At 60.6% G+C, this 53,915-nt stretch carries 57 protein-coding genes (1 of these 57 only partly in view); 26 read left to right on the plus strand and 31 right to left on the minus strand.

Translation table 11 applies throughout. The features are described from left to right. Positions 1-165: 165 nt before the first annotated feature. Positions 166-1,362 (minus strand): class I SAM-dependent rRNA methyltransferase, encoded by a 1,197-nt coding sequence (locus tag ACKZ62_RS01065; RefSeq protein ID WP_053127951.1) that lies wholly within the window; start codon positions 1,360-1,362, stop codon positions 166-168. A gap of 169 nt (positions 1,363-1,531) precedes the next feature. Here ACKZ62_RS01065 and ACKZ62_RS01070 point away from each other — a divergent pair, with 169 nt between their 5' ends. Beyond that, positions 1,532-2,398, plus strand: a complete 867-nt coding sequence (locus tag ACKZ62_RS01070; RefSeq protein ID WP_032884170.1) for an HDOD domain-containing protein — start codon at positions 1,532-1,534, stop codon at positions 2,396-2,398. Positions 2,399-2,420: 22 nt separating this feature from the next. Next, complete coding sequence (gene mutM, locus ACKZ62_RS01075) at positions 2,421-3,233, plus strand: bifunctional DNA-formamidopyrimidine glycosylase/DNA-(apurinic or apyrimidinic site) lyase (RefSeq protein WP_095185142.1); 813 nt, start codon at positions 2,421-2,423, stop codon at positions 3,231-3,233. Between the two features lie 117 nt (positions 3,234-3,350). Here the strand turns inward: mutM and ACKZ62_RS01080 are convergent, their stop codons facing one another. The 5 genes from ACKZ62_RS01080 to ACKZ62_RS01100 form a co-directional block, all read right to left on the minus strand. Further along, complete coding sequence (locus ACKZ62_RS01080; protein WP_032884168.1) at positions 3,351-3,602, minus strand: YfhL family 4Fe-4S dicluster ferredoxin; 252 nt, start codon at positions 3,600-3,602, stop codon at positions 3,351-3,353. A gap of 261 nt (positions 3,603-3,863) precedes the next feature. After that, the gene (gene coaD, locus ACKZ62_RS01085; protein WP_003176711.1) at positions 3,864-4,343 is read right to left on the minus strand and encodes a pantetheine-phosphate adenylyltransferase; all 480 of its coding nucleotides are present in this window, start codon (positions 4,341-4,343) and stop codon (positions 3,864-3,866) included. Positions 4,344-4,446: 103 nt separating this feature from the next. Further along, a complete protein-coding gene (locus tag ACKZ62_RS01090) occupies positions 4,447-6,042 on the minus strand; it encodes a GMC family oxidoreductase (RefSeq protein WP_032884166.1) in 1,596 nt (531 codons plus the stop codon). Between the two features lie 39 nt (positions 6,043-6,081). After that, positions 6,082-6,627 (minus strand): twin-arginine translocation pathway signal protein, encoded by a 546-nt coding sequence (locus ACKZ62_RS01095; protein WP_099601701.1) that lies wholly within the window; start codon positions 6,625-6,627, stop codon positions 6,082-6,084. 28 nt (positions 6,628-6,655) lie between these two features. Further along, positions 6,656-8,083: a coniferyl aldehyde dehydrogenase gene (locus ACKZ62_RS01100; protein WP_447096231.1), complete on the minus strand. Its 1,428-nt coding sequence runs from the start codon at positions 8,081-8,083 to the stop codon at positions 6,656-6,658. A gap of 146 nt (positions 8,084-8,229) precedes the next feature. Here ACKZ62_RS01100 and ACKZ62_RS01105 point away from each other — a divergent pair, with 146 nt between their 5' ends. Both ACKZ62_RS01105 and ACKZ62_RS01110 read left to right on the plus strand, forming a co-directional pair. Continuing rightward, a complete protein-coding gene (locus ACKZ62_RS01105) occupies positions 8,230-8,901 on the plus strand; it encodes a TetR/AcrR family transcriptional regulator (protein ID WP_095185138.1) in 672 nt (223 codons plus the stop codon). 31 nt (positions 8,902-8,932) lie between these two features. Continuing rightward, complete coding sequence (locus ACKZ62_RS01110; RefSeq protein WP_032884160.1) at positions 8,933-9,787, plus strand: sulfurtransferase; 855 nt, start codon at positions 8,933-8,935, stop codon at positions 9,785-9,787. A gap of 119 nt (positions 9,788-9,906) precedes the next feature. Here ACKZ62_RS01110 and ACKZ62_RS01115 read toward each other — a convergent pair whose 3' ends face one another. From ACKZ62_RS01115 to ACKZ62_RS01130, 4 genes are all read right to left on the minus strand, one after another. Continuing rightward, positions 9,907-10,902, minus strand: a complete 996-nt coding sequence (locus ACKZ62_RS01115; protein ID WP_447096232.1) for a hydrolase — start codon at positions 10,900-10,902, stop codon at positions 9,907-9,909. A gap of 193 nt (positions 10,903-11,095) precedes the next feature. After that, on the minus strand, positions 11,096-11,707 hold the full coding sequence (rsmD, locus tag ACKZ62_RS01120) for a 16S rRNA (guanine(966)-N(2))-methyltransferase RsmD (protein WP_032884156.1): 612 nt from the start codon (positions 11,705-11,707) through the stop codon (positions 11,096-11,098). Next, a complete protein-coding gene (locus tag ACKZ62_RS01125) occupies positions 11,707-13,191 on the minus strand; it encodes a M16 family metallopeptidase (protein ID WP_095185136.1) in 1,485 nt (494 codons plus the stop codon). Before ACKZ62_RS01125 ends, rsmD begins: the two co-directional genes overlap by 1 nt. After that, complete coding sequence (locus ACKZ62_RS01130; RefSeq protein ID WP_442117687.1) at positions 13,184-14,539, minus strand: M16 family metallopeptidase; 1,356 nt, start codon at positions 14,537-14,539, stop codon at positions 13,184-13,186. Before ACKZ62_RS01130 ends, ACKZ62_RS01125 begins: the two co-directional genes overlap by 8 nt. 233 nt (positions 14,540-14,772) lie before the next feature. Between ACKZ62_RS01130 and ftsY the strand changes: the two genes are divergently transcribed. The 4 genes from ftsY to rpoH all read left to right on the plus strand — a co-directional run bounded on the left by ftsY (position 14,773) and on the right by rpoH (position 18,841). Then, on the plus strand, positions 14,773-16,170 hold the full coding sequence (ftsY, locus tag ACKZ62_RS01135; protein ID WP_181642965.1) for a signal recognition particle-docking protein FtsY: 1,398 nt from the start codon (positions 14,773-14,775) through the stop codon (positions 16,168-16,170). After that, a complete protein-coding gene (gene ftsE / locus ACKZ62_RS01140; RefSeq protein WP_003213784.1) occupies positions 16,167-16,838 on the plus strand; it encodes a cell division ATP-binding protein FtsE in 672 nt (223 codons plus the stop codon). The genes ftsY and ftsE overlap by 4 nt, the downstream gene beginning before the upstream one ends. Beyond that, positions 16,835-17,857, plus strand: coding sequence for a permease-like cell division protein FtsX (ftsX, locus tag ACKZ62_RS01145; protein ID WP_032884149.1), 1,023 nt, complete (start codon positions 16,835-16,837; stop codon positions 17,855-17,857). Before ftsE ends, ftsX begins: the two co-directional genes overlap by 4 nt. Positions 17,858-17,986: 129 nt before the next feature. Then, positions 17,987-18,841, plus strand: coding sequence for an RNA polymerase sigma factor RpoH (gene rpoH / locus ACKZ62_RS01150; RefSeq protein ID WP_003176698.1), 855 nt, complete (start codon positions 17,987-17,989; stop codon positions 18,839-18,841). A gap of 120 nt (positions 18,842-18,961) precedes the next feature. On the opposite strand, the gene mtgA is transcribed toward rpoH, so the two are convergent. Beyond that, a complete protein-coding gene (mtgA, locus tag ACKZ62_RS01155; RefSeq protein WP_032884148.1) occupies positions 18,962-19,684 on the minus strand; it encodes a monofunctional biosynthetic peptidoglycan transglycosylase in 723 nt (240 codons plus the stop codon). A gap of 74 nt (positions 19,685-19,758) precedes the next feature. Between mtgA and ACKZ62_RS01160 the strand changes: the two genes are divergently transcribed. The 4 genes from ACKZ62_RS01160 to trmB all read left to right on the plus strand — a co-directional run bounded on the left by ACKZ62_RS01160 (position 19,759) and on the right by trmB (position 21,989). Further along, positions 19,759-20,136, plus strand: coding sequence for a DUF423 domain-containing protein (locus tag ACKZ62_RS01160; RefSeq protein ID WP_181642963.1), 378 nt, complete (start codon positions 19,759-19,761; stop codon positions 20,134-20,136). Positions 20,137-20,207: 71 nt separating this feature from the next. After that, positions 20,208-20,408 carry a sulfur carrier protein ThiS gene (gene thiS, locus ACKZ62_RS01165; RefSeq protein WP_032884144.1) on the plus strand — a complete coding sequence of 67 codons (201 nt, stop codon included), beginning with the start codon at positions 20,208-20,210 and terminating at the stop codon, positions 20,406-20,408. A gap of 48 nt (positions 20,409-20,456) precedes the next feature. Beyond that, positions 20,457-21,251 (plus strand): thiazole synthase, encoded by a 795-nt coding sequence (locus ACKZ62_RS01170; RefSeq protein WP_032884143.1) that lies wholly within the window; start codon positions 20,457-20,459, stop codon positions 21,249-21,251. 9 nt (positions 21,252-21,260) lie between these two features. Next, on the plus strand, positions 21,261-21,989 hold the full coding sequence (gene trmB, locus ACKZ62_RS01175) for a tRNA (guanosine(46)-N7)-methyltransferase TrmB (RefSeq protein ID WP_032884142.1): 729 nt from the start codon (positions 21,261-21,263) through the stop codon (positions 21,987-21,989). Between the two features lie 140 nt (positions 21,990-22,129). Here the strand turns inward: trmB and ACKZ62_RS01180 are convergent, their stop codons facing one another. The 9 genes from ACKZ62_RS01180 to ACKZ62_RS01220 form a co-directional block, all read right to left on the minus strand. Continuing rightward, on the minus strand, positions 22,130-22,453 hold the full coding sequence (locus ACKZ62_RS01180) for a DUF3392 domain-containing protein (protein ID WP_032884141.1): 324 nt from the start codon (positions 22,451-22,453) through the stop codon (positions 22,130-22,132). Between the two features lie 17 nt (positions 22,454-22,470). Continuing rightward, positions 22,471-23,673 carry a radical SAM family heme chaperone HemW gene (gene hemW / locus ACKZ62_RS01185; protein ID WP_260367824.1) on the minus strand — a complete coding sequence of 401 codons (1,203 nt, stop codon included), beginning with the start codon at positions 23,671-23,673 and terminating at the stop codon, positions 22,471-22,473. Beyond that, on the minus strand, positions 23,670-24,266 hold the full coding sequence (gene rdgB / locus ACKZ62_RS01190; RefSeq protein WP_025859581.1) for an RdgB/HAM1 family non-canonical purine NTP pyrophosphatase: 597 nt from the start codon (positions 24,264-24,266) through the stop codon (positions 23,670-23,672). The genes hemW and rdgB overlap by 4 nt, the downstream gene beginning before the upstream one ends. Continuing rightward, positions 24,263-24,697 (minus strand): DUF4426 domain-containing protein, encoded by a 435-nt coding sequence (locus ACKZ62_RS01195; RefSeq protein WP_032884139.1) that lies wholly within the window; start codon positions 24,695-24,697, stop codon positions 24,263-24,265. Before ACKZ62_RS01195 ends, rdgB begins: the two co-directional genes overlap by 4 nt. A 21-nt stretch (positions 24,698-24,718) precedes the next feature. Beyond that, positions 24,719-25,339: a methionine biosynthesis protein MetW gene (gene metW, locus ACKZ62_RS01200; RefSeq protein ID WP_010207236.1), complete on the minus strand. Its 621-nt coding sequence runs from the start codon at positions 25,337-25,339 to the stop codon at positions 24,719-24,721. Positions 25,340-25,346: 7 nt separating this feature from the next. Further along, the gene (gene metX, locus ACKZ62_RS01205) at positions 25,347-26,486 is read right to left on the minus strand and encodes a homoserine O-succinyltransferase MetX (protein WP_122681970.1); all 1,140 of its coding nucleotides are present in this window, start codon (positions 26,484-26,486) and stop codon (positions 25,347-25,349) included. Between the two features lie 118 nt (positions 26,487-26,604). After that, positions 26,605-27,195 (minus strand): YggT family protein, encoded by a 591-nt coding sequence (locus ACKZ62_RS01210; protein WP_447096233.1) that lies wholly within the window; start codon positions 27,193-27,195, stop codon positions 26,605-26,607. A 9-nt stretch (positions 27,196-27,204) separates the two neighbouring features. Then, entirely contained in the window at positions 27,205-28,023 is an 819-nt protein-coding gene (gene proC / locus ACKZ62_RS01215) for a pyrroline-5-carboxylate reductase (protein ID WP_032884136.1), read from the minus strand. 33 nt (positions 28,024-28,056) lie between these two features. Continuing rightward, positions 28,057-28,743, minus strand: a complete 687-nt coding sequence (locus ACKZ62_RS01220; RefSeq protein ID WP_032884134.1) for a YggS family pyridoxal phosphate-dependent enzyme — start codon at positions 28,741-28,743, stop codon at positions 28,057-28,059. 57 nt (positions 28,744-28,800) lie between these two features. Between ACKZ62_RS01220 and ACKZ62_RS01225 the strand changes: the two genes are divergently transcribed. Continuing rightward, the gene (locus tag ACKZ62_RS01225; protein ID WP_122756281.1) at positions 28,801-29,835 is read left to right on the plus strand and encodes a type IV pilus twitching motility protein PilT; all 1,035 of its coding nucleotides are present in this window, start codon (positions 28,801-28,803) and stop codon (positions 29,833-29,835) included. Between the two features lie 140 nt (positions 29,836-29,975). On the opposite strand, the gene ACKZ62_RS01230 is transcribed toward ACKZ62_RS01225, so the two are convergent. After that, a complete protein-coding gene (locus tag ACKZ62_RS01230; protein ID WP_032884130.1) occupies positions 29,976-30,611 on the minus strand; it encodes a C40 family peptidase in 636 nt (211 codons plus the stop codon). A gap of 250 nt (positions 30,612-30,861) precedes the next feature. Here ACKZ62_RS01230 and ACKZ62_RS01235 point away from each other — a divergent pair, with 250 nt between their 5' ends. Further along, positions 30,862-31,290, plus strand: coding sequence for an NINE protein (locus ACKZ62_RS01235; protein WP_027606088.1), 429 nt, complete (start codon positions 30,862-30,864; stop codon positions 31,288-31,290). A 132-nt stretch (positions 31,291-31,422) separates the two neighbouring features. Here ACKZ62_RS01235 and ACKZ62_RS01240 read toward each other — a convergent pair whose 3' ends face one another. The 7 genes from ACKZ62_RS01240 to gshB all read right to left on the minus strand — a co-directional run bounded on the left by ACKZ62_RS01240 (position 31,423) and on the right by gshB (position 37,310). Next, positions 31,423-32,694 (minus strand): dihydroorotase, encoded by a 1,272-nt coding sequence (locus ACKZ62_RS01240; RefSeq protein WP_032884129.1) that lies wholly within the window; start codon positions 32,692-32,694, stop codon positions 31,423-31,425. Continuing rightward, positions 32,691-33,695, minus strand: coding sequence for an aspartate carbamoyltransferase catalytic subunit (locus ACKZ62_RS01245; protein WP_447096234.1), 1,005 nt, complete (start codon positions 33,693-33,695; stop codon positions 32,691-32,693). The genes ACKZ62_RS01240 and ACKZ62_RS01245 overlap by 4 nt, the downstream gene beginning before the upstream one ends. A gap of 24 nt (positions 33,696-33,719) precedes the next feature. After that, the gene (pyrR, locus tag ACKZ62_RS01250; RefSeq protein WP_095185129.1) at positions 33,720-34,226 is read right to left on the minus strand and encodes a bifunctional pyr operon transcriptional regulator/uracil phosphoribosyltransferase PyrR; all 507 of its coding nucleotides are present in this window, start codon (positions 34,224-34,226) and stop codon (positions 33,720-33,722) included. 73 nt (positions 34,227-34,299) lie between these two features. Beyond that, positions 34,300-34,737, minus strand: coding sequence for a Holliday junction resolvase RuvX (ruvX, locus tag ACKZ62_RS01255; RefSeq protein WP_003176676.1), 438 nt, complete (start codon positions 34,735-34,737; stop codon positions 34,300-34,302). Beyond that, positions 34,737-35,306, minus strand: a complete 570-nt coding sequence (locus tag ACKZ62_RS01260) for a YqgE/AlgH family protein (protein WP_122681974.1) — start codon at positions 35,304-35,306, stop codon at positions 34,737-34,739. Before ACKZ62_RS01260 ends, ruvX begins: the two co-directional genes overlap by 1 nt. Before the next feature lie 67 nt (positions 35,307-35,373). Further along, the gene (locus ACKZ62_RS01265) at positions 35,374-36,279 is read right to left on the minus strand and encodes an energy transducer TonB (protein ID WP_032884124.1); all 906 of its coding nucleotides are present in this window, start codon (positions 36,277-36,279) and stop codon (positions 35,374-35,376) included. A 77-nt stretch (positions 36,280-36,356) separates the two neighbouring features. Continuing rightward, the gene (gene gshB, locus ACKZ62_RS01270) at positions 36,357-37,310 is read right to left on the minus strand and encodes a glutathione synthase (protein WP_032884123.1); all 954 of its coding nucleotides are present in this window, start codon (positions 37,308-37,310) and stop codon (positions 36,357-36,359) included. 238 nt (positions 37,311-37,548) lie between these two features. Between gshB and pilG the strand changes: the two genes are divergently transcribed. The 6 genes from pilG (at position 37,549) to ACKZ62_RS01300 (ending at position 47,334) form a co-directional block, all read left to right on the plus strand. Further along, positions 37,549-37,956 (plus strand): twitching motility response regulator PilG, encoded by a 408-nt coding sequence (pilG, locus tag ACKZ62_RS01275; RefSeq protein WP_095185125.1) that lies wholly within the window; start codon positions 37,549-37,551, stop codon positions 37,954-37,956. Between the two features lie 46 nt (positions 37,957-38,002). After that, on the plus strand, positions 38,003-38,368 hold the full coding sequence (gene pilH / locus ACKZ62_RS01280; protein WP_014720320.1) for a twitching motility response regulator PilH: 366 nt from the start codon (positions 38,003-38,005) through the stop codon (positions 38,366-38,368). A 12-nt stretch (positions 38,369-38,380) separates the two neighbouring features. Continuing rightward, positions 38,381-38,905, plus strand: coding sequence for a chemotaxis protein CheW (locus tag ACKZ62_RS01285; protein WP_032884121.1), 525 nt, complete (start codon positions 38,381-38,383; stop codon positions 38,903-38,905). Then, a complete protein-coding gene (locus ACKZ62_RS01290; RefSeq protein ID WP_032884120.1) occupies positions 38,902-40,953 on the plus strand; it encodes a methyl-accepting chemotaxis protein in 2,052 nt (683 codons plus the stop codon). The genes ACKZ62_RS01285 and ACKZ62_RS01290 overlap by 4 nt, the downstream gene beginning before the upstream one ends. Before the next feature lie 113 nt (positions 40,954-41,066). Further along, positions 41,067-46,886, plus strand: a complete 5,820-nt coding sequence (locus ACKZ62_RS01295) for an Hpt domain-containing protein (RefSeq protein WP_447096235.1) — start codon at positions 41,067-41,069, stop codon at positions 46,884-46,886. Further along, positions 46,879-47,334: a chemotaxis protein CheW gene (locus ACKZ62_RS01300; RefSeq protein ID WP_032884118.1), complete on the plus strand. Its 456-nt coding sequence runs from the start codon at positions 46,879-46,881 to the stop codon at positions 47,332-47,334. Before ACKZ62_RS01295 ends, ACKZ62_RS01300 begins: the two co-directional genes overlap by 8 nt. Positions 47,335-47,389: 55 nt before the next feature. On the opposite strand, the gene ACKZ62_RS01305 is transcribed toward ACKZ62_RS01300, so the two are convergent. Next, on the minus strand, positions 47,390-48,025 hold the full coding sequence (locus ACKZ62_RS01305; RefSeq protein WP_032884116.1) for a LysE/ArgO family amino acid transporter: 636 nt from the start codon (positions 48,023-48,025) through the stop codon (positions 47,390-47,392). A 22-nt stretch (positions 48,026-48,047) separates the two neighbouring features. Beyond that, entirely contained in the window at positions 48,048-48,854 is an 807-nt protein-coding gene (locus ACKZ62_RS01310; RefSeq protein ID WP_032884115.1) for a 2OG-Fe(II) oxygenase family protein, read from the minus strand. A 231-nt stretch (positions 48,855-49,085) separates the two neighbouring features. Here ACKZ62_RS01310 and ACKZ62_RS01315 point away from each other — a divergent pair, with 231 nt between their 5' ends. Beyond that, entirely contained in the window at positions 49,086-49,778 is a 693-nt protein-coding gene (locus ACKZ62_RS01315; protein WP_032884114.1) for an NBR1-Ig-like domain-containing protein, read from the plus strand. A 20-nt stretch (positions 49,779-49,798) separates the two neighbouring features. Here the strand turns inward: ACKZ62_RS01315 and ACKZ62_RS01320 are convergent, their stop codons facing one another. Continuing rightward, positions 49,799-50,086 (minus strand): HigA family addiction module antitoxin, encoded by a 288-nt coding sequence (locus ACKZ62_RS01320; protein ID WP_447096936.1) that lies wholly within the window; start codon positions 50,084-50,086, stop codon positions 49,799-49,801. Between the two features lie 211 nt (positions 50,087-50,297). Between ACKZ62_RS01320 and ACKZ62_RS01325 the strand changes: the two genes are divergently transcribed. The 5 genes from ACKZ62_RS01325 to ACKZ62_RS01345 form a co-directional block, all read left to right on the plus strand. Beyond that, positions 50,298-50,657 carry a polymorphic toxin type 44 domain-containing protein gene (locus ACKZ62_RS01325; protein WP_447096236.1) on the plus strand — a complete coding sequence of 120 codons (360 nt, stop codon included), beginning with the start codon at positions 50,298-50,300 and terminating at the stop codon, positions 50,655-50,657. A 2-nt stretch (positions 50,658-50,659) separates the two neighbouring features. Continuing rightward, complete coding sequence (locus ACKZ62_RS01330) at positions 50,660-51,079, plus strand: hypothetical protein (protein ID WP_032884113.1); 420 nt, start codon at positions 50,660-50,662, stop codon at positions 51,077-51,079. Positions 51,080-51,356: 277 nt separating this feature from the next. After that, on the plus strand, positions 51,357-51,617 hold the full coding sequence (locus ACKZ62_RS01335; RefSeq protein WP_122763927.1) for a DUF6124 family protein: 261 nt from the start codon (positions 51,357-51,359) through the stop codon (positions 51,615-51,617). Between the two features lie 277 nt (positions 51,618-51,894). Then, positions 51,895-53,565, plus strand: coding sequence for a malonate decarboxylase subunit alpha (mdcA, locus tag ACKZ62_RS01340; RefSeq protein ID WP_447096237.1), 1,671 nt, complete (start codon positions 51,895-51,897; stop codon positions 53,563-53,565). After that, on the plus strand, positions 53,566-53,915 hold the 5' end (the start) of the coding sequence (locus ACKZ62_RS01345) for a triphosphoribosyl-dephospho-CoA synthase (RefSeq protein WP_122681978.1). The gene runs 484 nt beyond the window's last position; only the first 350 of its 834 coding nucleotides appear in the window; its start codon is at positions 53,566-53,568; its stop codon lies beyond the right edge, outside the window.

The raw sequence follows: 53,915 nt of genomic DNA on the forward strand, positions 1-53,915 counted from the left end.
TGAGTAGACGTGGCTTGCTTGGGTAGGAAAAGTTTTCACGGCAACCACAAAACAAATGTGGGAGGGGGCTTGCCCCCGATTGCGTAGTGTCAGCCCCCTATTAGCTGGCTGACACACGGCTATCGGGAGCAAGCCCCCTCCCACATTTTTATCTGTGCTTGCCTGTTAGCTATTCGGCAACAACCGGCACGTAATGCTCTTGATGTACCGCGTCTCGACAATCGCCGGGTGCACCGGGTGATCCGGACCCTGGCCGCCACGCTCAAGCATCTGGATATTGCGGTCCAGATGACGGGCGCTGGTCAGCAGAATGTTCTGCAGGTCGTCTTCCGGTAGGTGCATGGAGCACGAGGCGCTGACCAGGATGCCGTCCTTGCTGAGCAGACGCATGGCTTGCTCGTTCAGGCGGCGGTAGGCGCCTTCGCCGTTCTTCATGTCTTTTTTGCGTTTGATGAAGGCCGGTGGGTCGGCGACGATCACGTCGAAACGCTCTTCGCTGGCTTTCAGTTCTTTCAGCGCTTCAAAAACATCGCCTTCGATGCAGGTCATTTTTTCGGCAACGCCGTTCAGCGCAGCGTTGCGCTCTACGCCGTCGAGGGCGAAGGCGGAAGCGTCGACGCAGAACACTTCACTGGCCCCAAAGGCTGCTGCTTGCACGCCCCAGCCGCCGATGTAGCTGTACAGGTCGAGTACGCGTTTGCCTTTGGCGTATGGGGCCAGGCGTGCGCGGTTCATGCGGTGGTCGTAGAACCAGCCGGTTTTCTGGCCTTGGATCACTGGGGCTTCGAATTTCACGCCGTTTTCTTCCAGCGCGACCCACTCAGGCACCAGGCCGAACACGGTTTCGACGTAGCGGTTGAGGCCTTCGGCGTCGCGCGCGGCGGAGTCGTTCTTGAACAGGATGCCGCTTGGCTTGAGCACTTGGGTCAGTGCTGCGATCACGTCTTCCTTGTGGGCTTCCATGGTCGCCGAAGCGATCTGCACCACCAGGATGTCGCCGAAACGGTCGACTACCAGGCCCGGCAGCAGGTCGGAATCGCCGTAGACCAGGCGGTAGAACGGCTTGTCGAACAGGCGATCACGTAGGGACAGGGCAACGTTGATGCGGTGCACCAGCAGCGACTTGTCCAGCGGCAACTTGATGTCGCGCGACAGCAGGCGTGCGCAGATCAGGTTGTTCGGGCTCATGGCCACGATGCCCAGGGTCTTGCCGCCGGCCGCTTCCAGGATAGCCTGGTCGCCTGCCTGGAAGCCGTGAAGAGGTGTGGCGGCCACATCGATTTCGTTGCTGTAGACCCACAAGTGGCCGTTGCGCAAACGACGATCGGCGTTGGCTTTGAGACGCAGGCTTGGCAGGGACATGACGTCGCTCCGGAAAAAAGAGCGGGAGTATACCTTGTTGCGTAGGAAATCGCGGCGCCGCCGGACATGTGGCCAGCACCCAAATTTGGTCCGGCTCCATCCGGTTTTTGAGGTGTCGGTCAGCTTTGCTTAGGGGGTAGAATCCTCGCCTAGCCCAGAGTGTGTACTTATGTCCCAAGAGCTTTCCGCCGAACAGATCCAGCAGGCCCTGCAAGGCATCAGCGTACCGCCCCAACCGCAAATCATGGTGGATTTGCAAATGGAGCAGTACATGCCTGACCCGGACCTGGAAGTGATCGCACGGTTGATCTCCCAGGATCCCGGCCTGTCCGGCGCGTTGCTGAAGATTGTCAACTCACCGTATTACGGCCTGAGCAACAAGATTGCCTCGATCCAGCGCGCAGTGAACCTGTTGGGCAGCCGGTCGATCATCAACCTGATCAACGCGCAGTCCATCAGGGGCGAGATGAGCGACGACACCATCGTCACCCTCAACCGCTTCTGGGACACCGCCCAGGATGTGGCCATGACCTGCCTCACACTGGCCAAGCGCACGGGTTCCCAGACCGTAGACGAGGCCTATGCCTTGGGCTTGTTCCACGATTGCGGGGTGCCGTTGATGCTCAAGCGCTTCCCCAACTATATGACCGTGCTGGAGCAGGCCTACGCCAATGCCGGCCCTGACTGCCGCGTGGTCGACACCGAGAACAATGCGTTCAACACCAACCATGCGGTGGTTGGCTACTACACCGCCAAGTCCTGGCGCCTGCCGGAACATGTGACCGATGCCATCGCCAACCACCACAACGCCCTGGCGGTTTTCAGCGATGAGTCGTCGCGCAACCCGCAGGTGAAGAACCTGCTGGCAATCCTGAAGATGGCCGAGCACATCTGCTCGTCCTACCGGGTGCTGGGCAACCAGTCGGTTGACCATGAGTGGAACGCCATCGGCCCTCTGGTGCTGGACTACGTGGGCCTGTCGGATTACGACTTCGAGAGTATGAAGTTGTCGATCCGCGAACTGGGCGCGCACTGACTCCCCCCTTCAAGAGGTACACATGCCCGAGTTACCAGAAGTCGAAACCACCCGGCGCGGGATTGCGCCGCACCTGGAAGGCCAGCGCGTCAGCCGCGTAGTGGTACGTGAGCGGCGCCTGCGCTGGCCAATCCCGGAAGACTTGGACGTGCGCCTGTCCGGGCAGCGCATCGTGCTGGTAGAGCGGCGGGCCAAGTACCTGTTGATCAATGCCGAGGTGGGCACCTTGATCAGCCACTTGGGCATGTCAGGCAATTTGCGCCTGGTGGAAGTCGGTATGCCAGCGGCCAAGCATGAGCATGTGGATATAGAGCTGGAATCGGGCATGGCCCTGCGCTACACCGACCCTCGGCGCTTTGGCGCGATGCTCTGGAGCCAGGATCCGCACAACCATGAGTTGCTGATCCGTCTGGGGCCGGAGCCGTTGACGGACCTGTTTGATGGCGAGCGCTTGTTTCAACTGTCCCGCAGGCGGTCGATGGCGGTTAAGCCGTTCATCATGGACAACGCGGTGGTGGTGGGCGTGGGCAATATCTATGCGACGGAAGCGCTGTTTGCGGCGGGGATTGATCCGCGTCGTGAGGCGGGTGGCATTTCACGCGGGCGGTATTTGAAGCTGGCGATTGAGATCAAACGCGTGCTGGCGGCCGCCATCGAGCGGGGCGGCACCACGTTGCGGGATTTTATCGGCGGGGACGGGCAGCCGGGGTATTTCCAGCAGGAGTTGTTCGTCTACGGCCGGGGTGGCGAGGCGTGCAAGGTCTGTGGGACTGAGTTGCGCAACGTGGTGCTGGGGCAGCGGGCGAGTGTCTTTTGCCCCAAGTGCCAGAGCTGATTGTTGTGTGATGGCGGATATAACCATCGGGGGCAAGCCCCCTCCCACATTTGAAATGCATTACAAGTGTGGGAGGGGGCTTGCCCCCGATAAGGCCCTGACAGGCGCTGAAGAACCTCAGGCCTTACCGGTAATCTTCCGGTACTTCTCCATCAGTTCCTCTTCAGTCTCCGGACGCGCCTCATCCAGCGGAATGCAATCCACCGGGCACACCTGTTGGCACTGAGGTTCGTCATAGTGGCCGACACACTGGGTGCACAGGTTCGGATCGATCACGTAGATCTCCTCACCTTGGGAAATGGCAGCGTTCGGGCACTCGGGTTCGCAGACGTCGCAATTGATGCAATCGTCGGTGATGATTAGGGACATGGAAACTCCTGCCAGGGCTGTCAGCCAGGGCATCTGAAAACTAATGCGCGCAATTGTGCCGCATTGGCGCCCGCAGTGCGAGCCGGTCTGACTTGTGGCTTTTGATTTTTGTGGTGAGCGGGCTTGCCCCGCGCTGGGCTGCGAATTAGCCCCAATCCAGGCGACCGGGGTTCACCTAAAGCTACGCAGTGCTCTTATTGGGGGCTTCTCAGCCCGGCGCGGGGCAAGCCTGCTCACTACAGGTAAACCGGCAAACCTCGGCTACTTCTTGAAGCGCAGCGTCAGCGCGTCCGCCACGGCAGGGTGCACGAACTTGGTGATATCTCCGCCCAAAGCGGCGATTTCACGGACTAACGTCGAGGAAATGAACGAGTAACGTTCCGAAGGCGTGAGGAACAGGCTCTCAACGTCCGGCGCCAGTTGGCGGTTCATGTTGGCCAGTTGGAATTCGTATTCGAAGTCCGATACCGCACGTAGGCCGCGCAGGAACACATTGGCGTTCTGCTCTTTGGCGAAGTGCGCCAGCAGCGTCGAAAAGCCCACGACTTCGACGTTAGGCAGGTGCTTGGTGACCTCACGCGCCAGCTCCACGCGCTGTTCCAGGGGAAACAGCGGGTTTTTCTTGGGGCTGGCCGCGACCGCGATGATCACATGGTCGAACAAGCGAGAGGCGCGTTCGACCAGATCGCCATGGCCTTTGGTAATCGGGTCGAAGGTTCCTGGGTACAACACTCGGTTCATCGCGTCGTCCTGGCGGAGTCCGTTGGGGAACCGGATGGTATCGCAGCCATCCCGGTCGGCCAAGTCGACTTATGTAGATACATGCCGCTGATCGAGCGTTTTTTCATGCTGTTTTCAGACGTTCGGCCAATGCTGTGGCCAGTTGGGCGGTCAATCCGTACACCGACAATTGGGGGTTGGCCCCAATGCTGGTGGGGAATAACGAGCCATCGTGGATCGACAGATTACGTAATTGGTGATGGCGACCCAGGCTGTCGGCCACGGCGTTTTTCGGGTCTTCACCCATCGCGCAACCGCCCATCACATGGGCGCTGCCCAGGGTCGTGCGATGCAGTTCCAGGTTCAAACCGTCAATCAGTTCGCGGGCTTGCGCCAAGGTGTTTACGTAGCGCGCATCGTGATGCAGCGGCTTGACCGACTTGGCCCCCGCTGCAAACTGAATTTCGGCCATGCTGTGAAAGGCCCGGCGCAGGCCGTCCCAGGCGTAGGGTGAAACCTGATAATCGAGAACGGGAGTGCCGTCGCCCCGCAAATCTACCGTTCCACCAGGGCTGTCGGGGTGAAAACCGTCGCGCAAAAGGGCGAGCATGGCGTGAGTATTCGGCAATTGGCTCATGTCCAGCGCATTCCCGGTGCCGTAACCGCCGAACAGCGTGCTGGCCAATCCTGGGTGTAAGGGCGGCGCTTCCAGCTTGTAGGACATTTTGCCGGTCGTGCCGTCCTGCCATTGGAAGTGATCGGAGTAGATCGACTGCGGTGCACCGTAGAACGGGTTGATCACCTCGTCGAACAACCCGGCGGAGAAATTCACAAGGTGCAAAAAGGTGCGCTTGCCCAAGCGCGAGTGCGGGTCGGGTGCGTCCGAGCGCATCAGCAACGCCGGGCTGTTGATACCGCCGCCCGACAGGACGTAGTGTTTTGCCTTGACTGTGATCTTGCGCCCGGTCGGCGATACGCAGCGCTCATCCATGGCCACGCATTCCAGGCTGCTGATGGTGTCGCCGCTGTATTTGAGGTGTTCGGCGCGGGCCAGGTAGAGCAACTCGCCGCCTTTCTCCAGGGTGGACGGTATGGTGGTCACCAGCATCGATTGCTTGGCATTGACCGGGCAACCCATGCCGCAATAGCCCAGGTTGAAACAGCCACGCACATTGCGCGGGATCACATGCCAGCTGTAGCCAAGTTTTTCGCAGCCTTTGCGGATCACGTCATTGTTGGCGTTCGGCGGCATGGCCCAAGGCGCGATGCCCAGGCGTTGTTCCATTTTTTCGAACCACGGCGCCATCTCGGCGCTGCTGTGGCCTTTGACCGCGTATTCACTGGCCCAGTGAGAGAGGGTGGCGTCCGGGGTGCGGAAGCTGGAGGTCCAGTTGATCAACGTGGTGCCGCCCACTGCCCGACCCTGCAGGATAGTAATCGCGCCGTCCTTGCTCATGCGGCCGATGCCTTCCTGATACAGGCTGGTGTAGGCCTCGTCCTCCAGCAACTTGAAATCGCTGCTGGTCTTGAGTGGGCCTTCCTCGATCAGCAGCACTTTATAGCCGGCAGCGCTGAGGATCTCGGCCGTGGTGCCGCCACCGGCGCCGCTGCCGATGATGGCGACGTCGGCTTCCAGCGTCAGGTCATTGTCGAGGGCGGCGCCGTTGTGGGTTTTCCAGCCACGGGCCAGGCCTTCGCGGAACAGATCGGGTACGGGCATCAGGATCGTCTCTTGTTTTTATTGTTGGGGGGATGCGGATCAGATCTTCGGCGGGCCGGGATAGCCGCAATGGGCCCAGGATGCTGGCTGGAAGTACCAGGCCATGATCACCAGCTTGAGCAATGAGCCCTGGCCCATGCGCAGCAGGTTCAGGTAGCTGTTTTCCCAGCGGTGCAGGAAGTTGTGGATCTGCTCTGTGCTGGCGTTCTCCCAACTGCCCCAGATACCGGTCAACGGACCTCGGGTGATGGCCATGCCCAATACGTCGAACAGCTGCTGGGTGAGCTTGAACATCTCGGGCGACAGGCGCTGCAGGCTGAAATCGAGTTTTTTCAGAGTGTCTTCGACGCCGTTGGCCACCTCCTGGGCGCTGGCTACACCTTCCAGCAATACCGGAATAACCGCGCGTAAAAACGGCAGATCGCTGCTGCGCAACAGGGCAAAGCCGCTGGCCGGTGTGCTGCTGGAACAGCCGCTGAGGCTGGCGCCAAGCCCGGCGGTGGCGAGGAAGGCGCTGGCGCACAGGCCTATTTTCAAGACGCCGCGCCGCGAAAGCGTGGGTGAATCAGTCAGGCTAGGGTTCATTGTTATTGTTATCCCGTGGGTGGCGGTGTCAGCGAACGAACAGCTTCTGGATCAACTTCTGAATAGCCTTGCCATAAGGCGGGTAGATCAACTTAGCGGCGTTCAGGCGCTGCTTCACCAGCACACCCTTAGCCTTGCTGAAGGTCAGGAAACCTTCATGCCCGTGGTAATGGCCCATGCCCGAAGGGCCGATGCCGCCAAATGGCATGTCGTCCTGGGCCACGTGCAGCAGGGTGTCGTTCAGGCACACGCCGCCGGAATGGGTCTCGTGCAGCACTCTGTTCTGTTCGCCCTTGTCGTAGCCGAAGTAATACAGAGCAAGCGGGCGAGGGCGTTGGTTGATGTAGGCAAACGCCTGGTCGATACCGCGATACGGCACGATCGGCAGCACTGGGCCGAAGATCTCGTCCTGCATCACAGTCATGTCGTCGCTGACATCCAGCAGCAGGCTGTGGGCCATGCGGCGCGCCTGGCCTTGCTCGTACAGCGGAATCAGCGTCGCGCCTTTATCGGTGGCGTCCTTGACGTAGCTATTGAGCCGAGCCAATTGCCGTTCATTGATGATTGCGGTGTAGTCCGGGTTGTCTGCCAGGGTCGGATAAAATCCGCGAACGGCTTTGCTGTAAGCCTCGACGAAGCCCTCGACACGGTCTTCTGGCACCAGCACGTAATCCGGCGCCACACAGGTTTGCCCGGCATTCAAGGCTTTGCCGAAGGCGATGCGTTCGGCGGCGTCCTTGAGCGGTACATCGGCGGAAACGATGGCTGGCGACTTGCCGCCCAGCTCCAGGGTGACCGGCGTGAGGTGCTCGGCCGCTGCGCGCATCACGTGTTTGCCGATGCTGGTGGCGCCGGTGAACAGCAGGTGGTCGAAGCGCAGCTTGGAAAACGCCATGCCCACGTCGGCTTCCCCCAACACCACGCACACCAGATCCTCGGGGAAGATTTTCGCCAACAGGGTTTTGAGTAGTTCGCCGGTTGCGGGAGTGGACTCGCTGAGCTTGAGCATCACCCGGTTACCTGCCGCCAACGCGCCGACCAACGGCCCGATGGCCAGGTACAGCGGGTAGTTCCACGGCACGATCACCCCGACCACGCCCAGCGGTTGGTAAATGACCTTGGCTGAGGCCGGTTGAAAGGCAATGCCTACAGCACGGCGGGAAGGTTTCATCCAACCTTTGAGGTGTTTGCTGGCGTAGTGAATGCCATGCAGGCTTGGCATCAATTCGGCGAAAAGGGTCTCGTCGGCGCTGCGGTGGCTGAAGTCCTGGCTGATTGCGTTGATCAGCGCCTGACGCTCGTCGCTGAGCAGGTCGCGCAGGGCCTTGAGCCATTGCTGGCGTTGTGCTGCCTGCGGCATGGGGTTGGCGGCGTAGGCGCGACGTTGAGCGTCGAACAGGCCCTGGAGCTGATCCAGCACCTGGGAATCTTGCAGGTAGGCAACGTTGGCAGACATGGCGCAGCACCGATTGTTATTGGTCTGCCTGGATTTTTAGAGTCATTGCTCTAAATTGTCAAATAACATTGCGGCAACATGCAGATTTATCCTGGCAAGGATAGGTCGTAAGATGCGCCATCACGTGTATAGAAGCTGATTCCCCTATGGCACCACGAGTAAAGACCAGCGAGCGCATTGTGCAAACCAGCCTGGAGCTTTTTAACCAGCAGGGTGAGCGCAGTATCAGCACCAACCATATCGCCGCCCATATGGAAATTTCGCCGGGCAACCTGTACTACCACTTCCCCAACAAGCAGGCGATCATCGCCGTGCTGTTCCGTGAATACGAAGCGCTGGTAGACAGTTTTCTGCGTCCGCCACAGGGGCGCGCCGCGACGGTTCAAGACAAACGTTTCTACCTGCAGGCCCTGCTGGCCGGGATGTGGCGCTATCGCTTCCTGCATCGCGACCTTGAACATCTGCTGGAGAGCGATCCCGAGCTCGCCACCGGTTATCGGCGCTTTTCCCAGCGTTGCCTGACCCAAGGCAATGCGATCTACCGGGGGTTCGTCGACGCTGGCATCCTCAATATGGACCCTGTTCAAACCGAAGCATTGACCCTCAACGCCTGGATCATCCTCACCTCGTGGGTGCGTTTTCTGTGCACCACCAATGAAAATTCTGCCCATTTGAGCGCCGAAGCCATCAAGCGCGGGGTGTATCAGGTGCTGGTGCTGGAGGCCGGTTTTGTCACGCCTCAGGCGAAAGAGGACGTGGATGCGCTGTTCAAAGAGTTTTACGTGCCGCTGAACCAGGCACTGGAAGAAGTGAAGTAGGCCTTTCCCACTGCATTCGTAGGAGTTCGTCATGCCGCTTGCCCAACTGATCAGTCCCCAGCAATTGGCCGAGCGCCAGAAGTCGACCGGGCTGGTGATCCTGGACTGTCGTTTTGCCTTGGAAGACCCGGATTACGGACTTTGCAGCTACGCCGAAGGGCATATCGACGGCGCGCAATATGCCGACCTGGAACGCCATCTCAGCGGCCCGGTAATCAAGGGCGTGACCGGTCGCCACCCATTGCCGGCGGCGGACACTTTTGCCGAGCAATTGCGGGCCTGGGGCATCCATGCCAATACCGACGTGGTGCTCTATGACGACGGCCCCGGCGCATTTGCCGCCCGCGCCTGGTGGCTGCTGGCCTGGCTGGGCAAGCGCGATGGCGTGTTTATCCTGGATGGCGGCCTCAAGGCCTGGCATGTAGCTGGTTTCCCGTTGAGCCTGGACGCGCCGGTGACAGAGCCTGGCACCTTCGCGGGTACGCCGGACAATCATCTGTTGCTGGACGCCGAACACCTGCAAAAACGCTTGGGCCAACCCGGCCTGACCTTGATCGATGCCCGTGCCCAAGCGCGTTTTCGCGGTGACGTTGAACCTATTGATCCGATTGCCGGGCATATCCCCGGTGCGCAATGTGCGGCGTTCAACGAAAACCTGGGCAGTGATGGACGTTTCCTGCCGGCCGACCAACTCAGGCAACGCTTCGCCGCGCAGTTGCAAGGCCGCTCGCCGGAAGATCTGGTGGCGTACTGCGGCTCGGGTGTGACGGCCTGCCACAACCTGTTCGCCCTGAGTCTGGCGGGTTATCCGTTGGGCAAGTTGTATGCGGGGTCGTGGAGCGAGTGGATTACCGATCCTGCGCGGGCAATTGCGACTGGCGACTGATTTACCGGTCGTGTAAACCCAATCCAAATATGGGAGGGGCTTGCCCTCGATTACGGAGTATCAGTCGACACATTATTGACTGTTCCACCGCAATCGGGGGCGAGCCCCCTCCCACATGTTTAACCGTGTTTTGACAGTAACCATTGGGGAATGCGCCGCTCCAGGTAGTAGCTGGGGCGTTTCAGTGAGCCATCGACGAAGCCCACGTGCCCACCTTTGGCCGTCAGCTCAAACTCGGTGCACGCCGACAGCTCGCTGGCCTCGGGCAAGCTGTGGGCGAATACGAACGGGTCGTCGGCAGCCTGGATAATCAACGTCGGCGTGCGTATAGCACCCAGGTAGTAGCGACTCGACGCGCGGCGGTAATAGTCCTCGGCACTCAAGAACCCGTGCAGCGGCGCCGTGACCCGGCCATCGAAGTCCCAGAAGGTACGCATCTTCTCCAGTGAGCCGAGCGCATCCAGGGTTTTCAACCCGTCCTCCCGACCATCCTGCAAAAACTGACGCTGCTTGACGCGGATATACGCGAGCATCTCGCGCATGAAGTGCTTCTGGTAAACGCGCGAGAAGCCTATCCCGATGCGGTCCGCACACTGGTCCAGGCGAAACGGCACCGACACCGCCGCCGCGCCTTGCAGCCCGGATGCCTCGCCGGTTTCCCCCAGGTGCTTAAGCAGCACATTGCCACCCAGCGAATAACCCACCGCATACAGCGGCGCCAGCGGCCGCTTGGCGCGTAGATGCGCAATGGCGGCGGCCAGGTCTTCGCTGGCGCCCGAGTGATAGCTGCGGGCCAACAGGTTGGGCTCGCCCGAGCAACCACGCCAGTTCAAGGCCGCACTGGCCCAGCCTTGCGCTGCGAGGACTTTTTGCAGGCCGGCTACATAGGGGGAATTGGACGAGCCGGTCAGCCCATGCAGCACCAGCACCAACGGCGCCTGCGCGTCATGCGGGCCATGCCAGTCGAGGTCAAGAAAGTCGCCGTCTTCCAGCCACAGGCGTTCGCGTTGGCGTTCGATATGGGTGGTAGGGCGCCACAGCGGCCCCCACAGGGTTTGCAGGTGATGGTTGCCGAGGCCGAAGGCGGGGGTGAATTTTTCAGAGGAAGGGGTCATGCAGATCTCTGTGGCAAGCGCGTTTGCTGTGGTGAGCAGGCTTCTGTGGTGAGCGGGCTTGCCCCGCGCGGGGCTGCGGAGCGGCCCCAGACCAAGCGACCGAGTTCTAGCTGATGGTGCGCGGTGTTTTTATTGGGGCTGCTCCGCAGCCCCGCGCGGGGCCAGCCCGCTCACCACAAAAGCTGGATTACTCTCAGTTCTCGACCAACCGATGCCACAACGCGTAATACACCCGCCCGGATTTCTGCTCCCGGTGCAGTCGCCACGCGCCCGGCAGTCCCAAGGAAGATGGCGCAGTCTCGCTTTCAGTGTAGATCCAAGCGTCGGGCGCCAGCCATTGGCGTTCTTCCAGCAGCGTACACACGGTCGGCAAGAGGTTCTGGTTGAACGGCGGGTCGAGGAACACTACGTCGTACTCGCTGGCCGCCTGGGTTTCCAGGTAGCGCAGAGCATCGGCAGTTTGTACCTGGCCATTGGTGCAACGCAGGGTGCCCAGGTGTTCCTTGAGGCTGGAGACCGCCACATTGCTGGCATCCAGCGCCTGTGCCTGAGACGCGCCACGGGACAACGCCTCCAGGAACAGTGCGCCACTGCCGGCGAACGGGTCCAAGACCTTAGCGCCCGCGATATACGGCGCGAGCCAGTTGAACAGGGTTTCACGCACGCGATCCGGCGTTGGGCGCAGGCCCACGACATCGGGGAAGCTCAGCTTGCGGCTGCCCCATTCACCGCCAATGATGCGCAGTTGGCCCACACCGTTGTGTACGTTGTGGACAGGTTTTTTCGGGCGAGATGAACTGGCCATTAATGCTCCGGAACCCCGAGCGGCTGCTCGGCGGGTTTATCAGTGGGGGGCGGTAGTGGCTTTTGCGCAATCGTCGGGCCGGCGGTCACGATGACCATCTTATCGGCGCTCAAGTGTTTATTCATTGCAGCCTTGACCTGCTCTACGGTCAGGGCCTGGGATTGTTTCATGAAATCTTCCAGATAGCTCAGCGGCAGGTTATAGAAACCCATGGCGCCCAGCTGACCGACGATATCGGCGTTGCTGGCGGTAGACAGCGGGAAGCTGCCGGCCAGCTCGCGCTTTGCGTCATCCAGCTCTTTTTGCGTCGGACCGTTCTTGAGGTAATCGGCCACGACGTCTTCGACCAGGCGCAGGGTGCCGCCGCTCATTTCGGCGCGTGTCTGCAGGTTGATCATGAACGGACCGCGTACCTGCATCGGTGAGAAACCGGAGTAAACACCGTAGGTCAGGCCACGCTTTTCACGTACTTCGCTCATCAAACGGGTGCCGAAACCACCGCCGCCGAGGATCTGGTTACCCAGGGACAAGGCCGCGTAGTCCGGGTCGGCGCGGTCGATGCCGAGTTGGGCGAACAGCAAGTGCGTCTGCTTGGATGGGAACTCGATATGGCTCAGGCCGGCCTTTGGTTCAGTCGGCTGGGCAATCTTCGCCAGGGCCGGGCCTTTAGGCAGCGATGCGGACACCTTTGCGGTCATGGCTTCAGCTTCGGCGCGGGTCAGGTCGCCTACCACCGCAATCACCGCATTACCGGCGGCGTACGCCTTGGCGTGGAACGCCTGCAACTGCGCCAGGTTAATTTTCGGCACGCTTTCAGGTGTGCCTTCGCTCGGGTGCGCATAAGGGTGATCGCCGTACAAGCGCTTGAACAGCTCCAGGCTGGCGAGTTTGCCGGGGTTTTGCTTCTGATATTCGAAGCCGGCGAGGATCTGATTCTTGATGCGGGCCAGGGAGTCGGCCGGAAAGGTCGGCTTGCCGATCACGTCGTCAAACAGCGCCAGGGCGGCGTCGCGTTTATCGCTGGCACTCAGGCTGCGTAGGGATACCAGTGCCATGTCGCGGTAAGCGCCATTGCCGAAGTCGGCGCCCAGGCCTTCAAAACCACTGGCGATCTGGCTGACGTCCTTGCCCGGTATGCCTTCGTTGAGCATGGCGTTGGTCATCAACGCCAGGCCCTGCACATCGCCATCCTGGCTGCTGCCGGCGGCGAACAGGATGCGCATGTCGAACATCGGCAGTTCATGCGCCTCAACAAACAGCACCTTGGCGCCTTCGGCGGTGGTCCAGGTTTGCACGTCGAGCTTGCGGTTGGTGGGTGCCTTGCCGTCCAACTCCGCCAAGGATTGCAGTTTGTTGGCTGACTGGGCTTTTTCAAGCGCCGGGCTCGCGACCGATTCACTTGGGCGCAGGAAATACACGGCGCTCGCCGCGATCAGGGTAACGGCGATCAGGCCAGGCAGGATCAGGCTTTTGCGATCACTCATGAGCAGTCTCCTCAGGCAGAACATGGGCGACGCTCAGACGCTCGCGGGTGAAATAAGTACGCGCGGCCTTCTGGATATCTTCAGGCGTCACGCTTTGCAGGTCGGCGAGTTCGCTGTCCATCAGCTTCCAGGACAGGCCGACAGTTTCCAGGGAGCCGATGGCCGTGGCCTGGCTGGTGATGGAGTCACGCTGATAGACCAGGCCGGCGATGACCTGAGCGCGGATGCGTTCCAGTTCTTCGGCGGTTGGCGGCTTGGCTTTGAGTTCTTCGAGCAGTCGCCACAGGCCGGCTTCGGCTTGGGCAACGGTCTTTTTCTTCTGCTGGTTTGGGGTGGCCGACAGCATGAACAGGGTGTCGCCGCGGGTATAAGCGTCGTAATTGGTGGAAGCGGCCGAAACCAGCTCTTCACCGCGCTCCAACTGCTCCGAGATGCGCGCACTGTAGCCGCCATCCAACAGGGCCGAAATCAGGCGCAGGGCTTGCACCGAGCGTTTATCTTCGGCAGTCGCCAGGGCAGGAACGTTGAAACCGAGCATCACGCTCGGCAATTGGGTCTGCACGTGCATCGTCAGCAGGCGCTCGCCGGGTTCGGCCAGCTCCATCGGGATCTTCGCGGGCGGTACGTCACGCTTGGGGATCGGGCCAAAGTAGCGTTGGGCCAGGTTCTTCACCTCGTCCGGAGTTACGTCGCCGACTACCACCAGGGTGGCGTTGTTCGGCACGTACCAGGATTGGTACCAGTGGCGCAGTTCTTCGACCTTCATGCGGTCCAGATCGGCCATCCAGCCGATGGTCGGCGTGTGGTAGCCGCTGGCCGGGAAGGCCATGGCCTTGAAGCGCTCGTAGGCCTTGGACATCGGGTTGTCGTCGGTGCGCAGGCGACGTTCTTCTTTAATAACCTCGATTTCGCGGCTGAACTCGTCGGCCGGTAGACGCAGGCTTGCCATGCGGTCGGCTTCAAGTTCGAAGGCCACGCCCAGGCGGTCACGGGCCAGGACTTGGTAATAAGCGGTGTAGTCATCGCTGGTGAACGCGTTTTCTTCGGCACCCAGGTCGCGCAGGATCAGCGAGGCTTCGCCGGGGCCGACTTTGGCGCTGCCCTTGAACATCATGTGTTCCAAGGCGTGGGACAAACCAGTCTGGCCCGGGGTTTCGTAGCTCGAACCCACTTTGTACCAAACCTGGGAAACCACCACCGGGGCGCGATGATCTTCGCGCACGACGACCTTGAGGCCGTTGTCCAGGGTGAATTCATGGGTGGGTTGTGGGTCGGCAGCCAAGGCTGTAAGAGGCAGACAAACTGTGCTGAACAGCAGGCCTGCGGCGCGGCGGGCTAGAGCATTCATTCGTTTTTAAACCTGTTGGGCTGCCCGCTTGGTCTTAGCGTCAGCGGGCGAGGAGGTGCTAGGATACTGGTCGAATATACGGACGGCCACTGCGGCAGTCTTGTTGAGGCCCTATTTAGGCCTTACAAAATGTTGCGCATGAACGAGCTGGCTAAAAAACAGTCTGTTACGCATCGAATTTTATTTACCGACGTGCCGCTCTGGCACTTCGCTACCTTGAGATAGCCGTCTCCATGTTTGGTTCCAACGACGACAAGAAGACCCCAGCTGCGGCTGGCGAGAAGAAAGGCCTGTTCGGATGGCTGCGCAAAAAGCCGCAGGAAACCGTTGTCGAACAGCCACAGGTTCAAGCTGAGCCGATCCCCGAACCTATAGTAGAAGCCGAGCCGGTTGCCGAAGTGCCTGCGCCGGTGGTGTTGCCGATGGCTGAGCCGGTGTTGCAGCCAGTGGTTGAGGCCGAGCCTGAGCACAAGCCGTGGCCTGAGTTGCCAGTGGCCGAAGAGCCCGTGGCGTTGGTCGAAGACATACAGGCTGAGCACGTGGCCCCGCCGATTCCTGCGGTGGTTGAGCCGGTCGAGGTGGTGGCCGAAGCGCCACTCGCCGTGGAAGTCCCGGTTCCTGCGCCTGTTGTGGCCGCTGAGCCTGCCCAAGTTATCGAGGTTGTCGAGCCAGAGCCGATCGCCCCACCCGCCGAAACAAGCAAGACCGGCTTCTTCGCTCGTCTCAAGCAAGGCCTGAGCAAGACCAGCGCCAGCATCGGCGAAGGCATGGCCAGCCTGTTCCTGGGCAAGAAGGTCATTGATGACGAACTGCTGGAAGACATTGAAACCCGTCTGCTGACCGCCGACGTGGGCGTCGAAGCCACCGCGGTGATCATCCAGAGCCTGACCCAAAAGGTCGCGCGCAAGCAGCTGACCGATGCCGATGCGCTCTACAAATCCTTGCAGGCCGAACTGGCTGCGATGCTCAAACCCGTGGAAGCGCCGCTGGTGATCACTCCGAACAAGCCGTTCGTGATCCTGGTAGTGGGCGTCAACGGCGCCGGCAAGACCACCACCATCGGCAAACTGGCCAAGAAACTGCAATCGGAAGGCAAGAAAGTCATGCTCGCTGCCGGTGACACCTTCCGCGCCGCCGCCGTTGAGCAATTGCAGGTCTGGGGTGAGCGCAACAAGATTCCGGTCATCGCCCAGCACACGGGTGCCGATTCCGCCTCGGTGATCTTCGACGCCGTGCAAGCCGCCAAGGCTCGTAACATCGATGTGCTGATCGCGGATACCGCTGGTCGTCTGCACACCAAAGACAACCTGATGGAAGAGCTGAAGAAAGTCCGCCGCGTTATCGGCAAGCTCGACGCTGACGCGCCGCACGAAGTGCTGCTGGTGCTGGACGCTGGTACCGGCCAGAACGCTATCAGCCAGGCCAAACAATTCAACCAGACGGTCCAACTGACCGGCCTGGCGTTGACTAAGCTCGACGGCACGGCCAAAGGCGGTGTGATCTTCGCCTTGGCCAAGCAGTTCGGGTTGCCGATTCGTTATATCGGCGTCGGTGAAGGCATCGACGACCTGCGCACCTTTGAGGCCGAACCCTTTGTACAGGCACTGTTTGCCGAGCGGGAGCGTTCATGATTCGATTCGAACAGGTCGGTAAACGCTATGCCAACGGGCATGTCGGCTTGCATGAGCTGAGCTTTCGAGTGCGTCGCGGCGAGTTCTTGTTTGTCACCGGTCACTCGGGGGCCGGCAAAAGTACGCTGTTGCGCCTGCTGCTGGCCATGGAACGCCCGACTACCGGCAAGTTGCTGCTCGCCGGCCAGGACCTGGCCACCATCAGTAATGCGCAGATCCCGTTCCTGCGCCGCCAGATCGGCGTAGTGTTCCAGAACCACCAGTTACTGTTCGATCGCACGGTGTTCAACAACATTGCGCTGCCGCTGCAGATTCTTGGGTTGTCCAAGGCCGAAATCGTCAAGCGTGTGGACTCGGCCCTGGAGCGCGTGGCGCTGTCGGACAAGACCGACCTCTACCCCGGCGACCTCTCGACTGGTCAGCAGCAGCGCGTCGGCATCGCCCGCGCCATCGTCCATCGCCCGGCCTTGCTGCTGGCGGACGAACCTACCGGTAACCTCGACCCGCGTCTGGCGGCCGAGATCATGGGGGTGTTCGAAGACATCAACCGCCTGGGCACCAGCGTATTGATCGCCAGCCACGACCTGGCGTTGATCGCCCGCATGCGCCACCGCATGCTGACCCTGCAGCGCGGTCGTCTGATCGGTGACGGGGAGGCTGGCGTATGAGTGCCACACGTAGCCCTAAGGTTTCCGAGCGCGTTGCGCCAAAACCGGCCGACCCGCAACCGAAAAAGAAAAAACACGACGATGACGACGGCCCGGACTTCAGCACCTTGCTGCGCGCCTGGATCGAAAGCCACCGCGCCAGCCTGCTGGACAGCTTGCGCCGTCTGGGCAAACAGCCGATCGGCAGCTTTTTCACCTGCCTGGTGATGGCTGTGGCCTTGAGCCTGCCGATGGGCTTGTCGCTGCTGCTTAATAATGTGGAGCGTTTGGGCGGTTCCTGGCAGCGTGCGGCGCAGATTTCGCTGTACTTGAACCTGGATGCCAGTACCAAGGAAGGCGAAGCGCTACGGGACGATATCAAGAATATGCCGGGCGTCGCGGACGCCGAGTACGTTAGCCGCGACCAGGCCCTTGAGGAGTTCCAACAGCAGTCCGGCCTGGGCGAGGCGCTTAAAGAGCTGCCGCAGAACCCACTGCCCGGCGTGGTGCTGGTGACCCCGAATGAAGTCGACAAGCCGGCCCTTGAAGCCCTGCGGCAAAAACTCGCAGAGATGCCGAAGGTGCAACAGGCGCAACTTGATCTAGTCTGGGTAGAGCGCCTGGCGGCGATCCTCAAGCTTGGCGACCGTTTTGTGTTCGGCCTGACGGTGCTGTTGGTGTCTGCATTACTTTTGGTGATAGGTAATACCATTCGTCTTCATATTGAAAACCGTCGCATCGAGATAGAAGTGATTAAACTGGTCGGCGGCACGGACAGCTATGTGCGTCGGCCTTTTCTGTACATGGGCGCGCTTTATGGCCTGGGTGCGGGGATTTTGTCCTGGGGCGTGCTGGCGTTCGGCCTGAACTGGCTGAACGACGCAGTCGTTGGGCTTGCCGGCTTGTACGGCAGTGATTTTGCCCTGGCCGGGGTACCGGTGGCCGATGGTCTGTCGCTCTTGCTTGGCGCGGTATTGTTGGGTTATATCGGTGCCTGGATTGCGGTCGCACGGCATTTACGTGAGCTGGCACCGAAGTAGTTAATGTCAGATTAATGTGGTTTCGTTTGTATTGACCGTATCAGTGGTTTAGGGAACTTGTCCTACGGTTCCCGGTCAATTTTCGCAGTGCTGAACTGCACGAGTTATGTGAGTCGGAGGTTTTTTCGTATGACCACTTCTTTGCAACCTGCTTATGCCTTGGTCCCTGGTGCGAACCTGGAAGCCTATGTGCACACGGTCAACAGCATTCCATTGCTGACGCCCGAGCAGGAGCGTGAACTGGCCGAGAGTCTCTACTATGAGCAGGATTTGGGGGCGGCTCGGCAGATGGTGCTCGCCCACCTGCGTTTTGTCGTACATATCGCCCGTAGCTATAGCGGCTACGGGTTGGCCCAGGCTGACCTGATTCAGGAAGGCAACGTCGGCCTGATGAAGGCTGTAAAGCGCTTCAACCCTGAGATGGGCGTGCGCCTGGTGTCGTTTGCCGTGCACTGGATCAAGGCGGAAATCCACGAGTTCATCCTGCGCAACTGGCGCATTGTGAAAGTCGCGACCACCAAGGCCCAGCGCAAGCTGTTCTTCAACCTGCGTAGCCAGAAGAAACGCCTGGCGTGGCTGAACAACGAGGAAGTCCACCGCGTGGCCGAAAGCCTCGGTGTGGAGCCCCGTGAAGTGCGCGAAATGGAAAGTCGCCTGACCGGCCATGACATGGCCTTCGATCCGGCCGCCGAAGCGGACGACGACAGCGCCTTCCAATCGCCGGCCAACTATCTGGAAGACCACCGGTACGACCCGGCGCGTCAACTGGAAGACGCCGACTGGAGCGACAATTCCAACCACAACCTGCACGAAGCGCTGGAAGTGTTGGACGACCGCAGTCGTGACATCCTCTACCAGCGCTGGCTGGCGGAAGAAAAAGCCACGCTGCACGACTTGGCGCAGAAGTACAACGTGTCGGCCGAGCGAATTCGTCAGCTTGAGAAAAGCGCGATGAACAAGCTGAAGTTGTCGATCGCCGCTTAAAAGCGCCGCTTAAAAATGTGGGAGGGGGCTTGCCCCCGATAGCAGAGTGTCAGTCGACATCAAAATGACTGATCCAACGCTATCGGGAGCAAGCGCCCTCCCACATTTTTTTGTGTTGTATCAGTCGGACCAAGGCGCTTTGCGCGAGTTGTTCAGTTCCACCAGATAACCATCTCCGCCTAGCTGGCTCATCTGCTGGCGAATCCACGCCGCCCGCCGCGCCACATAAGCGGTCGGGTGGCTGGCACTCCATACTCGAGGGTTAGGCAACACCGCCGCTAAATAACTGGCCTGCTGCCGGGACAAGCCCTTGGCGCTTACGCCGAAGTGATGCCGCGCCGCCGCCTCCGCGCCGAATACGCCTTCATCCCATTCCACGCTATTGAGGTACACCTCAAGAATCCGCTGCTTGGGCCACAGCACCTCGATCAACCCGGTAAACCAGGCCTCCAGCCCTTTGCGCAAATAACTGCGGCCAGCCCACAGGAACAGATTCTTCGACACCTGCTGACTCAACGTACTGGCGCCGCGAATCGAACCGCCGCGCTCGTTGTGCAGGATCGCCGCCTGGATCGCGCCGAAATCAAAGCCCCAATGCTGCGGGAAGCGCTGGTCTTCACCGGCCATCACCGCCACTTTGAGCTCATCGGAGATCTCGTCCCACGGCACCCAGGTGCGCTGCAGGTCAATGGGTTCGCCGTCGAACCAGGATTCGACCTTGCGCTCCACCATTAGGGCAGTGAAGGGCGGCGGGACGACACGAAACAGCAGCACCAGCAAAACACTGCCGATGGCAAACCATTTCACGACGTTGAGAAAGCGTTTGAATAGGAGACGCAGCATAGAGATGGCTTGGCCGAAACCGTTGAGCGGGCCATTATACAGACCCTGCCCGATGAGTCTGACTGGAGTTCCCTATGCTGCGTAGCTTTCTGATGCTGGCCGCGTTTTTCGGCTTCACCGGTGTGGCCTTGGGCGCGTTTGCCGCCCACGGCCTGAAAAACCGTCTGAGCGCCGAGTACCTGGCGATCTTCCATACCGGAGTCACCTATCAACTGGTGCACACACTGGCGCTGTTCGGCGTGGCGTTGCTGGCCGCCCATCTTCCCGGTCGCCTGGTGACTTGGGCCGGTATCTCGTTTGTCATCGGTATCCTGCTGTTTTCCGGCAGCCTCTACGTGCTGACCATGACCGGTATCAGCAAGCTCGGCATCATCACGCCGTTCGGTGGCCTGGCGTTCTTGCTCGGCTGGTTCTTCCTCGGTTTGTTTGCCTGGCGCTTGCAGGTCGTCTGACCAAGGGACTTGGGCCGGCAACGCCAATCAAGCTAGAATGCTGGCCCCTAAAAACGATGGCGGCCCGCGGCATGCGCATTCTGTTGAACGGCGAATCCTTTGAACTGCCCGACGGTGAAACCGTTTCGGCCCTGCTGACCCGTCTGGACCTGACCGGGCGTCGCGTCGCAGTGGAGCTCAACCTGGATATCGTTCCGCGTAGCCTCCACGCCGAGACTGCGCTCACCGAAGGTGATCAGGTTGAAGTGGTCCACGCCATCGGCGGCGGCTAGTCGCCTGCCCGAATTCTGCAGAACCTCACCCCATTTCGAGGATTTCCCATGAGCATCGTTCGTAGCGACAAGCCCTTCGTCCTGGCCGGTCGTACCTACCAGTCCCGCTTGCTGGTCGGCACCGGCAAGTACCGCGATATGGAAGAAACCCGCCTGGCCATCGAAGCCTCGGGCGCTGAAATCGTGACCTTCGCCGTACGCCGCACCAACCTCGGTCAGATCGAGGGCGAGCCGAACCTGCTCGAAGTGCTGTCGCCGGATCGCTACACCTTCCTACCGAACACCGCCGGTTGCTATGACGCCATTGAAGCCGTGCGCACCTGCCGCCTGGCCCGTGAGCTGCTTGATGGTCACAACCTGGTGAAGCTGGAAGTGCTGGCCGATCAGAAAACCCTGTTCCCCAACGTGATCGAAACCCTCAAGGCCGCTGAAACCCTGGTCAAGGAAGGCTTCGACGTGATGGTCTACACCAGTGACGACCCGATCATCGCCCGTCAATTGGCGGAAATCGGCTGCATCGCCGTGATGCCGCTGGCCGGTCTGATCGGTTCCGGCCTGGGTATCTGCAATCCGTACAACCTGCAGATCATCCTCGAAGAAGCCAAGATCCCCGTACTGGTGGATGCGGGCGTAGGCACTGCCTCCGACGCGACCATCGCCATGGAGCTGGGTTGCGACGCTGTGCTGATGAACTCCGCCATCGCCCATGCTCAGCAACCGATCATGATGGCCGAAGCCATGAAACACGCCATCGTGGCAGGCCGCCTGGCTTACCTCGCCGGGCGCATGCCGAAAAAACTCTACGCCAGCGCCTCTTCGCCGCTGGATGGTCTGATCAAGTAAGAGCCATTGATGACTGAATCAAACGAAACGCCGAACACCGTGGAAGAAGCAGGCGACGAGTCCAAGCATCGCCGCATCAAGAGCTTTGTGATGCGCGCCGGTCGTATGACCGAAGGCCAGCAAAAGGGTCTGGAGCAGGGCACGCCGCTGTTCGTATTGCCCTTGGCCGATGCGCCCGTGGACTACGACCAAGTGTTTGGCCGTTCGGCCCCGCGCTCACTGGAAATCGGCTTCGGCATGGGCCACTCCCTGCTGGAAATGGCCGCTGCCGCGCCGGACCAGGACTTCATTGGCGTGGAAGTACACCGCCCAGGTGTCGGCGCACTGCTTAACGGCGTCCTGACTCAAGGCCTGACTAACCTGCGGGTCTACGACTGCGACGCGATTGAAGTGCTTAACCGTTGCATCGCCGACAACAGCCTTGACCGCCTGATGCTGTTCTTCCCGGACCCATGGCATAAATCCCGCCACCACAAACGCCGCATCGTCCAGGCTTCCTTCGCGGAACTGGTGCGCAGCAAGCTCAAGGTTGGCGGCATCCTGCACATGGCCACCGACTGGGAGCCGTATGCCGAATACATGCTGGAAGTGATGGACGTTGCCCCTGGCTACCGCAACCTGGCCGAAGATGGCAAATGCGTGCCGCGCCCGGCTGAGCGTCCGATCACCAAGTTCGAACGTCGCGGCGAGCGGTTGGGGCATGGGGTTTGGGATTTGAAGTTTGAGAAGTTGGCGTAACTCGCCACTGGCTTGAAATGCAATTCAATGTGGGAGGGGGCTTGCCCCCGATAGCGGAGTATCAGTCGACATCAAAGTGACTGATCCACCGCTATCGGGGGCAAGCCCCCTCCCACAGTTGTTTTGTGTTGGATTTGAGGTCAGCGGCGATCGGCGACGACGCCAATCAACACCAGTACCACCACCAACACCGGCGCCAGGCTGTAGTTATTGAACTGGCTCAAGCCCCGCACAATCCACGGTGTGGCGTAGATCAATGCAGCGCCGCTGCCGACCATGCACACCAATGCCATCAGCGGGACGCGCAAGGCGCCGGCGATGCTGCCCAGGCGTGCTTCGACCCAGCCCTTGATATCTGCGCCGAACAGCACCAGCAAACAGCCCACGAGCGCTAGGGAGATTTCCGACAGGTTGCTGCGGCTCCAGCGGGATACGGTGGCGAGCAGGTCGAGTACCAAATCCATTCGAATTCCTTAGAGCGTCAGCTCAAAAACTTCTGCAACAGGTCATTGAGAAAGAGTTGCCCGCGATCAGTGGCCGCCAGGCGTGACGGTTCGACCTGCATTAAGCCACTTTGTTCTGCCTCGCGACGTGCCTCGTCGAGGCTCGCCAGGTCGAGGCCCGTGCGCTCGGCGTAGAGCCTGGCGTCGACGCCGTCGGTGAGGCGCAGAGCGTTCATCAGAAACTCGAAAGGTAGCTCGTCATTGGTCAGCTCCTTCGCCCCAGCCTGGAAGCTTTTGGCCGGGTTCAGGTAGTCCTTTGGCGCGCGGGTCTTCCAGGTGCGCACGATGCGCCCGTCCGGATGGCTGAGCTTGCCGTGGGCGCCGGCGCCGATGCCGATAAAGTCGCCGAAGCTCCAGTAATTCAGGTTATGCCGCGCCGGGCGGCCCGGTTGGGCATAGGCTGACACTTCGTATTGGGCGTAACCGTGCTCGGCCAGCAGTGCCTGGCCTGCTTCCTGGATGTCCCAAAGGGTGTCGTCTTCTGGCAGCGCCGGCGGCTGGTTCCAGAACACCGTGTTGGGTTCCAGGGTCAACTGGTACCAGGACAAATGCGTGGGTTTGAGCGCGATGGCCTGGCGCAGGTCGCTGAGGGCGTCGTCCAGGGACTGATCGGGCAAACCGTGCATCAGGTCCAAATTGAAGTTATCAAATCCGGCCTGGCGCGCCATTCCGGCAGCGCGTACAGCTTCGTCGCCATTGTGGATACGGCCCAGGGCCTGAAGTTTTTCCTGCTGGAAGCTCTGGATACCGATGGACAGGCGGTTGATCCCCAGCTTGCGGTACGCCACGAACTTCTCTTGTTCGAACGTGCCGGGGTTGGCTTCCAAGGTGATCTCGATATCGCCGGCAAACGGGATGCGCGCTTCCACGCCTGTGAGCAGGCGACCCAGTGCTGCAGCGCTGAACAGGCTTGGGGTGCCACCGCCGAAGAAGATCGAACTCAGTTCCCGGCCGTAAACGGCATGCAGATCCTGATCGAGGTCGGCCAACAGTGCGTCCACGTACTCTTCTTCCGGCAGCACTTTGCTTGCGGTGTGAGAGTTGAAGTCGCAATACGGGCATTTACGTACGCACCACGGGATGTGGATATACAGCGCCAGGGGCGGCAGCACGGGCAAGGCCGCCCGAGGTGTTTGCGCGCCGCCGTGGATCAGCGGCAGCGCCTGGGTGTCGTGGGTCATTTCAGGCTCAGGCGTTGGCGCAGCAAATCCATTGCGCGGGCGCGGTGGCTGATCTGGTTCTTGTCGGCCGGGCTCAGTTCTGCGCTGGAGACATTGCGCTCTGGCACCCAGAACAGCGGGTCATAGCCAAAACCATGCTCACCGCTGGCCGCATGCAGGATGCGCCCGTGCCACAGGCCTTCGCAAAGGATCGGCAACGGGTCGTCCGCATGGCGCACCAGGGCCAGCACGCAGACGAACTGCGCGCCGCGTTCGGCGTCCGGCACGTCCTTGAGGGCGTCCAGCAACTTGGCGTTGTTGGCCGCGTCACCTTTGCCATCGGCGTAGCGCGCCGAATAGATGCCAGGGGCTCCGCCGAGAAAATCCACCGCCAGGCCAGAGTCATCCGCCAGCGCCGGAAGGCCCGAGATACGTGCGGCATTGCGCGCCTTGAGGATGGCGTTCTCGACGAACGACAGGCCTGTCTCTTCCGGCTCGACCTGGCTGAACTCGCCAATCGAGCGCAGTTGCACGGAGTCGCCGAGCATGGCCTGCAGTTCTTTGAGTTTGCCGGCGTTATGGCTGGCGAGTACGAGCTGGGTAAGGTTCATCATTCCGCCGGAAACAGTTCCTGGTTGAATTGGAAGCTATGGGCTTTGCCGCCGGTTTCAACGTTGATGGTAAACGTCTTGTATTCCCGCTGGGTCACGGCGTAGGGCGCGAGATAATTGATCCCGCCTTTTTCGTTGATTTGCTTGAAGGTGAGGATCTCGCTCTTGCCGCCCAGATCCTTGATGGTGCCCGTTACTTGTGCGGCCACGGGGGTCACGCCCTTGATCACGGTCACATTGATCAAGCCCTTCTCCTTACTGCGTACCACGCCGACTTTCTGGGCGGTTTCCGGTTGCAGGAAGCTGGAGGTGAAGGTGTTGTAGTGAACGGTGATATCGCCGAAGTCTTTCTTGCGATTTGCGTCGATAGCGTCGGCTGCCAAGGCGTTGGCACCCAGGCAAGCGGTCAGTAGAAAAATAGCCAAGCGACTCATGAGCGCCCCTCTGGAAAATGATTAGACGGCAATTTTGTGGTCGGTCAGGCCAGGACTGCTGACCCGGTAGATACCGATTTCGCCCAACAGGTTGGGCCATAGTTTACTCGCCCAGCCGTGACGGTGCTGTTGATCGACGGCAAGTCGGTTAATCACTTTGGCTTCACGCTCGCCACACAGCGCTTCGAAGTCTTCGAAGGTGCAGAAGTGGATGTTCGGCGTGTTGTACCAGGTGTAAGGCAGGAAATCCGACACCGGCATGCGACCCTTGGTCGCCAGGTACCAGCGGCAGCGCCAGTGGCCGAAGTTAGGGAAGGTGATGATGCACTGGCGACCCACGCGCAGCATTTCGTCGAGGATACGGTCAGGGTAGTGCACCGCTTGCAGGGCTTGGGTCATCACCACGATGTCGAAGCTGTTGCTGGCAAAGTTACCCAGGCCCTTGTCCAAGTCCTGCTCGATCACGTTGATGCCCTTGGCCACGCACTGGGCAATGTTGTCCGGGTCGTTTTCCAGGCCATAGCCGGTGACTTGCTTGTTGTCGCGCAGCCAGCTCAGCAGTTCGCCATCGCCGCAGCCCAGGTCAAGCACGCGGCTGCCGGCGGGGATCCATTCTTGGATGATTTCCAGGTCGGCTCTCATGGCGTTCTCACACTGTAATCCGGTTCATGTAATTGCCGAACGCCTGCAAGTAACGCGGGATCGGAATCAGGAAGGCGTCGTGGCCTTGCGGCGCATCGATCTCCAGGTAGCACACGTCTTTGCGTGCGGCCATCAGTGCATCCACCAGCTCGCGGGAGCGGGCCGGGGAGAAGCGCCAGTCGGTGGTGAACGACATCACGCAGAACTTGGCCGTGGCGCCTTCGAAGGTTTTCGCCAGGTCATCGTCGTGGTTGGCCGCCGGGTCGAAATAGTCCAGGGCCTTGGTCATCAGCAGATAGGTGTTGGCATCGAAACGCCCGGAGAACTCCTCGCCCTGATAACGCAGGTAGCTTTCGACCTGGAATTCGACGCTGTGGAAATCGTAGTTGAGCTTCTCGCTCTTGAGGCCACGGCCGAATTTTTCGCCCATGGAGTCATCGGACAGGTAGGTGATATGCCCGACCATCCGCGCCAGCATCAAGCCGCGCTTGGGAATCACGCCCGCTTCCTGGAACGAACCGCCGTGGAACTCGGGGTCGGTGAGGATCGCCTGGCGCGCCACTTCGTTGAAGGCGATGTTTTGCGCCGACAACTTGGGGGCCGAGGCGATAGCCAGACAATGGCGTACGCGATCAGGGTAGGTGATGGTCCATTGCAGTGCCTGCATCCCGCCCAGGCTGCCACCGATCACGGCGGCCCACTGGTTGATGCCCAACAAATCGGCAAGACGCGCTTGGCTGTGTACCCAGTCTTCCACGGTCAGCACCGGGAAGTCGGCGCCGAACGGCTTGCCGGTTTCCGGGTTGATACTGCTGGGGCCAGTGGAGCCGTTGCAGCCGCCGAGGTTGTTCAGGCTGACCACGAAGAATTTGTTGGTGTCGATGGGCTTGCCGGGACCGATACAGCTGTCCCACCAACCGGGCTTGCGCTCGTCGGCACTGTGGAAGCCTGCTGCGTGGTGATGACCGGACAAGGCGTGGCAGATCAGCACGGCGTTGCTCGCCGTGGTGTTCAGTTGGCCATAGGTTTCGTAGATCAGGTCGTAGGCGGGCAGAGAACGGCCGCAGGCCAGGGCCAGGGGTTCGCTGAAGTGCGCCACTTGGGGCACGACCAGACCAACAGAATCGGGGGGGAAGGCAGCTGGCATCGACCCTGCTCTCGTTTAAATGAGGCGTAAGTCTAAAGACCACTGCACCCAGCGGCAAGCAAAGGCCTGCGCGCTGCGAAATGAGGGAGGGAGCAAGCCCCTCCCTCATTTGTTTGCGTCAGATCAGCAGGCGCAGAATCTCTGGCATCCCGGTCATGGTGGCCAGGTTGTTGATCACCAGCATGTCCAGCAGCTTGAGCACCATGAACGCCAGGATCGGCGAGATATCCAGGCCGCCCAGGTTCGGCAGCAGGCGGCGGAATGGCGCCAGGGCGGGCTCGCAGATCTGGTTCACCAGTTCGGCGCCAGGGTTGTGGCTACCCGGGGCGACCCAGGACAGGATCACGCTGATGATCAAGGCGAAGAAGAAAATCTTCAGGAACAGCGCGGTCACGCCGATGATTGCCCAAATCAGCAACTGTATGAAATTGCCGGTGGTGCCGTACGTCAGCAGCAGTGTCAGCGCCATCAAGGCCAACTGCACCAGGATCGCCAGCACCAGCGACGACATATCCAGGCCGAGCAGGCTCGGGATCACCCGGCGCAACGGTTTGAGCAGCGGCTGGGTCGCCTTGACGATGAACTGGCAGAGCGGGTTGTAGAAGTTGGCACGTACCAGTTGCAGCACGAAACGCAACAGCACGATCAGCAGGTAGAGGCTGCCGAGGGTTTGCAGCACGTAGACGGCTGCGGTGTTCAAACCAATCATATTGGCTCCTTAGTTGCCCAGTTGTTCGGCCATTTCGGCCGATCGGTGCGCAGCGGCACCCAATGCTTTTTCCACCAGGGCTTCAAAGCCCCCGGCCTGGAACGATTCAATGGCGGCCTGCGTCGTGCCGCCTGGTGAGGTCACGCGACGGCGCAGCTCGGCGGCATCCGCATCACTGGACACGGCCATCTTCGCGGCGCCCAAGGCGGTCTGCTCGGACAGTTGCTCAGCGACTTCCCGTGGCAGGCCGAGTTTCACGCCGGCGGCGGTCATGGCTTCAATCAGCAGGAAGAAGTATGCCGGGCCGCTGCCGGAGACGGCGGTGACCGCGTCCAGTTGTTGTTCCTGATCCAGCCACAGGGCAATGCCCACGGCGGACAGCAGCTCTTGGGCCTGGTCACGTTGTTCGGTGCTGACCTCGGCAGTGGCATACAAACCGCTCACGCCTTGGCGAAGCAGAGCCGGGGTATTGGGCATGCAACGTACGATGGGCTGGGCCCCCAGCCACTTCTTCATGCTGGCGCAGGTTATGCCGGCAGCGATGGACACCACCAACTGATGCGGTTGCAGATTTGGGCGCAGGCTTTCGCACACGGCCTTCATGGCTTGTGGCTTGACCGCCAGCACGATCACGTCGACGCCTTGGATGGCCTCGGCATTGTCGGCAAAGGTGTCGATACCGTGCTCGGCGCTGACGCGCGCACGGGTGTCGGCGCCCGGGTCACTGGCGCGGATCTGCGCGGCGTCCAGGCCCTTGGCCCGTAGGCCGCCGATCAGGCTGGCCGCCATGTTACCGGCGCCGATAAAGGCAATACGCGTGTTGCTCATGACAGGTCCTTATTCAGAGGGAGGTCAGCCATTTCACGGCTGGCCGTAATCACGGGCGCCAAATAGGGCGGTACCGATCCGCACCCAGGTGGCGCCTTGGGCGATGGCCGACTCAAGGTCGTGGCTCATGCCCATGGAAAGCGTGTCGAGCGGCAGGTTCAGGCTGTTTTGCAGGTCGCGAACGGTAGCGAACGCTGCATCTTGCTCGGTCCGATCTTCAGTCGGCTCGGGGATTGCCATCAGGCCACGCAGCGTCAAGCGCGGCAGGGCACTGATGGCATTGGCCAGGGCCGGCAAGTCGGCGGGCGTGCAGCCGGACTTGCTGGCTTCGCCGCTGACATTGACCTGGATACAGATGTTCAGCGGCGGCAGGTCGGCCGGGCGTTGTTCGGACAGGCGTTGTGCAATTTTGAGGCGGTCCACGGAGTGCACCCAAGCGAAGTTCTCGGCGATAGCGCGCGTCTTGTTCGATTGAATGGGGCCGATGAAGTGCCAACTCAAGGGCAGGTCGGTTAATTCAGCCTGTTTGCCCAGGGCTTCCTGCAGATAGTTTTCGCCGAATTCGAGCTGCCCGGCGGCATAGGCTTCGCGCACTGCTTGGGCGGGTTTGGTCTTGCTCACGGCCAGCAGGTGGATGCTGCTTGCGTCACGTTGCACGGCGTCGGCTGCGGCGCGGATGCGCTGGCTAACCAGGCCGATGTTGTCTGCTATCGTCGACATTCAAGATGCGCCCGTGGATATGGAGTCCGCGGCATTCTACTGGAAATGGAAAGCCCTATGGATATCACTGAATTACTGGTGGCCGGCGTGCGCCGTGGCGCCTCCGACCTGCACCTGTCGGCGGGGCTGGCGCCGATGTGGCGAATCGATGGCGAGGTCTGGCCGATGGATTGGCCGGTGCTTTCTGCCCCGCAAGTCGCGGATTTATTGAGCCCTTTGCTCAATCAATACCAGCAAAAGGATTTCGAAACATCTCTTGAAACGGATTTTGCCTTCGAGCTGCCAGGTGTAGCGCGCTTCCGGGCCAACGTATTCCAACAGGATCGCGGCATGGGCGCGGTGTTTCGTACTATTCCGGCCGAAGTCCAGAGCCTGGATAGCCTGGGTCTCGGGGCGGTGTTCCAACGCATCGCCCAATTGCCACGTGGCCTGGTGCTGGTGACCGGACCCACTGGCTCCGGCAAGTCCACCACTCTGGCGGCAATGATCGATTACCTCAATCAGCATCGGCGCCAGCACATCCTTACGCTGGAAGACCCCATCGAATTTATCCACAGGCCGAAAATCGCGCTGATCAACCAGCGCCAGGTGCACCGCGACACCCACAGTTTTTCGGTAGCCCTGCGTTCGGCGCTGCGTGAAGACCCCGATGTGATCCTGGTGGGCGAACTGCGTGACCTGGAAACCATCCGCCTGGCCCTGACGGCGGCTGAAACCGGGCATCTGGTATTTGGCACCTTGCACACTACCTCCGCGGCAAAGACCGTGGATCGGCTGGTCGACGTGTTCCCGGCCGGCGAAAAGGCCATGGTCCGCTCAATGTTGTCGGAGTCGTTGCAGGCGGTGGTGTCACAGGTGCTGGTGAAGAAGCTCGGCGGCGGGCGCGTGGCGGCCCATGAAATCATGTTGGGCACGCCAGCCATTCGTAATCTGATTCGTGAGGACAAGGTGGCGCAGATGGTCTCGGCCATCCAGACCGGCGGGGCGTTGGGGATGAAGACATTGGATATGAGTTTGAAGGCGTTGGTCACGCAGGGCGTGATCAGCCGGGAAGAGGCGCTGGAGAAGGCGAGGGTGCCTGGGGATATCTAAGATCGGGATATGCAAGGAGATCCAAATGTGGGAGGGGGCTTGCTCCCGATTGCAGTAGGTCAGGTACAGATAAACTGACTGATCCACCGCTATCGGGAGCAAGCCCCCTCTCACATTGACGACTGCATTTCAGCTTGAAATCAGCGTTGAACCACTCGCAAGGTGTTCTGCTCTTTCGGCAGAACCCGCTTGGCAATCACGTAGTTCTTGTCCCAAAACGGCTTTTTCAACGTGTCGATGCTGACCGACTTGCCACGACGCGGTGCGTGGATAAAACGGTCATTGCCCAAGTAGATGGCAACGTGATTGACCTGGCGGCTCTTCAATTTGAAGAACAGCAGATCACCTGGTTTCAGGTCCTTGCGATCAACCTTCTGCCCGTGGCCGGCGGCCATGGCATTGGAAGTGCGCGGCAGATCCACGGCGGCTACGTCGTTGAACGCATATTTCACCAGGCCGCTGCAGTCGAACCCTTTACTTGGGCTGCTGCCGCCCCAACGATAAGGTGTACCGAGCACGTTTACGGCGCGGCTGAGGACGTTGCTGCTTTGCTTGGTGTTGACTGCCACGAGGCCGGGAACTGCTTTACCGTGCGCCTTGCTCAATTGAGTCGGGCGGCTGACGGTCGGCTTTACCGATTTGGCAGTGCTTGGCGTGCTGTGGACTTTAGGGGTGAAACCGTTAACGTTCGGAAGTCGTTGCTCACGATTGGTGGCGTGGGCGGCCAGTGGCATTAATAGGCAAATGGTTAGCCATGTCTTTAAAAATGGTCGCATTAGGCGTGGCTCTTATGGGTTTGCGCGCAACTTTATAACAGCTTTTTGTGTCGTTCTCAGGCCGTTTGTCGACTGAACCTTGACGTCAAAATCAGGAAATACGCGACGATTCGCCGCAATTGTCCTACACAAGTCAGGTGGCATAAGGCTTTCAGGGCAGTGAAGATACCATTTGCCGTACGTCGGGCGCCCGTAAAAAAGTCACAAAGAAAATGAAAAAATTTATCTATCGAAGCAAAAGAGGTACGTCATGAACACCTATCAACAGGTTGGGCCGCAACAAGACACCCACAGCAAGGTGATCGGTTACCTGCTCTGGATTTTCGGGTTTACCGGCGCGCATCGTTTTTATTACGGCAAACCTGTCACCGGGACGATCTGGTTTTTTACCCTTGGCCTGCTGGGTATCGGCTGGCTGATCGACCTGTTCCTGATCCCGGCCATGGACCGTGAAGCCGACCTGCGCTTTACCGCCGGTCCCATCGAATACAACGTGGCGTGGATTCTGTTGGCGTTTCTGGGGGTGTTCGGCGTGCACCGCATGTACCAGGGCAAATGGATCACCGGCCTGATCTACCTGCTGACCGGTGGCTTGTTCCTGGTGGGGGTGCTGTATGACTTCTGGACGTTGAATACCCAGGTTTCGATCCGCAATGCAGAGCGCAACGGGGGACGCTGATTTCTCAGGCTCTATAGAGAACTAAATGTGGGAGGGGGCTTGTCCCCGATAGCGGTGGATCAGTCAGCTCATTTATTGCTGACCCACTGCAATCGGGGGCAAGCCCCCTCCCACTTTTTTTGCATGCCCGCTTTAGGCCTGGTAGCTGATGCGCCCATCCACCAAGGTGTAGCGCACGCTCGCCGGCAGGCTATGGCCGATGAACGGGCAGTTTTCACCTTTGGACAGCCAGTGCTCCCCGGCAACCGTGGAGCTGGCCGTGTCAAACAGCACCAGATCCGCTGCGGCACCCACGGCCAATTTGCCGGCCGGCAGGCGCAAGGCTTCGGCCGGGCCAGCACTCAGGCGCTGGAGCAGCGTCGGCAAGTCGAGCAGGCCATCCTCCACCAGCGTCATCGCCAGTGGCAGCAACAGCTCCACACTGCTGATCCCCGGCTCGGTCGCGCCAAACGGTGCCAGCTTGGCATCGCGCTCGTGTGGCTGGTGGTGGCTGGAAATCGCCGAAACCACACCGGATTTGACCGCGGCACGCAAACCGTCACGGTCGGCCAGGGTGCGCAGGGGCGGTTGTACGTGGTACAGGCTGGAGAAGTCGATCAGCGCTTCATCCGTGAGGATCAATTGGTACAGCGCCACATCCGCAGTCACCGGCAGACCGCGAGCCTGGGCCTGTGCAATTAGGGCCACGCCCCGGGCACTGGTGAGTTGGCTGAAGTGCGCGCGTACGCCGCTTTGTTCCACCAGCAGCAGGTCACGGGCAAGAGCGACGGTTTCGGCGGTTTCCGGAATACCCGGCAGGCCGAGGAAACTGGCGACGGCGCCTTCATGGGCCAAGCCGCCTTCGGCCAGGTCGCGGTCCTGGGAGTGGAAGATCACCGTCAGATCGAAGGTGGCCGCGTATTCCAGGGCGCGGCACAAGGTGCGGGTACTGCGAAAGCTCTCCAGACCGTTGCCGAAGGCCACGCAACCAGCGTCGCGCAGGGCGATCAATTCGGCGAGTTGTTCGCCTTCCAGACCTTTGCTCAGGGCGCCGATGGGGAACACTTTGCAATTGCCAGCTTCGCGGGCACGGTCGAGGATCAGCTCGGTCACGGCCGACGTATCGAGGATCGGCTTGGTGTGCGGCGGGCAGCACAGGCTGGTCACGCCACCGGCCGCAGCGGCGCGGGTTTCGCTGGCGATGCTGCCTTTACGGCTGTAACCCGGCTCGCGCAGGGCGACGTTCAGGTCCACCAGCCCAGGCGCGGCCACCAGGCCTTTGGCGTCGATGGTCTGGCTGGGGCTGAAATCGCTGGGGGCGGCGCCGATGGCGATGATCTTGCCGGCTTCCAGATGAAGATCGGTGACTTGATCCAGGCCACTGGCCGGGTCGATAACGCGAGCGCCAAGAATGCTGAGCTTCACAGGGCGTTCTCCTGCTCGAATTGACGTTGCGCGGTTTGCCCGCTCATGGCCATGGACAACACCGCCATGCGCACGGCGATGCCGTAGGTCACCTGGTTGAGAATTACTGACTGATTGCCATCGGCCACCGCCGACTCAATCTCCACCCCTCGGTTGATCGGACCCGGGTGCATCACGATGGCATCCGGTTTGGCGCCGGCCAGGCGCGCGGTGGTCAGGCCGAACAAGCGGTAGAACTCACCCTCGCTCGGCAGCAAACCACCGGACATACGCTCGCGTTGCAGGCGCAACATGATCACCACGTCTACATCCTTGAGGCCTTCGGCCATGTCGGTGTAGACCTTCACGCCGTACTGCTCAATGCCGATGGGGAGCAGGGTTTTCGGCGCGATCACGCGGATGTCCGGGCAACCCAGGGTTTTCAGGGCCAGCATGTTCGAGCGTGCTACCCGCGAGTGCAGGATGTCGCCGACGATGGCCACCGATAGGTTTTCAAAGCTGCCCTTGTGCCGACGGATGGTGAGCATGTCGAGCATGCCTTGGGTCGGGTGGGCGTGACGGCCGTCGCCGCCGTTGATGATCGCTACCTGCGGGCACACGTGCTCGGCGATGAAGTGCGCGGCGCCGGAGTCGCCGTGGCGCACCACGAACATATCGGCGGCCATGGCTTCCAGGTTACGCAGGGTGTCGAGCAGGGTTTCGCCCTTGCTCGCCGACGAAGTGGACACGTTCAGCGTGATCACGTCGGCCGACAGCCGCTGGGCCGCCAGCTCAAAGGTGGTGCGAGTGCGGGTGGAGTTTTCGAAGAACACGTTGCAGATGGTTTTGCCGCGCAGCAACGGGACTTTCTTCACCGCCCGGCCACCGACTTCGAGGAATGAGTCGGCGGTGTCGAGGATTTCGGTGAGCAGTTCGCGGGGCAAACCGTCGAGGGACAAAAAGTGTTGCAACTGGCCCTGAGCATTGAGCTGCAGCGGGCGCTTGGCATCTAGAGGCGTCATCGCGGGGACTCTTTACAAGGCGGTTTAAAGGGCGAGGTCTTGCAGTTCGAGTTCGAGCGGCGTTGGACCGGACAATTTTACCCGTTGCTGGGCTTGCAGCGACAGGGTCGCGCCAACCACATCCGGGCTGATAGGCAACTCGCCAGCGTCCAGATCCAGCAGGCAGACCAGCGTGATGCTGGCCGGGCGGCCGTAGTCGAACAGTTCGTTCATGGCGGCGCGGATGGTACGGCCGCTCATCAGCACGTCGTCGATCAGCACCAGGTGCTGGCCTTCGACTTCGAACGGCAGGGCCGAGGGCTGCACTTGCGGGTGCAGGCCGTTCTGGCTGAAGTCATCACGGTAGAAGGACACGTCGAGGGTGCCCAGTGGCGAATCGCTGCCCAGTTCGTCCAGTAACGCCTGAGCGACCCACACACCGCCGGTGCGAATACCGATAAAGCGCGGTTCGCTGATTCCGCGGTGTTCCAGGTGCGCTTTGAGGCGTAATGCCATCTGGCTGATCAGTTCGGCGGGATTGGGCAGGCTCATGGTGGCTCCTTCAAGGCCTTGCTGTAGGCAAGTTCCGGGCTCAAACGTAAGAAGACGCGGCAAGCCGCGTCAGTCAGGATTCAAATAAAGCGGTGTTTTCGTCCAGCCAGCCCTGCAACAGCAAGGCGGCGGCGATGGCGTCTACGGGGTTGTCGCGGTAACTGCCCTTCTGGCCGCCACGGTCGCGGCGTTCACCCTTGGCTTCAAAGGTGGTCAGGCGTTCATCGTGGGTATAGAAGGGGATGTTGTAACGACCATTGAGGCGACGGGCGAATTTTTCGGCGCGCAGGCACATGTCGCTCGGGGTGCCGTCCATGTTCAGGGGCAGGCCGACCACCACCGCGTCGGGCTTCCATTCCTTGATCAGGGCTTCGACCTGATTCCAGTCCGGTATGCCGTTCTGGGCCTTGAGGGTGCACAACTCGCGGGCCTGGCCGGTGATCACCTGGCCGACCGCTACGCCGATCTGTTTGGTGCCGTAGTCAAAACCGAGGATCAGACGCAAGGCCATCAGGCGTGCCCCGCCTGGCTGGTCAGCAGGCTGAGGTTGACCCGCAACTTGGCGGCGGCCGCTTCCAGGCGCAGTTCACTGGCCGTGTTGAACAGGATTTCGGCGTCGAAGGGGCAGGTCAGCCAGGCATTGCTGGCCAGTTCGGCCTCCAGTTGCCCTGCTTCCCAACCGGCGTACCCCAAGGTGATTACGCTTTGCTCTGGGCCTACACCGTCGGCGATGGCGAACAACACGTCCTGGGAGGTGGACAGCGACACACCGTCCAGGTCCACCGTGGCCTGGAACGTCGGCCCGGTCGGGTGCAGCACAAAGCCGCGATCAGTTTGTACCGGCCCGCCGATGTAGATCGGCACCGATTGGCAACGGGCGGGCGGATCGATCTCCGGACGCAGTTGCTCAAGGATATCGGCCAGGTTCAGCGCTTGCGGGCGGTTCACCACCAACCCCATGGCACCATTGGCCGTGTGCTCGACGATGTAGGTCAAGGTCTGCGCAAAGTTCGGGTCGGCCATATGGGGCATGGCGATCAGGAATTGGTGCTTGAGGTAGGTCGGGCTGACATTTTTCATGTCCGCTAGTGTGGCGTTGGAGGGGCGAACTGACAAGCTGGAGTTACCTGTGGCAGGACATGTCTGATCAGTTGCTGGAGAGCCGATCGCCCTTGGCAAACTTCCAGGTACGGATGATTTCCAGGCGGTCCACGTCATTCAGGTCGCCGGTAAACGGGGCAAAGGGCGCGGCCAGGCGCACGATGCGTTGGGCGGCCTGGTCCAGCAGTGGTTGGCCGGAGGACTCCAACACCTGCACTTCATATAAGGTGCCGTCGCGGTTGATCGATACCAATAGACGCAAGTTGCCGTAGATCTGCTGGCGCCGCGCTTCTTCCGGGTAGTTGAGGTTACCGATGCGCTCGACCTTCTTACGCCACTCGTCTTTATACCAGGCACCTTTGTCGCGCATGGTCGAGGCGGCATTCAAGCGGTAGATGCGTGGGCGCTTGGCGTACAACTGCTGTTCGTTAGCCAGTTCGGCTTCCAGGCTGGAGATTTCGTCGGACAGGGTCGAGCTGTCGAAGGTAGGCGCCGGTTTGACGGGCTCCGGCTGCGGCTCGGTCTTGGTCTTTTCGCGTTGGACCGGGGCTTTTTGCGGTTTGGGTGCGATGGTGGCCACCGTAGGCTTGGGCGTAGCCTGCTTGACCTCGGGCTTCGGCGCAGGAGGTGGCGTGACTTTATTGACCTTGTTGTCCTGGAACGGCGCCAGTTCGGTGGTCTTGGGGATGGCTTTCTTGTCGAGGGTGCCGCTGCCCTGTTGATTGTCCTGGGCTAGAAAATCTGCCTTCTCGGGCTTCTTTTCACTCTTGAACGTGGCCAGGGTGATTTCCAGGGTCTTGGTGATCTGCTTGGGTTCGACCATGGTGAAGCCCACGCCAAGGAGCAAGGCCAAATGAATCAAGGCAGCCAGAAACAGGGTAAATCCGAGCCGATCAGCCGGGCGCACGCCGCTGTGGGAGAGTTCGGGGGGCAGATCGGACGGGAGTGTCATGACAAAAGAACCAACATCGCGCGTTTCACAGGTGGCGCATGATAACGCAATGTTGGTGTGTGTCCGGCTGTTCTATATCACTTGGCTGCGAGCTTGCGCTCAATGGCGGCCATCAGCATTTCGCCGATGTTCGTGCCAAATGCATTGTCTATCTCGCGAATACAGGTCGGGCTGGTGACGTTGATTTCGGTGAGATTTTCACCAATTACGTCAAGGCCTACAAACAGCAGGCCTTTTTCCCGCAAGGTCGGGCCAACTTGGCTAGCGATCCAGCGATCCTTATCCGATAAAGGCCGTGCTTCACCGCGCCCACCTGCCGCCAGGTTGCCTCGGGTCTCGCCTGCCGCCGGGATACGCGCGAGGCAGTAGTCCACCGGTTCGCCGTCGATCATCAGGATGCGCTTGTCGCCGTCCTTGATTGCTGGCAGGTAAGCCTGGCCCATGATCTGCTGGGTGCCCAGGGCGGTCAGGGTTTCCAGGATCACCGACAGGTTCGGGTCGCCAGCGCGGTGACGGAAGATCGACGTACCGCCCATGCCGTCCAACGGCTTGAGGATCACATCGCCGTGTTTGGCGGCGAATTCACGCAGCACATCGGCGCGGCGGCTGACCACGGTCGGGGGTGTGCACTGCGGGAACAGCGTGGCGAACAGCTTTTCATTGCAGTCGCGCAGACTTTGCGGCTTGTTGACGATCAGCACGCCGGCGCGCTCGGCCTGCTCCAGCAGATAGGTGGAGTAGACGAATTCCATGTCGAACGGCGGATCCTTGCGCATCAGGATCACGTCCAGGTCGCTCAGGGGGCTGTCGATTTCGTCCGAAAGCTCGAACCATTTTTCCGGGTTGGCGAACACCTGCAGCGGGCGCATGCGCGCGCGGGCCTCGCCGTCGCCCTGGTACAGATCGCGCTGCTCCATATAGAACAGGGTCCAGCCGCGGGCCTGGGCGGCCAGAAGCATGGCCAGCGAGCTGTCCTTTTTATAGGAAATGCTGGCGATAGGGTCCATGACAATGCCGACGCGAACGCTCATGGGGGATTTCCTCTAGCAAATTGGGCGCATAAAAGTGGCGTCAGAGTGGCGCTGCGGCTGTTGTGGGTCAAGGAAAAACCACCTGGCGGGTGCCTCGATAGATTGCTCTCCGAGACTGTGCTAAAAAGACTGCCACAGCGCAGCAGCCCTTGAAATCCAAGGCCTGCGGCGATCATCCTGTGCAACATCAGGCAGTACACACCGAAAACCGACTCGCTGTGGCGATGGTAGAGCAGATATGGAACAGCATTCCAACGCCTTGAGAGTGATGGTGATCGACGATTCGAAAACGATCCGCCGCACCGCCGAGACGCTGTTGAAGAACTCGGGGTGCGAGGTCATTACGGCCATCGACGGTTTCGATGCCCTGGCGCGGATTGTTGATCATCACCCGCACATTATCTTTGTAGACATCATGATGCCGCGCCTGGATGGTTATCAGACCTGCGCCCTGGTGAAGAACAACCCGGCGTTCAAGTCGATTCCGGTGATCATGTTGTCCTCCAAGGACGGTCTGTTCGACAAGGCCAAGGGGCGCATCGTGGGTGTCGATCAGTTTTTGACCAAGCCTTTCAGCAAGGAAGAACTGCTGGGTGCAATCAAGGCCTATGTGCCGGGGTTCGCCGCAGTAGAACAAGCACACTGACGCCGCCCCACGAGGGCCGGCGCCGACCAATGTAGTGGGGAAAACCATGGCACGTGTTCTGATCGTCGACGATTCGCCGACCGAAATGTACAAACTCACCGGCATGCTGGAAAAGCACGGCCACCAAGTCCTCAAGGCCGAGAACGGTGCGGACGGCGTGGCCCTGGCTCGCCAGGAAAAGCCCGACGCAGTGCTGATGGACATCGTGATGCCTGGCCTCAATGGCTTCCAGGCTACTCGCCAACTGTCCAAGGAGCCGGAAACCAACGGCATCCCGATCATCATCATCACCACCAAGGATCAGGAAACCGACAAGATCTGGGGCGCGCGCCAGGGTGCAAAGGACTACCTGACCAAGCCTGTGGACGAAGAAACCTTGATCGCCACCCTGAACAAGGTGTTGGCCGGCTGACGGCACGCCATCATGACCGAGTCGCAAACCGCCTTCGAGTTGCTGCTGGACATCGACCGCCGCTGCCGCCTGCTGGCCGCCGACCTGCCGTCCCAGGAAACCCGCCTGCAACGCTGGAGCGGTATCGGCTTTCGCCTGGGGCAACATTGGTATGTGGCGCCCATGGGCGAAGTCGCCGAAGTCCTGCATGAACCACGTTGCACTTTAATGCCTGGGGTCAAGGCCTGGGTCAAAGGGGTTGCTAACCTGCGCGGGCGCCTGCTGCCGGTGATGGACCTGGGTGGCTTCCTCGGCCTTGCGCTGTCCAAGGCGCGCAAGCAACGGCGGGTGCTGGTGGTGGAATACAACGATCTGTTTGTCGGGCTGCTGGTGGATGAGGTGGTGGGGATGCAGCATTTTGCACAAGACGCCTTGCTGGCGAACACCAGCCCTGGCGCGCCGTTTATCCAGGGTCACTTCGAGGGTGATCCGCTGTGGCAGGTCTTCAGCCCCTTCGCCCTGGCCCAGGCCCCAGGCTTCATGGATGTCGCCGCATGACCACCGCTACCACGCCCAAACCCCAGGCCGGCTCGCGCAGCCGTTCACAGATCATCGTGCTGTTTATCGCACTGATCGTGTTCATCATGCTGCTGTTCGCCAACTTCGCGTACCTCAACACCCAGTCTACCTACGACAAACAGTACATCGGCCACGCCGGTGAACTGCGCGTGCTGTCTCAACGCATCGCCAAGAACGCTACCGAGGCCGCCGCTGGCAAGGCCGCTGCTTTCAAGCTGTTGGGAGATGCGCGAAACGATTTTGCCCAGCGCTGGGGCTACCTGAAAAAAGGCGACCCGCAAACCGGCTTGCCCGCGGCACCCAGTGCGGTCCGTGCCGAGATGCGTGCTGTGCAGACCGATTGGGAAGCGCTGCTGAAAAACACCGACGCGATCCTCGCCAGCGAGCAGACCGTGCTGTCCCTGCACCAAGTGGCTGCGACCCTCGCCGAAACAGTGCCGCAATTGCAGATGGAGTCGGAGAAGGTCGTCGACATCCTGCTGCAACGTGGCGCCCCGGCCAGCCAGGTGGCCTTGGCCCAACGCCAGTCGCTGCTGGCCGAACGTATCTTGGGTGCGGTCAACACCGTGCTGGCCGGCGACGAAACCGCCGCGCAGGCCGCCGACACCTTTGGCCGTGATGCCGCCCGCTTTGGTCAGGTCCTCAATGGCATGCTCAACGGCAACCCTGGGCTGCGCATCACCCAAGTCGAAGACCACGATGCCCGCGCGCGGCTGGCGGACATTGCCGAGCTGTTCGAGTTTGTTTCCGGCTCCGTGGATGAAATCCTCGAAACCTCGCCGCAGCTGTTCCAGGTACGAGCCTCGGCGAGCAATATTTTCAACCTGTCGCAAACCCTGCTTGATGAAGCCTCGCACCTAGCTATCGGGTTCGAAAACCTCGCCAGCGGGCGCAGTTTCGACACCATCGGCGGTTATGTGCTGGGTCTGTTGGCGCTGGCCTCGATCATCCTGATTGGCCTGGTGATGGTGCGTGAGACCAACCGCCAACTGCACGAGACTGCCGAGAAGAACGAGCGCAACCAAAACGCGATCATGCGCTTGCTGGATGAAATCGAAGACCTGGCCGACGGTGACCTCACTGTGACGGCTTCGGTGACCGAAGACTTCACCGGCACCATCGCCGACTCGATCAACTATTCCGTGGACCAACTGCGTGATTTGGTCGCGACGATCAACCTCACCGCCGGCCAGGTCGCCGGTGCTGTGCAAGACACCCAGGCCACCGCCATGCACCTGGCCCAGGCCTCCGAGCATCAGGCCCAGCAGATCGCCGAAGCCTCCACCGCGATCAACCAGATGGCCCAATCCATCGACCAAGTGTCGGCCAACGCCGCCGAGTCTTCGGCAGTGGCGGAGCGCTCGGTAGAGATTGCCAACAAGGGCAACGAAGTGGTGCACAACACCATCCACGGCATGGACAACATCCGCGAACAGATCCAGGACACCGCCAAGCGCATTAAGCGTTTGGGTGAATCGTCCCAGGAGATTGGCGACATCGTCAGCCTGATTGACGACATCGCCGACCAGACCAACATCCTCGCCCTCAACGCCGCCATCCAGGCGAGCATGGCCGGGGATGCCGGGCGCGGTTTTGCGGTGGTGGCCGATGAAGTGCAGCGACTGGCCGAGCGCTCATCGGCTGCCACGCGGCAGATCGAAACCCTGGTGCGGGCGATCCAGACCGACACCAACGAGGCGGTCATCTCCATGGAACAGACCACCACCGAAGTGGTGCGCGGTGCACGGCTGGCCCAAGACGCGGGCGTGGCACTGGAAGAGATCGAAGGCGTATCGAAGACCTTGGCGGCGCTGATCCAGAGCATCTCCAATGCGGCGCAGCAACAGACGTCGTCGGCAGGGCAGATCTCCCTGACCATGAACGTGATCCAGCAAATCACTACGCAGACGTCGTCGGGTTCCACCGCCACTGCCGAAAGCATCGGCAATTTGGCGAAGATGGCGAGCCAGTTGCGCAGGTCGGTCTCGGGTTTCACCTTGCCTGCGGCCAAACAGGTTGATGATTGAAATGCAGTCAAAGTGTGGGAGGGGGCAAGTCGAATCGTCGCACCGCCCCTCCCACATGTGATCTCCATCTGTCTGGAGATCCAGGCAACCCACGAATTCTAAGCGGAGCAGTTATGGTTGATCGGCACGACTACGTGGCCCTCGAATGGGTCAAGGGCGACATTGCCGAAACCCTGAAACAGGCCCGTTCGGCGCTGGATGCGTTTGTCGAAACCCATGACGATGACGTGATCAGCCAATGCCTGGCCGGTATTCACCAGGTGCATGGTGCGCTGCAAATGGTCGAGTTCTACGGCGCAGCGCTGCTGGCCGAAGAGATCGAAGAACTGGCCCTTGCGCTGAAGGCCGGGCGGGTCAGTCAGCGCGATGAAAGCATCCGTCTTCTGCAACAGGCCCTCGGCCAACTGCCGCTGTACCTCGACCGCGTGCACAGCGCCCGCCGCGATCTGCCGTTGGTGGTGCTGCCGCTGCTCAACGACCTACGCAGCGCACGGGGTGAAAGCCTGCTCTCGGAAACCAGCCTGTTCAGCCCACAATTGCTGTCGATCGCGCCGCTGCCCGATGAAACCCTGACCCAGCGCGCGCCGCCTGAGCTGCATGAGCAACTGCGTCAATGGCACCAGTTGTTGCAACAGGCGTTGGCCGGACTGCTGCGTGAAGACCACGGCCCAAGCAACCTGGAAGACATGGCGCGGGTGTTCGCACGCCTCGAAGCCCTCTGCCAGGGCGCGCCGTTGTTGCCGTTGTGGCAAGTGGCTTCGGCGCTGGTCGAGGGCATGCTCACCGGTGTGGTCGCCAACAGCCCGGCTTTGCGCAGCCTGCTCAAGGCCAGTGACAAACAACTCAAGCGCCTGCTCGCCCAGGGCATCGGCGGCATCAACCAATCTGCGCCGGATGAGTTGCTCAAGAGCCTGTTGTTCTACGTCGCTAAAGTCACCCGGCCAACGCCGCGCATGCAAAGCCTGAAAGAGCGCTACGGCCTGGATGAAGCCTTGCCCGACAGCACGGTGGTCGACGCCGAGCGCGCCCGCCTGGCCGGGCCGGACCGCAATGCCATGGGCTCAGTGCTCGGTGCGTTGTGCGAGGAACTCGTGCGGGTCAAGGAACGCCTCGACCTGTTCGTGCGCAGCGACCGCCAACACACCAGCGACCTTGATGCGCTGCTGGCGCCGCTGCGGCAGATCGCCGATACCTTGGCGGTGCTGGGGTTCGGTCAGCCGCGCAAAGTCATCATCGACCAGCTTGCGGTAGTACTGAGCCTGGCCCAAGGCCAACGCGAACCCAACGACGCCGTGCTGATGGATGTCGCTGGCGCGCTGCTCTACGTCGAAGCCACCTTGGCGGGAATGGCCGGCACCGTCGAGCCGGAAAGCCGCGAAGAAAGCCGCCTGCCCACTACCGACCTAACCCAGATTCACCAGTTGGTGATCCGTGAGTGCTGCCAGTGCCTGAAGCAGGCTAAAGAGTTGGTGATCGACTGCATGGAAGCCGACTGGGACCGTCAGCGCCTGGAATCGCTGCCGGAGTTGCTGAGCCAGGTGCGTGGCGCGTTGGCGATGATTCCGCTACCGCGTGCAGCGAGCCTGATGCGCGGGTGCACCGACTACGTCGATGAGCAGTTGATGGTCAACGAAGGCCCGCCGGCAGAGGAGCAACTGGAGCATTTTGCCGATGTGATCAGCAGCTTGGAGTACTACCTCGAACGCATGCTCCAGGACCCCGACGTTGCTGGCGAGCGGGTATTGGAACTGGCCACCCAAAGCCTGGCGACGCTGGGCTATCTGCCCGCCGAGAAACCCTGGCGCCAGGCGTTGGTAGCCCCCGATGGTGCGTTGTCGAGCGAGGTCACGCCCAGCCAGTCGCAGTTCGACGCACTGGCCAACCCTACCTCGCGCCTCAACCCGCCGGCCCTGCAACGCCCCGGTAGTCTGCTGCCGCCGCCAGCCGATGAAGCGCCTATCGACGATGAGCTACGCGAAGTCTTCCTTGAAGAGACTGACGAAGTTCTCGAAGTGCTGCACCGCCACCTGCCCAACAGCGCGGACAAAACCGCCCAAGGCGAAATGCGCGGCGCTTTCCACACGTTGAAAGGCAGTGGCCGCATGGTGCGTGCCCTGGTCCTGGCCGAGTTGGCCTGGGCTGTTGAAAACCTGCTGAACCGTGTGCTGGAACGCAGTGTGGCCCTAGGCCCCGAGATCCAGCAGGTGCTGGATGACGCCGTGGCCCTGCTGCCGGAGTTGATCTCCGACTTTGCGACGGACGACCAACACCAACGCGACGAGGTCGACGCCTTGGCCGCTCGCGCCCACGCCTATGCCAGCGGCGGCGCCCTATCTCCTGGCGAACCCCACGACCCGATGCTGCTGGAAATTTTCCGCAACGAAGCCCAGAGCCATCTGGACAGCCTCAACCATTTCCTGCAACAGGCCGCCGAGCATGTGCCGCTGCAGGTCAGCGATGAGCTGCAACGCGCGCTGCACACTCTCAAGGGCAGTGCTTACATGGCCGGCGTGTTGCCGATTGCCGAGCTGGTGCGCCCACTGGATCACCTGACACGCGAATACAAGGCCCATCGTCTGCCGCTGGACCTGGACGAGGTGGAGTTACTGCTGGAAGCCGAAGCTCTGTTCCAGCGTGGCTTACGCCAACTGGATCGCGACCCTCTGGTGCCGATCAGGGGGGCGGCCGATTTGATTGGCCGCACCCAAGCCCTGCTTGACCATCAGTTGGCAACGCTGCTCGACGCGCCCAACACCGGCTTGCGCATCAAGCGTGACCCGCAACTGATCGCCAACTTCCTGGCCCAGGGCATGGATATCCTGCTCGACGCCGAAAGCCTGCTGCGTCGTTGGCAACAGCACCCCGGCGAGCGCCAGGAACTCACGGCGTTGCTGGATGAACTGACCACGCTGGGAGAAGGGGCACACATCGCCGACCTGCACCCTATCGACGAGTTGTGCGAAGCCTTGCTCGACCTCTATGGCGCGGTGGAAGAGAGCAGTCTGGCCGTCAGCGAGCGGTTTTTCCGTGAGGCCGAACAGGCCCATGAAGCGCTGATCAACATGCTTGACCAACTGGCCGCCGGTCAGGAAATCAGCCTGGCCCCGGCACGGGTCGAGGCCCTGCGCGAATTGCTGGACGGAGCCCTGGACCCGTCCGCCACCGGCCTGATCAAAAGTGACGGTAACCGCGCCCTGAGCATCGCTGAACTCGGTGCCGCCACCGCGCAGTTGGAGCATGAAACGGCGATGGACGATGAGATCGTCGAGATCTTCCTCGAAGAAGCCGTGGACATTCTCGACAGCGCCGGGCAGTCCCTCAAGCGCTGGCTGCTGGAGCCCGAAAACGCTGCACCGTTGTCCTCGTTGCAGCGCGACCTGCACACCCTCAAGGGCGGCGCGCGCATGGCTGAAATCGGCCCGGTGGGCGATCTGGCCTATGAGTTGGAATGCTTTTACGAAGGCCTGGTTGACCGTCGCTACAGCTACAGCGCCGAGTTGTCTCAAGTGCTGATGGCCAGCCATGAACACCTGGCCTTGCAGCTGGAAGAACTGCACCACCACCAGCCCTTGAGCGACAGCGTCGAGCTGGTTGCCAAGCTTCGTGAGCTGCGACAGAGCAGTACGCCCGCGACCCAGGCGCCAGCGCCTGAAACGGCGGGCGCCGATCCGGAATTGCTGGATATCTTCCTCGAAGAAGCGGCCGACATTCTCGACAGCTCGGGCAGCGCGTTGCTGCGCTGGCAGGCCGAGCCGAACAATCGCCAGGAAGTCGAAACCCTGTTGCGCGACCTGCACACCCTAAAGGGCGGCGCGCGCATGGTCGAGATCGGGCCGATTGGTGACTTGGCCCATGAGCTTGAGTTTCTGTACGAAGGGCTGTCCGCCGGTTTGCTCGCGCCGTCGGCTGAGCTGTTCGCGCTGCTGCAAGGCTGCCATGACCGCCTGGCGCAGATGATCGACGCCGTGACGGATGGGATGCCGGTGGGCTCAGTGGACAAGCTCATCGAACGCATCAAAAGCCTGGTGCACCCCAGCGTAGAGCCAGTGGTGCCGGTGGCGTTGCCCGCAGGCAAGGCCGAAGCGGTCGCTGATCCTACCGCCGACATGGTGAAAATCTCCGCCGACCTGCTGGACGATCTGGTCAACCTGGCGGGTGAAACCTCGATCTTCCGTGGCCGCATCGAACAGCAGGTCAACGACGCGCGCATTGCGTTGAACGAGGTGGAAACCACCATTGAGCGAATGCGCGATCAACTGCGCCGCCTCGACACCGAAACCCAAGGTCGCATCCTCAGCCGCCAACAGGCCGAGGCCGAGCGCCTGGGCTACGAAGACTTCGATCCGTTGGAGATGGACCGCCATTCGCAGTTGCAGCAACTGTCCCGCGCGTTGTCCGAATCCGCCTCCGACCTGCTCGACCTGAAGGACACCCTCGACCGTCGCAACGAGGATGCGCACGACCTGTTGCAGCAACAGGCACGCATCAACACCGAGTTGCAGGAAGGCCTGATGCGCACGCGCATGGTGCCGTTCGAGCGTATGTTGCCGCGCCTCAAACGTATCGTGCGCCAGGTGGCGGGCGAGTTGGGCAAGGACGTGGAATTCATCGTCGGCAATGCCGAGGGTGAGATGGACCGCAACGTGCTTGAACGCATGGCGGCGCCCTTGGAGCACATGCTGCGCAACGCCGTTGACCATGGCCTGGAGTCCCGCGATGTGCGGCTGCTGGCCGGTAAGCCGGAAAAGGGCCGCATCACCCTGGACCTGACCCACGAAGGCGGCGATATCGTTTTCGACATGCGCGACGACGGCGCCGGCGTGCCCCTCGAAGCGGTGCGGCGCAAGGCGATCAAGCGCGGGTTGCTCGCCCCTCATCAAGAGATCAGCGACCGCGATGTGTTGCAGTTCATCTTGCAGCCGGGGTTTTCCACTGCGGAAAAGATCACGCAGATTTCCGGGCGTGGCGTGGGCATGGACGTGGTGCATGAAGAAGTGCGCCAGCTCGGCGGCTCGATGTTCATTGAGTCGACGCCGGGCGAGGGCGTGCATTTTCGGATTCGTCTGCCGTTCACCGTGTCGGTCAACCGCGCACTGATGGTGCAGTGCGCCGACGACCAATACGCAATCCCGCTCAACACCATCGAAGGGCTGGTGCGTGTGCTGCCCCATGAGCTGGCGGGGCACTACCAGCAAGATCCGCCGCGTTATGAATACGCAGGCCAGCGCTACGAACTGTTTTACCTCGGCGACCTGCTGCATACCGTGGCCCGTCCGAAACTGCTGGGCCAGTACCAGCCGGTGCCGGTGCTCTTGGTGCAGTGCAATGAGCGGCGTGTTGCGGTGCATGTGGATGCCATGGCCGGCACGCGGGAAATCGTGGTCAAGGGCCTGGGGCCGCAGTTCGCGGGGGTGCAAGGCTTGTCCGGCGCGACCATCCTCGGCGACGGCCGCGTGGTGCTGATTATCGACTTGCTGGCGCATATCCGCGCCCGCCAACCGGCCTTGCCGGCGCAGTCGGTGGATGCGCCACTGATCCTCAACGACCCGCTGAAAAAACGCCCCTTGCTGGTGCTGGTAGTGGACGACTCGGTTACCGTGCGCAAAGTCACCAGCCGGCTGCTGGAGCGCAACGGCATGAACGTGCTCACTGCCAAAGACGGCATCGACGCCCTGGCTGTGCTTGAAGAACACACCCCGGACTTGATGCTGCTCGACATCGAAATGCCGCGCATGGACGGCTTTGAAGTGGCCACGCAAGTGCGCAACGACCCGCGCTTGATGCGCCTGCCGATCATCATGATCACCTCCCGCACCGGCCAGAAACACCGCGACCGCGCCATGGCGATCGGCGTCAACGAATACCTCGGCAAGCCGTATCAAGAGTCGGTGCTGCTGGAAAGCATCGCCTATTGGAGCAAGTCCCATGCTTGACCACCGCACCAGCCAACTGACCGGCCTGCTGCTGCCCCTGGCCGACCGTCACCTGGTACTGCCCAACGTCGCCATCGCCGAGTTGATCGACTTCCAACGCGGCGAACCGGCCAGCGACGCACCGCCGTGGTATTTGCGGCAAGTGACGTGGCGGGATCGGCAGATTCCGTTGATCAGTTTCGAAGCCGTGTGCGGCGAGGCCAGCGTGACCGGCGAACGCTCGCGGATCGTGGTGTTGAATGCGCTGGGCGGGCGGACGACGTTGAAGTTTATTGCGCTGGTGATCCAGGGTATTCCGCGGTCGTACAAGCTCGATAGCGAGTTGAGCTATGTGGACGTGCCGCTGTGCCCGCTGGAACTGGCAGCGGTGCAGGTGGGGGAGCATGTGGCGAAGGTGCCGGATTTGATGGGGCTTGAGGCGCTGCTGGTGGAGTCCGGGTTGGCCTGAGTGGCGCATTCTCCATGAGAAATGAAAGGCCCCTGTGGTGAGGGCGCTTTCCCGTTCAGAGACGCTGCAGCAGATGAAAATCAGCAATCAGCATACCCGCGAGGTACACCATCAAAATCACCACGCCGGCGTCCAACAAACGCCAGACCTTTGCCGAACGAAATAGCCCCGTCAACCTTTGGCATCCCAACGCCAAAACCACAAACCATACCAGCGACGCGGTCATTGCTCCGCCGGCAAAGAACGCTTGTTGGCTGACGGGCTTTGCCGCACCAATAGAGCCAATTAGCACCACGGTATCCAGCCAAGCATACGGATTGGCAAATCCAAGTATCACCGCCGTGCGCAGTAATCCGCGCTGTGAGGTGAGGTTGCTTTGAGTATCTGGCATCGACTGGTTACGCACACAAGCCAATAACCGCTGCCAGCCAAACCACAACAGATAGGCCGCTCCCGACAGCAGCAGTAACGCCACCAAACCAGGCTTGCTGCCGAGCAACGAGCCCAAGCCCATGACCCCAAGAGCGATGAGGATGATATCGGCGAACACGCATACCGCCACCACACCCCAGACAGGGCTGCGACTGACACCCTGGCGAATAACCAGGGTGTCCTTCGGTCCAGGAGCGGCGAACAGTCCGATGCCCAGTAGAAGACCTTCGAGATAAAAGACGTTGAGGTCTGGAGTCATGAAGTGCTCGACCGCCTGGGTATCAGTTCAATTGAAGGGGTTGATTACCGAAACCGGTATGGCGCGCGTTGGCGGCGCTTTTCAAGTCGATCGGCTGGTGGCGGAAAAAGCCTCTCAGTTCCTGCTCTGCATCAGGGTTGACGAAGTAAATGAGAGAGCTGCGTGGCATTGGTCTCCGAGGAGTCAGAACCGCGTGGTATGCAGCGGGAATTGCATAGTCTGAGAGGTCAGTCAGTAACGATCCGGCCAAGATTGCAACCTCGTTCTCCAAGAGGCGTACCGGCTCCAGCGAGCTGCCTCGAACCAGGACGAGGCCATCACGAGTCGGCTTGATAAATGACAACAGATGACCATCCTCATGAGGGTCCTGAGCAAACTGGCGCTGATCCGACCCGGAATTAGCTCCATAGACACACAGTTGCAGATAGGACGTTGCACGCAAAGAGTTCAACGAAGTGGCTCCAAACTCCGCGCAAATTCCGTCCATCAATTCCTGGGCAAGCTCGCTGATCTGTTGTTCAAAAGCATTAACGGCGGCAAAAAATTCACTTCGTGTGAATTCAAACGCTCTTCGTTTTGATGAATGCGCAGGCCAGTAACAAAATCGCTCACACAGGTCTGGCTGATCCTCAAGGCTCGAGTACTCAGCGCCAAAGGGGAAAAATCCATCGGTGTCTTTCGCGAAGGAAAACGAGGCCTTGGTGGCTGGCGATATTGCGGAGTATCCCTCAACGATTTTTTTGTAATCCAGCAGCATCGCTTCTGATATTTGCAGGGTGCCAAAGCCTGTTTGAGCAACGGATTTACAGCACGCTTTGATGTGGTTCATGGCTATATCCAAAGGTAGATGTAAAGGAATGCAACAAACACTGGGTTCGCAAGCAGGCGAGAAACTACGACACTGGATATGACTGACTAAAAGGGCCCCATCCATGTCCTTCACAACTTCGCCAGCAGGCGGCGAGTGTGCATGGTTCAAGACACGTGGCGGCGGACAGGTTGTCTTTTTTGGCGGACAAAGAAATGACGTTCACCTAAAAATGGGAACCGCAAACTTCGTATGAATATAAGAACGCGAGATACCCTCAGGTCGCTGGTTGCACGGCGCAGCCGAGAGTTGGGCAAGCCCCTGACTGCGCTGGCCAAGGAGGCGGGAATTTCCAGAACCTACCTGTACGGTCTATCGGCTGGAGCTTCCAGGGACCCGTCGGTGCGCACGCTGATCAAGCTGGCGAAGGCATTGCAGGTTTCTCCCTTGCTGCTGTTTCGCTACTTCGCTGACCTGACAGGTGCGCCCGGTAATGCGTGCTCAATGGCTACCACCAATCGGGCTGCAGGTATTGATGATCCGGAGGACGTTGCGGTGTTCAATGCCGATGTCACGACGCCTGATCAAACCGTCGTGTTGCCGGGGGAAGTTTTTCAGAAAACCTGGGAGATTCAGAACCTGGGCACACGACCCTGGCGCGGGCGACGACTGGTGCGTGTTGATGGGGAATACGTTATTGCCCGCCGCGCAGATCCACAAGGCCAGTTGGAGGTAGTGATGGATATTCATCTGCGCAGCCTGCACAGCGAGCTCCCGATTGCCGATACGCTGCCGGGCCAGCCGGTGCATATCAGTGTGGAATTTGCAGCACCCAGGGAGACTTGTACGGTGGCTTCAGTCTGGAGAATCGAGGATGAACAGGGGAAACCTTGTTACGGGCCTGCGTTCATTTTGCATGTGGTGGTTAACGTCATGGCACGTTGAGCGTCCGGTCGGATTTTTCCTTAATCAATCCGCGCAAACGGCTCAAGCATCGGCTGCTCCCGATGCTCGGCCTGCCACAAGTCGTAGGCGCTTTGCATCGATAACCATAACTGCGCAGTACTTACGCCGACTCGCTCCAACCGGACGGCAAGGTACGGGCTTACGGGGGCGTGGCCATGCAAGATCCTTGAAAAAGTATCGCGGGCGAAGCCAAGGCGCCTGGACATTTCGGTGATAGTAATACCGAGGGCCGGGACTACATCCTCAAGCAGAATTTCGCCTGGGTGAGGTGGGTTGTGCATACGCAGATTGGGTTTAGAGTTCGGATTCACGATGGTCGCCCGTGGTGGGCTTGGACGAAAAAAGGCTAGAGAGACAGGTTCCGAGCAACAACCTGAACATCTTGTAGGAATGGAGTGCGGTTATTGTCGGCGAGTTCTGCATTTGGATTTATCGGGTTTCCAGGCCTGAGCGCGGTGGCTAAGTTCTACGCTCCTCACTGCCACCAAGGCCCCGAAAATGATCGTACCGTTAATGCCGCCTGGTGTTTCAATACTTGAAAACATGGCGACAGCCAAGTGCAAGGGCACTCATCTCAAGCCCGGTTCGGCATTCGCCTATTCGTGGTTTTATTCCCAGGCTCGTGCAGCCGGTCCATGGAACTACAAGAAGCGAGGGCGTCAGTACGAAGCTTTTGGTAATTTCAATTATGGTGCTACAGGTACGGTACTCGGCATTCCCGAGCATGTTCTGTTGCGGGCAGCCGGCGTCGCTCAAACATTCGCAAAAACCACCAAGCCGGAGTTTGGATCATGGTGGGGCGGTGACCCTTTTGGCGATGATCCCCAAGATCAATATTGGATAAAGAGGGGGGATTGAGTATGCAATTTCTCAGGGCTACTAAGGGGCTCTTGCCGGTCCTGCGTAACTGTCTTCTGGTGGCCTGCCTGATATACATCGGGGGCAATTGGATCATGTCATCCGGTACGCCTGACCTGGACGAAGTGGTTTTGAAGCACTCCTTGGGCAATGGCAGCTCAATTTATGGTGCGCGTGACGGGCAGGGCGGCGCGACGGTGGGCTTTTCCTACAGGTACTACGTGCATAAGGACCTGCGTAATGATCACGAAATACTCACGTCACTGGTCTCGGCACATCCATTTCTAAAAACCAAAGAGCCTGATGTGCAAGTGAACCAGGTGGATGGAGTCATCCACCTCATTGTCCGTGGGGAGGTTTATGAGTACCGCAGCTACCCGCTTGAAGCTTTGGGGGCTGTGAGCATCGACATGAGGTTGTAGGCCTGCTGGCTTCGGATTTTTCCTGCAAGATTTTGGGCCGTGCATGAACTTGTCGCGTGCAGTCCGCGCGCCTAGTCTTCGGCGCACCAACGCCCATAGCCATTCAACGGGTGTTTTTTATGCCTGCTGTATTTGTTATGGCGGCTGTGCGTGGGAGATCCTTCGGGGTCTGCCGGGGTCCGATATGCCCGGTCTTGCACACCGGCGCACCGCTGCCACCTTAATTCGCGTGCAAGCGAAAGAGCGCAGCCTCCATCACATATCGGCGTTGTAAATCATGGTCAAACCTACCCCCAATCCTCCCGCAAACCTCTTCACCGTAAACCCCCACCAAAACACCGAAACCCTGCTGGTCAACGCCAGCGAAACCCTGTCCTCCCTCAACGCACTCACCTGCAACCTGGCCTTCGACCTGGACACCTCCCAGCGCGCCATCTTGCTCGGGATCCAGCAAATGGCCGAGTTGGGGCAGTTGTTGGTGGATCGGGCGCTGGAACAGGTCAGCCCTTCGCTGGAAAAGGTCCCAAGCAGGGACTGATCAGTCCCTTTTTGGGACCGCACTCTCACAGACACCAGTGAGCAAATGTGGGAGGGGGCTTGCCCCCGATGGCTGAGTGTCAGTTGAAACATCACTCAGCTGACCCACCTCCATCGGGAGCAAGCCCCCTCCCACATGTTGATCTTCTTTGGGCTCAGGTCAGTGTTTGCTGATGTTTCATTACTCTAACCGTAACGATCCATCGCTAAGCTTGATTGATGGCTCCCGGATTCACTCCTAAGGTAAGCCTCACGACAGCTAACCTCGTGGAGCGACCATGACAACAACAATAACCCCCGACTCGCGCTGGACGCGGCGGCGCGACGAGAAGCAGCGGCGGCTCGGTCTGGTCAAAAAGTACGCAGACGGCGCGGTGCTGCCCAGCGACAAGATTGTTGAGGCGCTTGAGGCGCTGATCCTCCCCGGCGACCGCGTGGTGCTGGAAGGCAATAACCAGAAGCAAGCCGACTTCCTCTCGCGCTCGCTGGCCAAGGCCGACCCGGCCAAGCTTCACGATTTGCACATGATCATGCCCAGTGTCGGGCGGTCCGAGCACCTGGACCTGTTTGAAAAGGGCATCGCCCGCAAGCTGGATTTCTCCTTCGCCGGCACCCAATCCCTGCGCATCAGCCAGTTGCTGGAAGACGGCCTGCTGGAAATCGGCGCGATCCACACCTACATCGAACTCTATGCACGGCTGGTGGTGGACCTGATCCCCAACGTGGTGCTCTCCGCCGGGTTCATGGCCGACCGCGCCGGCAATATCTACACCGGCGCCAGCACTGAAGACACCCCGGCATTGATCGAACCCGCCGCGTTCAGCGATGGCATCGTGATCGTGCAGGTCAACCAGTTGGTGGATGACGTCACCGATTTGCCTCGCGTCGACATTCCTGCCAGTTGGGTGGATTTTGTGGTGGTGGCCGACAAGCCGTTCTACATCGAGCCGCTGTTCACCCGCGACCCGCGCCATATCAAACCGGTGCATGTGTTGATGGCGATGATGGCGATCCGTGGCATCTACGAAAAACACAATGTGCAATCGCTCAACCACGGCATCGGTTTCAACACCGCCGCCATCGAATTGATCCTGCCCACCTACGGCGAATCCCTGGGGCTTAAGGGCAAGATCTGCCGCAACTGGACCCTCAACCCGCACCCCACGCTGATCCCCGCCATCGAAAGCGGTTGGGTGGAAAGCGTGCATTGCTTTGGCACCGAGCTGGGCATGGAGAACTACATCGCCGCCCGCCCGGATGTGTTCTTCACCGGCCGCGACGGCTCGATGCGTTCCAACCGGATGTTCTGCCAATTGGCCGGCCAGTACGCGGTGGACCTGTTTATCGGCGCCACCCTGCAAGTCGACGGCGACGGCCATTCCAGCACCGTGACCCGTGGCCGCCTCGCCGGTTTCGGTGGTGCGCCGAACATGGGCCACGACCCGCGCGGTCGCCGCCATGGCACGCCGGCGTGGCTGGATATGCGTCACGGCGATGCGCCGGTCGCGCTGCTGGAGCGCGGCAAAAAGCTCGTGGTGCAGATGGTCGAGACCTTCCAGGAAGGCGGCAAGCCCACCTTCGTCGACACCCTCGACGCCGTGGAAGTGGCGCGTAAAAGCGGCATGCCCCTGGCGCCGATCATGATTTACGGTGACGACGTCACCCACCTGCTCACCGAAGAAGGCATCGCCTACCTGTACAAGGCGCGCTCCCTGGAAGAACGCCAGGCGATGATAGCCGCCGTCGCCGGGGTGACCGCCATCGGCCTGCGCCACAACCCGAAGGACACCGCGCGCATGCGCCGCGAAGGCCTGATCGCCTTGCCCGAAGACTTGGGCATCCGCCGCACCGACGCCACCCGCGAGTTGTTGGCCGCCAAGAGCGTGGCCGACCTGGTGGAGTGGTCCGGTGGCCTGTACAACCCGCCCGCCAAATTCAGGAGCTGGTAAATGCGCGCTCTCAAACTGCATGAACTCAGTCTTGCGGATCGCCTGGCGGATATGGCCGTCGATGCGCTGATCGATGAAGCCGACCTGTCGCCTAAACCCGCCCTGGTGGACCGTCGCGGCAACGGCGCCCACAGTGATTTGCACCTGGGGCTGATGCACGCTTCGGCGCTGTCGTTATGGCCGATGTTCAAGGAAATGGCCGAAGCGGCGATTGAAATCGGTGAGGTCGGCTTGCCTCTGCGCGAAGCCCTCGGTCGTATTGGCCGTGAGGGTGAGCAAGCGATGCTCACCACCACTCAGGGTGTGAATACCCATCGCGGCGCGATCTGGGCGCTCGGCTTGCTCACTGC

The organism is Pseudomonas sivasensis (assembly GCF_052938085.1).

Excerpts from the sequence above, each read along its gene's own strand:
- mtgA (WP_032884148.1), bottom strand. The coding sequence starts at position 19,684 with ATGCTGCGTCTCCTATTCAAACGCTTTCTCAACGTCGTGAAATGGTTT.
- pilG (WP_095185125.1), top strand. The coding sequence starts at position 37,549 with ATGGAACAGCATTCCAACGCCTTGAGAGTGATGGTGATCGACGATTCG.
- ACKZ62_RS01110 (WP_032884160.1), top strand. The coding sequence starts at position 8,933 with ATGCCGCTTGCCCAACTGATCAGTCCCCAGCAATTGGCCGAGCGCCAG.
- ACKZ62_RS01115 (WP_447096232.1), bottom strand. The coding sequence starts at position 10,902 with ATGACCCCTTCCTCTGAAAAATTCACCCCCGCCTTCGGCCTCGGCAAC.
- thiS (WP_032884144.1), top strand. The coding sequence starts at position 20,208 with ATGCGCATTCTGTTGAACGGCGAATCCTTTGAACTGCCCGACGGTGAA.
- ACKZ62_RS01265 (WP_032884124.1), bottom strand. The coding sequence starts at position 36,279 with ATGACACTCCCGTCCGATCTGCCCCCCGAACTCTCCCACAGCGGCGTG.
- ftsE (WP_003213784.1), top strand. The coding sequence starts at position 16,167 with ATGATTCGATTCGAACAGGTCGGTAAACGCTATGCCAACGGGCATGTC.
- ACKZ62_RS01335 (WP_122763927.1), top strand. The coding sequence starts at position 51,357 with ATGGTCAAACCTACCCCCAATCCTCCCGCAAACCTCTTCACCGTAAAC.
- mutM (WP_095185142.1), top strand. The coding sequence starts at position 2,421 with ATGCCCGAGTTACCAGAAGTCGAAACCACCCGGCGCGGGATTGCGCCG.
- ACKZ62_RS01090 (WP_032884166.1), bottom strand. The coding sequence starts at position 6,042 with ATGCCCGTACCCGATCTGTTCCGCGAAGGCCTGGCCCGTGGCTGGAAA.
- ACKZ62_RS01245 (WP_447096234.1), bottom strand. The coding sequence starts at position 33,695 with ATGACGCCTCTAGATGCCAAGCGCCCGCTGCAGCTCAATGCTCAGGGC.
- trmB (WP_032884142.1), top strand. The coding sequence starts at position 21,261 with ATGACTGAATCAAACGAAACGCCGAACACCGTGGAAGAAGCAGGCGAC.
- metX (WP_122681970.1), bottom strand. The coding sequence starts at position 26,486 with ATGCCAGCTGCCTTCCCCCCCGATTCTGTTGGTCTGGTCGTGCCCCAA.
- ACKZ62_RS01160 (WP_181642963.1), top strand. The coding sequence starts at position 19,759 with ATGCTGCGTAGCTTTCTGATGCTGGCCGCGTTTTTCGGCTTCACCGGT.
- ACKZ62_RS01290 (WP_032884120.1), top strand. The coding sequence starts at position 38,902 with ATGACCACCGCTACCACGCCCAAACCCCAGGCCGGCTCGCGCAGCCGT.
- ACKZ62_RS01080 (WP_032884168.1), bottom strand. The coding sequence starts at position 3,602 with ATGTCCCTAATCATCACCGACGATTGCATCAATTGCGACGTCTGCGAA.
- ruvX (WP_003176676.1), bottom strand. The coding sequence starts at position 34,737 with ATGGCCTTGCGTCTGATCCTCGGTTTTGACTACGGCACCAAACAGATC.
- ACKZ62_RS01095 (WP_099601701.1), bottom strand. The coding sequence starts at position 6,627 with ATGAACCCTAGCCTGACTGATTCACCCACGCTTTCGCGGCGCGGCGTC.
- ACKZ62_RS01070 (WP_032884170.1), top strand. The coding sequence starts at position 1,532 with ATGTCCCAAGAGCTTTCCGCCGAACAGATCCAGCAGGCCCTGCAAGGC.
- ACKZ62_RS01330 (WP_032884113.1), top strand. The coding sequence starts at position 50,660 with ATGCAATTTCTCAGGGCTACTAAGGGGCTCTTGCCGGTCCTGCGTAAC.
- ACKZ62_RS01065 (WP_053127951.1), bottom strand. The coding sequence starts at position 1,362 with ATGTCCCTGCCAAGCCTGCGTCTCAAAGCCAACGCCGATCGTCGTTTG.
- proC (WP_032884136.1), bottom strand. The coding sequence starts at position 28,023 with ATGAGCAACACGCGTATTGCCTTTATCGGCGCCGGTAACATGGCGGCC.
- ACKZ62_RS01315 (WP_032884114.1), top strand. The coding sequence starts at position 49,086 with ATGAATATAAGAACGCGAGATACCCTCAGGTCGCTGGTTGCACGGCGC.
- rdgB (WP_025859581.1), bottom strand. The coding sequence starts at position 24,266 with ATGATGAACCTTACCCAGCTCGTACTCGCCAGCCATAACGCCGGCAAA.
- ACKZ62_RS01295 (WP_447096235.1), top strand. The coding sequence starts at position 41,067 with ATGGTTGATCGGCACGACTACGTGGCCCTCGAATGGGTCAAGGGCGAC.
- ACKZ62_RS01100 (WP_447096231.1), bottom strand. The coding sequence starts at position 8,083 with ATGTCTGCCAACGTTGCCTACCTGCAAGATTCCCAGGTGCTGGATCAG.
- ACKZ62_RS01305 (WP_032884116.1), bottom strand. The coding sequence starts at position 48,025 with ATGACTCCAGACCTCAACGTCTTTTATCTCGAAGGTCTTCTACTGGGC.
- ACKZ62_RS01210 (WP_447096233.1), bottom strand. The coding sequence starts at position 27,195 with ATGATTGGTTTGAACACCGCAGCCGTCTACGTGCTGCAAACCCTCGGC.
- pyrR (WP_095185129.1), bottom strand. The coding sequence starts at position 34,226 with ATGAGCCTGCCCAATCCCGCCGAACTGATCAGCCAGATGGCATTACGC.
- rsmD (WP_032884156.1), bottom strand. The coding sequence starts at position 11,707 with ATGGCCAGTTCATCTCGCCCGAAAAAACCTGTCCACAACGTACACAAC.
- ACKZ62_RS01220 (WP_032884134.1), bottom strand. The coding sequence starts at position 28,743 with ATGTCGACGATAGCAGACAACATCGGCCTGGTTAGCCAGCGCATCCGC.
- ACKZ62_RS01195 (WP_032884139.1), bottom strand. The coding sequence starts at position 24,697 with ATGAGTCGCTTGGCTATTTTTCTACTGACCGCTTGCCTGGGTGCCAAC.
- rpoH (WP_003176698.1), top strand. The coding sequence starts at position 17,987 with ATGACCACTTCTTTGCAACCTGCTTATGCCTTGGTCCCTGGTGCGAAC.
- ACKZ62_RS01130 (WP_442117687.1), bottom strand. The coding sequence starts at position 14,539 with ATGAATGCTCTAGCCCGCCGCGCCGCAGGCCTGCTGTTCAGCACAGTT.
- ftsY (WP_181642965.1), top strand. The coding sequence starts at position 14,773 with ATGTTTGGTTCCAACGACGACAAGAAGACCCCAGCTGCGGCTGGCGAG.
- coaD (WP_003176711.1), bottom strand. The coding sequence starts at position 4,343 with ATGAACCGAGTGTTGTACCCAGGAACCTTCGACCCGATTACCAAAGGC.
- gshB (WP_032884123.1), bottom strand. The coding sequence starts at position 37,310 with ATGAGCGTTCGCGTCGGCATTGTCATGGACCCTATCGCCAGCATTTCC.
- ACKZ62_RS01235 (WP_027606088.1), top strand. The coding sequence starts at position 30,862 with ATGAACACCTATCAACAGGTTGGGCCGCAACAAGACACCCACAGCAAG.
- ACKZ62_RS01170 (WP_032884143.1), top strand. The coding sequence starts at position 20,457 with ATGAGCATCGTTCGTAGCGACAAGCCCTTCGTCCTGGCCGGTCGTACC.
- ACKZ62_RS01300 (WP_032884118.1), top strand. The coding sequence starts at position 46,879 with ATGCTTGACCACCGCACCAGCCAACTGACCGGCCTGCTGCTGCCCCTG.
- ACKZ62_RS01105 (WP_095185138.1), top strand. The coding sequence starts at position 8,230 with ATGGCACCACGAGTAAAGACCAGCGAGCGCATTGTGCAAACCAGCCTG.
- ACKZ62_RS01125 (WP_095185136.1), bottom strand. The coding sequence starts at position 13,191 with ATGAGTGATCGCAAAAGCCTGATCCTGCCTGGCCTGATCGCCGTTACC.
- ACKZ62_RS01285 (WP_032884121.1), top strand. The coding sequence starts at position 38,381 with ATGACCGAGTCGCAAACCGCCTTCGAGTTGCTGCTGGACATCGACCGC.
- ACKZ62_RS01230 (WP_032884130.1), bottom strand. The coding sequence starts at position 30,611 with ATGCGACCATTTTTAAAGACATGGCTAACCATTTGCCTATTAATGCCA.
- ACKZ62_RS01310 (WP_032884115.1), bottom strand. The coding sequence starts at position 48,854 with ATGAACCACATCAAAGCGTGCTGTAAATCCGTTGCTCAAACAGGCTTT.
- metW (WP_010207236.1), bottom strand. The coding sequence starts at position 25,339 with ATGAGAGCCGACCTGGAAATCATCCAAGAATGGATCCCCGCCGGCAGC.
- ACKZ62_RS01225 (WP_122756281.1), top strand. The coding sequence starts at position 28,801 with ATGGATATCACTGAATTACTGGTGGCCGGCGTGCGCCGTGGCGCCTCC.
- ACKZ62_RS01180 (WP_032884141.1), bottom strand. The coding sequence starts at position 22,453 with ATGGATTTGGTACTCGACCTGCTCGCCACCGTATCCCGCTGGAGCCGC.
- ACKZ62_RS01325 (WP_447096236.1), top strand. The coding sequence starts at position 50,298 with ATGATCGTACCGTTAATGCCGCCTGGTGTTTCAATACTTGAAAACATG.
- mdcA (WP_447096237.1), top strand. The coding sequence starts at position 51,895 with ATGACAACAACAATAACCCCCGACTCGCGCTGGACGCGGCGGCGCGAC.
- ACKZ62_RS01260 (WP_122681974.1), bottom strand. The coding sequence starts at position 35,306 with ATGAAAAATGTCAGCCCGACCTACCTCAAGCACCAATTCCTGATCGCC.
- ftsX (WP_032884149.1), top strand. The coding sequence starts at position 16,835 with ATGAGTGCCACACGTAGCCCTAAGGTTTCCGAGCGCGTTGCGCCAAAA.
- pilH (WP_014720320.1), top strand. The coding sequence starts at position 38,003 with ATGGCACGTGTTCTGATCGTCGACGATTCGCCGACCGAAATGTACAAA.
- hemW (WP_260367824.1), bottom strand. The coding sequence starts at position 23,673 with ATGACCCACGACACCCAGGCGCTGCCGCTGATCCACGGCGGCGCGCAA.